At 64.5% G+C, this 57,671-nt stretch carries 48 protein-coding genes and 1 riboswitch (2 of these 49 running past the window's edge); of the genes, 5 read left to right on the top strand and 43 right to left on the bottom strand.

The genetic code is table 11. From position 1 onward, the window contains the following. Positions 1–279: the start of a glutathione S-transferase gene (locus V6M89_RS14065; RefSeq protein ID WP_332853754.1), read on the bottom strand. 444 nt of this gene lie to the left of the window's left edge; 279 of the gene's 723 nt are visible here — the first part of the coding sequence; its start codon is at positions 277–279; its stop codon lies beyond the left edge, outside the window. Between the two features lie 97 nt (positions 280–376). Between V6M89_RS14065 and V6M89_RS14070 the strand changes: the two genes are divergently transcribed. Further along, positions 377–1,141, top strand: coding sequence for a sulfite exporter TauE/SafE family protein (locus tag V6M89_RS14070; protein WP_332853755.1), 765 nt, complete (start codon positions 377–379; stop codon positions 1,139–1,141). On the opposite strand, the gene V6M89_RS14075 is transcribed toward V6M89_RS14070, so the two are convergent. The 11 genes from V6M89_RS14075 to V6M89_RS14125 form a co-directional block, all read right to left on the bottom strand. After that, a complete protein-coding gene (locus V6M89_RS14075) occupies positions 1,131–3,191 on the bottom strand; it encodes a TonB-dependent receptor (protein WP_332853756.1) in 2,061 nt (686 codons plus the stop codon). The genes V6M89_RS14070 and V6M89_RS14075 overlap by 11 nt on opposite strands. Next, a complete protein-coding gene (locus V6M89_RS14080) occupies positions 3,188–7,258 on the bottom strand; it encodes a cobaltochelatase subunit CobN (RefSeq protein ID WP_332853757.1) in 4,071 nt (1,356 codons plus the stop codon). Before V6M89_RS14080 ends, V6M89_RS14075 begins: the two co-directional genes overlap by 4 nt. Next, complete coding sequence (locus V6M89_RS14085) at positions 7,245–7,580, bottom strand: DUF2149 domain-containing protein (protein WP_116990142.1); 336 nt, start codon at positions 7,578–7,580, stop codon at positions 7,245–7,247. Before V6M89_RS14085 ends, V6M89_RS14080 begins: the two co-directional genes overlap by 14 nt. A gap of 1 nt (position 7,581) precedes the next feature. Beyond that, positions 7,582–8,178 carry a MotA/TolQ/ExbB proton channel family protein gene (locus tag V6M89_RS14090; protein WP_332853758.1) on the bottom strand — a complete coding sequence of 199 codons (597 nt, stop codon included), beginning with the start codon at positions 8,176–8,178 and terminating at the stop codon, positions 7,582–7,584. A 178-nt stretch (positions 8,179–8,356) separates the two neighbouring features. Next, positions 8,357–8,577: riboswitch (cobalamin riboswitch) on the bottom strand. Positions 8,578–8,664: 87 nt separating this feature from the next. Then, positions 8,665–9,051, bottom strand: a complete 387-nt coding sequence (gene cueR, locus V6M89_RS14095; protein ID WP_332853759.1) for a Cu(I)-responsive transcriptional regulator — start codon at positions 9,049–9,051, stop codon at positions 8,665–8,667. Then, a complete protein-coding gene (locus V6M89_RS14100) occupies positions 9,048–11,342 on the bottom strand; it encodes a heavy metal translocating P-type ATPase (protein WP_332853760.1) in 2,295 nt (764 codons plus the stop codon). Before V6M89_RS14100 ends, cueR begins: the two co-directional genes overlap by 4 nt. An 86-nt stretch (positions 11,343–11,428) precedes the next feature. Continuing rightward, positions 11,429–12,274 carry a FecR family protein gene (locus V6M89_RS14105; protein ID WP_332853761.1) on the bottom strand — a complete coding sequence of 282 codons (846 nt, stop codon included), beginning with the start codon at positions 12,272–12,274 and terminating at the stop codon, positions 11,429–11,431. A gap of 38 nt (positions 12,275–12,312) precedes the next feature. Beyond that, positions 12,313–13,899: a ShlB/FhaC/HecB family hemolysin secretion/activation protein gene (locus V6M89_RS14110; RefSeq protein ID WP_332853762.1), complete on the bottom strand. Its 1,587-nt coding sequence runs from the start codon at positions 13,897–13,899 to the stop codon at positions 12,313–12,315. A 176-nt stretch (positions 13,900–14,075) separates the two neighbouring features. Continuing rightward, positions 14,076–20,702, bottom strand: coding sequence for a YDG domain-containing protein (locus tag V6M89_RS14115; RefSeq protein WP_332853763.1), 6,627 nt, complete (start codon positions 20,700–20,702; stop codon positions 14,076–14,078). A 232-nt stretch (positions 20,703–20,934) separates the two neighbouring features. After that, the gene (locus V6M89_RS14120; protein ID WP_332853764.1) at positions 20,935–23,214 is read right to left on the bottom strand and encodes a CHASE2 domain-containing protein; all 2,280 of its coding nucleotides are present in this window, start codon (positions 23,212–23,214) and stop codon (positions 20,935–20,937) included. Positions 23,215–23,240: 26 nt separating this feature from the next. Further along, positions 23,241–24,857 carry an HD domain-containing phosphohydrolase gene (locus tag V6M89_RS14125; protein WP_332853765.1) on the bottom strand — a complete coding sequence of 539 codons (1,617 nt, stop codon included), beginning with the start codon at positions 24,855–24,857 and terminating at the stop codon, positions 23,241–23,243. 212 nt (positions 24,858–25,069) lie between these two features. Here V6M89_RS14125 and V6M89_RS14130 point away from each other — a divergent pair, with 212 nt between their 5' ends. Next, a complete protein-coding gene (locus V6M89_RS14130) occupies positions 25,070–25,966 on the top strand; it encodes an MBL fold metallo-hydrolase (RefSeq protein ID WP_332853766.1) in 897 nt (298 codons plus the stop codon). Positions 25,967–25,977: 11 nt separating this feature from the next. After that, complete coding sequence (locus tag V6M89_RS14135) at positions 25,978–28,335, top strand: GspE/PulE family protein (protein ID WP_332853767.1); 2,358 nt, start codon at positions 25,978–25,980, stop codon at positions 28,333–28,335. Here the strand turns inward: V6M89_RS14135 and V6M89_RS14140 are convergent. The 4 genes from V6M89_RS14140 to V6M89_RS14155 all read right to left on the bottom strand — a co-directional run bounded on the left by V6M89_RS14140 (position 28,328) and on the right by V6M89_RS14155 (position 32,813). Beyond that, positions 28,328–28,792: a GNAT family N-acetyltransferase gene (locus V6M89_RS14140; RefSeq protein WP_332853768.1), complete on the bottom strand. Its 465-nt coding sequence runs from the start codon at positions 28,790–28,792 to the stop codon at positions 28,328–28,330. The two genes, V6M89_RS14135 and V6M89_RS14140, sit on opposite strands and share 8 nt — an antisense overlap. 10 nt (positions 28,793–28,802) lie before the next feature. Continuing rightward, positions 28,803–29,660: a metallophosphoesterase gene (locus tag V6M89_RS14145; protein WP_332853769.1), complete on the bottom strand. Its 858-nt coding sequence runs from the start codon at positions 29,658–29,660 to the stop codon at positions 28,803–28,805. A gap of 85 nt (positions 29,661–29,745) precedes the next feature. Continuing rightward, complete coding sequence (locus V6M89_RS14150; protein WP_332853770.1) at positions 29,746–32,232, bottom strand: MASE4 domain-containing protein; 2,487 nt, start codon at positions 32,230–32,232, stop codon at positions 29,746–29,748. 125 nt (positions 32,233–32,357) lie between these two features. Beyond that, entirely contained in the window at positions 32,358–32,813 is a 456-nt protein-coding gene (locus V6M89_RS14155) for a nuclear transport factor 2 family protein (RefSeq protein WP_332853771.1), read from the bottom strand. Between the two features lie 72 nt (positions 32,814–32,885). On the opposite strand from V6M89_RS14155, the gene V6M89_RS14160 reads away from it, so the two are divergent. Then, a complete protein-coding gene (locus tag V6M89_RS14160; protein WP_332853772.1) occupies positions 32,886–33,485 on the top strand; it encodes a TetR/AcrR family transcriptional regulator in 600 nt (199 codons plus the stop codon). On the opposite strand, the gene V6M89_RS14165 is transcribed toward V6M89_RS14160, so the two are convergent. From V6M89_RS14165 to rpsF, 8 genes are all read right to left on the bottom strand, one after another. Then, on the bottom strand, positions 33,462–33,848 hold the full coding sequence (locus V6M89_RS14165; protein WP_332853773.1) for a hypothetical protein: 387 nt from the start codon (positions 33,846–33,848) through the stop codon (positions 33,462–33,464). The genes V6M89_RS14160 and V6M89_RS14165 overlap by 24 nt on opposite strands. Positions 33,849–33,889: 41 nt before the next feature. Further along, the gene (locus V6M89_RS14170) at positions 33,890–34,900 is read right to left on the bottom strand and encodes an inorganic phosphate transporter (RefSeq protein WP_332853774.1); all 1,011 of its coding nucleotides are present in this window, start codon (positions 34,898–34,900) and stop codon (positions 33,890–33,892) included. 23 nt (positions 34,901–34,923) lie between these two features. After that, positions 34,924–35,550: a DUF47 domain-containing protein gene (locus V6M89_RS14175; RefSeq protein ID WP_026334225.1), complete on the bottom strand. Its 627-nt coding sequence runs from the start codon at positions 35,548–35,550 to the stop codon at positions 34,924–34,926. Between the two features lie 74 nt (positions 35,551–35,624). Continuing rightward, positions 35,625–37,010, bottom strand: a complete 1,386-nt coding sequence (locus V6M89_RS14180) for a replicative DNA helicase (protein ID WP_332853775.1) — start codon at positions 37,008–37,010, stop codon at positions 35,625–35,627. 121 nt (positions 37,011–37,131) lie between these two features. Beyond that, positions 37,132–37,584, bottom strand: coding sequence for a 50S ribosomal protein L9 (rplI, locus tag V6M89_RS14185; RefSeq protein ID WP_116990169.1), 453 nt, complete (start codon positions 37,582–37,584; stop codon positions 37,132–37,134). Positions 37,585–37,618: 34 nt separating this feature from the next. Next, positions 37,619–37,909, bottom strand: a complete 291-nt coding sequence (gene rpsR, locus V6M89_RS14190) for a 30S ribosomal protein S18 (RefSeq protein ID WP_008450941.1) — start codon at positions 37,907–37,909, stop codon at positions 37,619–37,621. 15 nt (positions 37,910–37,924) lie between these two features. Continuing rightward, complete coding sequence (gene priB, locus V6M89_RS14195) at positions 37,925–38,230, bottom strand: primosomal replication protein N (protein WP_116990659.1); 306 nt, start codon at positions 38,228–38,230, stop codon at positions 37,925–37,927. A gap of 18 nt (positions 38,231–38,248) precedes the next feature. After that, a complete protein-coding gene (rpsF, locus tag V6M89_RS14200) occupies positions 38,249–38,635 on the bottom strand; it encodes a 30S ribosomal protein S6 (RefSeq protein WP_026334223.1) in 387 nt (128 codons plus the stop codon). A gap of 290 nt (positions 38,636–38,925) precedes the next feature. Here rpsF and lexA point away from each other — a divergent pair, with 290 nt between their 5' ends. Further along, complete coding sequence (gene lexA, locus V6M89_RS14205) at positions 38,926–39,564, top strand: transcriptional repressor LexA (protein WP_116990170.1); 639 nt, start codon at positions 38,926–38,928, stop codon at positions 39,562–39,564. 4 nt (positions 39,565–39,568) lie between these two features. Here the strand turns inward: lexA and V6M89_RS14210 are convergent, their stop codons facing one another. From V6M89_RS14210 to leuC, 19 genes are all read right to left on the bottom strand, one after another. Next, complete coding sequence (locus V6M89_RS14210; protein ID WP_332853776.1) at positions 39,569–40,063, bottom strand: hypothetical protein; 495 nt, start codon at positions 40,061–40,063, stop codon at positions 39,569–39,571. A 59-nt stretch (positions 40,064–40,122) separates the two neighbouring features. Continuing rightward, positions 40,123–41,367 carry a cystathionine gamma-synthase family protein gene (locus V6M89_RS14215; protein WP_332853777.1) on the bottom strand — a complete coding sequence of 415 codons (1,245 nt, stop codon included), beginning with the start codon at positions 41,365–41,367 and terminating at the stop codon, positions 40,123–40,125. Between the two features lie 55 nt (positions 41,368–41,422). Beyond that, the gene (gene purF, locus V6M89_RS14220) at positions 41,423–42,946 is read right to left on the bottom strand and encodes an amidophosphoribosyltransferase (protein ID WP_070272682.1); all 1,524 of its coding nucleotides are present in this window, start codon (positions 42,944–42,946) and stop codon (positions 41,423–41,425) included. A 39-nt stretch (positions 42,947–42,985) separates the two neighbouring features. Then, the gene (locus V6M89_RS14225) at positions 42,986–43,474 is read right to left on the bottom strand and encodes a CvpA family protein (protein ID WP_332853778.1); all 489 of its coding nucleotides are present in this window, start codon (positions 43,472–43,474) and stop codon (positions 42,986–42,988) included. Between the two features lie 17 nt (positions 43,475–43,491). After that, entirely contained in the window at positions 43,492–44,502 is a 1,011-nt protein-coding gene (locus V6M89_RS14230) for an SPOR domain-containing protein (RefSeq protein ID WP_332853779.1), read from the bottom strand. A 22-nt stretch (positions 44,503–44,524) separates the two neighbouring features. Further along, positions 44,525–45,814, bottom strand: coding sequence for a bifunctional tetrahydrofolate synthase/dihydrofolate synthase (folC, locus tag V6M89_RS14235; protein WP_332853780.1), 1,290 nt, complete (start codon positions 45,812–45,814; stop codon positions 44,525–44,527). A gap of 83 nt (positions 45,815–45,897) precedes the next feature. After that, positions 45,898–46,770, bottom strand: a complete 873-nt coding sequence (accD, locus tag V6M89_RS14240; RefSeq protein ID WP_116990177.1) for an acetyl-CoA carboxylase, carboxyltransferase subunit beta — start codon at positions 46,768–46,770, stop codon at positions 45,898–45,900. A gap of 122 nt (positions 46,771–46,892) precedes the next feature. Further along, the gene (locus V6M89_RS14245) at positions 46,893–47,174 is read right to left on the bottom strand and encodes an antitoxin (RefSeq protein WP_332853781.1); all 282 of its coding nucleotides are present in this window, start codon (positions 47,172–47,174) and stop codon (positions 46,893–46,895) included. A gap of 3 nt (positions 47,175–47,177) precedes the next feature. Further along, entirely contained in the window at positions 47,178–47,456 is a 279-nt protein-coding gene (locus V6M89_RS14250) for a BrnT family toxin (RefSeq protein ID WP_332853782.1), read from the bottom strand. A gap of 69 nt (positions 47,457–47,525) precedes the next feature. After that, a complete protein-coding gene (gene trpA, locus V6M89_RS14255) occupies positions 47,526–48,323 on the bottom strand; it encodes a tryptophan synthase subunit alpha (RefSeq protein WP_332853783.1) in 798 nt (265 codons plus the stop codon). A gap of 10 nt (positions 48,324–48,333) precedes the next feature. Continuing rightward, complete coding sequence (gene trpB / locus V6M89_RS14260) at positions 48,334–49,587, bottom strand: tryptophan synthase subunit beta (protein ID WP_442881974.1); 1,254 nt, start codon at positions 49,585–49,587, stop codon at positions 48,334–48,336. After that, positions 49,532–50,245, bottom strand: coding sequence for a phosphoribosylanthranilate isomerase (locus V6M89_RS14265; protein ID WP_332853784.1), 714 nt, complete (start codon positions 50,243–50,245; stop codon positions 49,532–49,534). The genes trpB and V6M89_RS14265 overlap by 56 nt, the downstream gene beginning before the upstream one ends. A gap of 12 nt (positions 50,246–50,257) precedes the next feature. Beyond that, positions 50,258–51,061: a tRNA pseudouridine(38-40) synthase TruA gene (gene truA, locus V6M89_RS14270; RefSeq protein ID WP_152840852.1), complete on the bottom strand. Its 804-nt coding sequence runs from the start codon at positions 51,059–51,061 to the stop codon at positions 50,258–50,260. 48 nt (positions 51,062–51,109) lie between these two features. Further along, on the bottom strand, positions 51,110–53,896 hold the full coding sequence (locus V6M89_RS14275; protein ID WP_332853785.1) for a FimV/HubP family polar landmark protein: 2,787 nt from the start codon (positions 53,894–53,896) through the stop codon (positions 51,110–51,112). Positions 53,897–54,165: 269 nt separating this feature from the next. Next, positions 54,166–55,293, bottom strand: coding sequence for an aspartate-semialdehyde dehydrogenase (gene asd, locus V6M89_RS14280; protein ID WP_332853786.1), 1,128 nt, complete (start codon positions 55,291–55,293; stop codon positions 54,166–54,168). Positions 55,294–55,330: 37 nt separating this feature from the next. Further along, positions 55,331–56,401, bottom strand: coding sequence for a 3-isopropylmalate dehydrogenase (leuB, locus tag V6M89_RS14285; RefSeq protein ID WP_332853787.1), 1,071 nt, complete (start codon positions 56,399–56,401; stop codon positions 55,331–55,333). 15 nt (positions 56,402–56,416) lie between these two features. Then, on the bottom strand, positions 56,417–57,064 hold the full coding sequence (leuD, locus tag V6M89_RS14290) for a 3-isopropylmalate dehydratase small subunit (RefSeq protein ID WP_116990186.1): 648 nt from the start codon (positions 57,062–57,064) through the stop codon (positions 56,417–56,419). Between the two features lie 54 nt (positions 57,065–57,118). After that, positions 57,119–57,244: an entericidin A/B family lipoprotein gene (locus tag V6M89_RS14295; RefSeq protein WP_008450980.1), complete on the bottom strand. Its 126-nt coding sequence runs from the start codon at positions 57,242–57,244 to the stop codon at positions 57,119–57,121. A gap of 31 nt (positions 57,245–57,275) precedes the next feature. Continuing rightward, positions 57,276–57,671 carry the 3' portion of a 3-isopropylmalate dehydratase large subunit gene (leuC, locus tag V6M89_RS14300; protein ID WP_332853810.1) on the bottom strand. Its footprint extends 1,008 nt past the window's final position, so the window shows 396 of its 1,404 coding nt (coding positions 1,009–1,404); its start codon lies beyond the right edge, outside the window; its stop codon occupies positions 57,276–57,278.

Raw genomic sequence — 57,671 nt, forward strand, 5'->3', positions numbered from 1 at the left:
CCCCGCCTCCGCGCGCGGCGCCAGGCCGTGACGGGCGCCGAGGTACATCAGGATATTCGCCGTCTGCCCGATCAGCAGCTCGCCCGCGCCCAGCACCGGCGGCGCGAACGATGGATGGTCGACCTGCTCGCCATCGAGGCAGGACAGCAGCGCCGGCATGCCCTGCTTCCGCCGCGCCACGTCCACGTAGGGGGCCGCCGCCTCCTCCAGCGCCAGCCGCACGAATTCACCGCGGCCCTGCAGGCCGTCCCAGTAGTAGAGTTGGTAGGGTGTCGTCATGCCAAGATAGTAGCATTGACAACGACTGGACCGCGCCCGGAACGATATTCAGTACACGGTTATAATCGACCGTTAAGCCCATCACCTCCGACACCTCATGCCGCCAGTCCCGCCACTTGAAATCCACATCGTCCTGATGGTCGCCGCCGCCGGTCTCATGGCCGGCGTTCAGAATGCACTGGCCGGAGGCGGCTCGTTCATCACCTTCCCCGCGCTGCTGCTGGCCGGCCTGAATCCATTGGCCGCCAACATGACGTCCACCATCGCGCTGTTCCCCAGCCAGATCACCTCCGCCTACGCCGGCCGCAAGCTGGCCGGCGATGTCGGACCGCTGACGTTCAAGCAGATGCTGATCATCAGCGCCATCGGCGGCATCTTCGGCGCCATCCTGTTATTGAACACGCCGCCGTCGTTCTTCGCGCGGCTGGTGCCGTGGCTGGTGCTGTTCGCCACCAGCGTGTTCGCGTGGGGCAGCTTCCGCAAGAAACCGCTGCACGCGGCCGGCAGCATGCCGCGCTGGACGCTGGTGCTGGTGCAAAGCTGCATCGCCGTCTACGGCGGCTACTTCGGCGGCGGCATCGGCTTTCTGATGCTGGCCGCGCTGACCATCGCCGGCCAGCAGGTGCGCACCGCAGCCGCCACCAAGAACGTGCTGGCGATGGCGATGAACGCCGCCGCCACGCTGATCTTCGCCACCTCCAGCTTGATCAGCTGGCCGGCCGCGCTGGCGTTGTGCGCCGGCGGCATCGCCGGCGGCTTGTGCGGCGGATGGCTGGTTCACCGCCTGCCGGAAAAAGTCATGCGCGGCTTCGTCGTGATCGTCGGCGCCGTGCTGACCATCTGGATGTTCGTCAGAACGTAGCCTTCAATGTCAGCCGCAAGGTGCGCGGCTCCACCGGATGGTAGTGGATGTCGTTGACGCCTTCCGCCGGCTCGCCCTGCAGGCGCGAAGGATAGTAGTAGTCCACGTCGCTGGCCTTGCGGTCGAACAGATTGAAGACATCCAGCGACACCGCCCAGCGCCGGTCGATCTTGTAGCCCACCCGCGCATACGCAATCGCCGTCGTCGCCGAACGCTGGCTGTTATCCTCGATCAGCGGACGCGGACCGAAGTAGCGCATCTGGAACGCGCCGGACCACGGACCGATATCGGTGATGGTGGCGCCGAACGAAGCCACCTTGCCGATCGCGCCCGGAATGTAGTCGCCCACGTCGTCATGCTCGGTGTAGTGCGCGCGCGAGTAGGCCAGGTCCAGGTCGAACAACAGCCACGGCGTGGCGATGTAGTGGTTGTTCCACTCGATGCCCGAACGGTAGCTGCCACGGCTGGCCGCCGTGTCGCCGGCATCGCCGGAGAACACCAGCTCGGACGCCGAACGCAGCTTCCACAAGGCCATCGAACTTTGCAGGCCGGGCACGATCTCCGTGCGCACGCCCAGTTCCGCGCCGCGCGTCTTGACCAGCGGCGTGACCGGGTCGATCGGCTCACGCTCCTTCGGCGTCAGGTGCACGGTGGTGCCGCGCGCGTCGTTGCTGTGGAAGCCTTCGCCATAGTTGATGAAGAACTCCGTCTTGGCCCACGGGCCCAGCACCACCGCCATCTTCGGCGACGTCATGCCCTCGCCGACCTTGCCGGTGTTCTCGGCGATGTTGCTGTTCACATCGAAGCGGTAACGGTCATAGCGCAAACCGGCCGTGGTGCGCAGCCACTCGCGCCACTGCACAGTGTTCTCGAAGTAGACCGAGGCATTCGCCTCCTTGACCTTCGATTCCGTGATGGTGCCGGTGATCTGCCGCTTCACGGTGCTGTACAGCGCCAGCGGCGACAGGTAATCGTAACGCCCCTGCACGCCGACCTTGTTGTTCACTTCCAGCCCGCCCCACTTGCCGAACCAGGTCTGCGCCACGTCGAAGCCCGTCATGCGGCGCTTCTCGGTCTGGCGCGACTGGTCGCCGTTGACCGGATCGTCGAGGAAGTAGGTGAAGTCGTTGTACAGGTCCAGGCTCGATTGCACCACGTAGGCATTGGCCTGCAACAGCGTGTCGCTGCTGCGGCGGCGCAGCGTGGCGGACAGGCTGTAACGCGAGGTGATGCCGCCGTCGCTGGTGTCGATGGCGCCGTAGGGACTGATCTCGCCGCTCTGCACCGCGCGCAGCGGGATCTGGTTGCTGGCATACCAGCCGCCCTTGTAGAACATGCCGGTGACGCTGAACTGGTTGTCGCTGCCTCCCTGGCTGTAGCGCAGCACGCCCAGGCTTTTGTGGAAGGCTTCCGGGCTGACCCACGGCCCGTTGTTGTGGCCCAGCTCCGCGCCGTAGACCAGGTTGCCCTCGCCCAGCGGCGTCGAACCGGTCAGGTTGGCGCGGTAGTACTGGTGCCCGCCGGCCGTGACGCTGGCGGTGTTTTCCTTCAGCTTGTTCGCCAGCCCCAGGTGCGCCGCGCCGGCCGAAGCGAAGTCGCCTTCGTCCGCGTAGTACGGCCCCTTTTTGTAGTTGATGCGGTCCACCAGTTCCGGCATCAGGAAATTCAGGTCGGTGTAACCCTGGCCGTGCGCGTGGGTGCGCATATTGACCGGCATGCCGTCGATGAAGGTGGCGAAGTCGGTGCCGTGATCGAGGTTGAAGCCGCGCAGGAAGTACTGGTTGGCCTTGCCGTCGCCGCTGTGCTGCGTGACGATCACGCCAGGTACGAACTCCAGCAACTCGCCGGGCCGTAGCGCCGGACGGTTGGCGATCAGCGCCGCAGTCACCGAGCCCTGGCTGGCGGCGCTGGACGTGCCGACGCCGTTGTCGTAGTGGCCGCGCACTTCCACCGCAGCCATGGCGGTGGGCGCGGCCCCGGTGGCCTCCTCGTCGGCATGCGATGCAAGCGGAAAAACGGCCGCCAGCGCGACGATGGATTTTACGATCATAGGTACTCCTTCAGCTTACTCAATTTATTGCGACGGCCGATGTAGCCGACTCCGATCAGCGCGGCGGCCAGCGCCAGCAGCGCCAGCGTGCCGACGGTCTTCTGCACCGGCGTCAGGTTGGCCAGCGTTTGCATTTCAAAGCCATTGACCTTGGCGTCGGCAGCATCGGCCTTGGCCTTCGGCGCCGGCTCGGCGGGTTTGTTCTTCGCGCGTGCAGGCACGGGCGGCGGCAGCTCCTGTGCCTTGGCCTGCAATGCCTGCAAGTCCGCCACCGCGTTCTGCATGGCGGCATCGGTCTGCTGCTGCGTGGCCGACGGTGCGGAAGGCTGCGCGGACGGCGCCGCGCCACCGGCCCGGCCGGCGGCCGCCGCACCGCGCGCTACCGCCGCGTTGGTGCCGACGTTGGGCACGAACTGCCCACTGAACTGCGGCGCGATCTTCATCGTCGCCTTGCTGCACGAATCGGCGCTGCACGACACGCCGGCATCCTTGATCGCCTGCGCATTCTGTTGCGTCAGTTTTTCGCGCACCGCGTCGCTCGGCTTCCAGTAGCCACGTTCGATCGCGCTCAGCATGCGGTCGGTGATGGCCTGGAAGGCGCGCAGGTTGCCGCTGCTGGCGAAGCGCTCGCGCACCTTCAGGCCGTGGCGGTCTTCCACATAGGTGTCGTACATGCGCTGCCATTTGCCGCCGTCCACCACTTCCGGCACGGTGACCTGCCAGGCCCACAGATAGTCGACCACGCGGTTGATGTAGCGCGCGCCGGAATAGCCTTCCTTCAGCATGCTGTCGGCCCAGCGCGGGTTCAGGTAGCGCGCCTGCATCTCCTGGCCCATGTACTGCTCCAGCGTCTTGTGGCCCGGCTTGCGCGGGTTGGACAGGTCGCTGACCATCACCTCCGGCGTCTTGCCGTCCACGCTGCGGATCGCCATCGCGGTGCCGCCCAGGTACTGGAAGAAGTCGTCGTTATCCAAGGTCGCGAACAGATTGCTGGAGCGGCTGTGCAGCGCGATCTTGCTGCCGCTGATGGCCTGTTTGAACAACTCGCGGCGCTGGCCGGGATCGGCCTTGTCGTCGCCCCAGTAGCCGGCGCCGAACGGATGGCTCATGCGGTTGATGAAGACGTCCGCCACTTCCTTCTCGTTCTGCCAGGCGTTGGTCAGCGGGATCAGCTTCTCGATCTGCGTGCCGTAGGCGCCGCTCGGCAGGCCGAAGATCCGCACGGAGGCCATGCGCTGCGCCTCTTCGGCGGAGATGCCGCTGGCCTGCAAGGCGGCCACGGTCTTGCGGCTGTGCGCCTGCATCACGTTGCCGTCTTCGCCGGGGCCGTTATCGTCCTGCTTCTGCGCCAGTTGCGCGGCCTGGTCCATCAATGTCAGCAGGTTGCCGAACAGGTCGCGGAACAGGCCGGACGAGATCAGCGTCACGTCCACGCGCGGACGCCCCAGCTGCTTGCGCGTCAGCGCCTCCACGCCGGTCACGCGACCACGCTCGTCCCACGTCGGACGCACACCCATCAGCGCCATCGCCTGCGCTTCCATGATGCCTTCGTGGCGCGAGGTTTCGACGCCCCACAGGTTCATGCTCAACTTGTCGGGCCAGGCGCCGTGGCGCTTGCGGTAATCCTCCGCCAGTTGCTGCGCCAGTTTGTAACCGGCTTCGTAGGTGGTCTTGCTTGGAATGCGCGACGGATCGAGGCCGAAGAAATTGCGGCCAGTCGGCAGCGCATCCGGATTGCGTACCAGGTCGGCGCTGGCGCCGGTCGGGATGTAGCGGCCGGACAGCGCCTGCATCAAGCGCTCCAGTTCCAGCCCTGCGCTGCGCTCGATATCGTTTTCCAGCTGGGCGATACGCTTGGTTTTCTGCTCCGCCGTCGACGTGGTGTCGAGGCTGACCACGGCGCGCGCGGTGGCGTTGCGCAGCTCCGGCTTCGGCGCCACGCCGAAGGTATGCAGGCCGAACGGCGTCAGCTTGCTGCCGGTGTCGTCCAGGTATTCCTCCAGCCCTTCCATGTCGGCTTCGGTTTTGAGCTCGGTCTTCTTCATGTCCTTCAACACGCCGCTCTTGGCCGCCAGGCGGTTGATCGCGGTCAGGTGGCTGCGCGCCAGCAGCGGGCTTTTTTGCTCGGCCACGCGGTAGTCGTTCAGCAGCGCGCCCAGTTCGCGCAGGTCGGGATTCAGGCCGGCCACGTCGAACGGTGGCGTCATATGGTCGATGATGACGGCCATGCCGCGGCGCTTGGCCTGTATGCCCTCGCCCACGTCGTCCATCACATACGGGTAGATATTGGGCATGGCGCCGATCAGCGCCTCGGTCGGATCGCTCTCGGACAAGCCAGCCTCTTTACCGGTCAGCCATTCCTGCGTGCCGTGGGTGCCGATGTGCATGACGGCGTTGGCCTGGAAGCCCTTTTGCAGCCACAGGTAGAACGCGATGTATTCGTGCGACGGCGGCATGCTGACTTCATTGTGCAGCTTCTCCAGGTTCTGCTCCCACGCGCGACCTGGCTGCGGCGCCATCAGCACATTGCCGAAGCGGCGCGCCGGATAGACGAAGAACGGCTCGCCCTTGGCGTTGCGCCACAGGACAGGCGCGTTCTCCGGCTTGCCCCAGGATTTTTCTATCGACGTCCGCAGCGGCTGCGCCAGCGTGGCGAACCATTTCTGGTAGTCGGCCAGCGGCACCAGCAGCGCCTGGCCGCTTTCGGCCAGATGCTTCAGGCCCGCCATGTAGTCGCCCTTGGACTTGCCTGGGTAGTTACCCCACTGCTGGATTTCGCCTTGCAGCTCTTCCTGCGACGGCGGCAGCGCGGCGCCGGTCTGGTAGCCTTCCTGCTTCAGGCGCTGGACGATCTGCCACAGGCTCTCCGGCAGCACGTTCAGGTAGGCCGCGCCGATGGTCTCGGAACCATGCGGATAGTTAAAGTACAGCATGGCGATGCGTTTGTCGCCGTTGGCCTTCTGGCGCAAGGCCAGCCAGCTGGCGACGCGCTCGTTGAGGCGTTCGATGCGCTCGGGGATCGGCGTCTCCTCCACGTAGGCCAGGCCGGTCTGCGCATCGCTGATGCGTTCGCGGCTGGCGACCACGGTCGGCTGGATCAGGCCCGCCACCTCGGCGCCGGCCAACTGCCAGGTGCGTTCGATGATATCGAGGCCGATCTTCGATTCCTGCCACTGCGCCAGCGATTGCTGGCTCAAGGTGATGGCGTTGATCGCCGGGACGCCGATCTTGTCCAGCAGCGCGCCGGTGTTGGCGGTGCCGCCCACCTTCATGCCCAGCGCGACGATCAGCTCGACGCGGCTCTTGCCGTTTTCGTCCAGCAGGAAGCGCAGCGGCACGTCGTACGGATAGCCGAACACCGGCAGCACGTTGTAGCCGCTCGCTTCCAGCCGCGCGACGATAGCCGCCAGCGGCAGCGTTTGTCCCGCCACCAGGCTGGCGCGGTAGAACGGCACGGCGATCCACGGCGCGCCGGCCTTGTAGTTGGCGTAGCCTTGCAGGTACTGCTCGTAGCTGCTCGATGTGCGGTTGGCCGCCACGTCGTACAGGCCCACTTCCGGCATCGCATGCACCGGCGCGACGGCTAGCCTGGAACCAAAGTGGTTGCGCAGGATGTAGCGCAGCAGGTTGCCCATGTTCTCCACGCCGCCTTCGCTGTGGTAGGACTGTATGGTTTTATCGTCGCGCACACCCTGCTCGCGCAGGCTGTCGTCGATGGCGCCACCGACCGCGAACACCGGACGGCGCGCCTTCTGCAAGGCCTGCAGTTCGGCGACCAGCGCCACCATGGCCTGGCGGCCCTTGGTATTGACGATCGCCACATCGGCGCCGGTCAGGGCCGCGCGGTCGGCCGGCGTCATGCCGTTGGCGGGGATGATGCGCACGGCGACGTTCAGCTCCTTCAACTCGGCCTGCAGGCCGCGCACCGCCAGCACGGCGGGACGCGATTCGATATCGCCCAACATCAGCGCCAGCGTGCGCGGCGCCTGCGCCGAGTGCACATAGCCGCCGATGCACAGGGACGCCAGCAACAGCAGCAGCGCCCATAATTTTTTATTCCGGTACATACACGACCTTCCCGTCCGGCAGTTGATACGCGGTGCCCAGGCGTTTGCCGGAGCCCGACAGCGGCTTGTCGCTGACTTTGCTCACCTTGATTTCGGCGCCCTTCTTGGTCAGCACCTCGACATGACCGTCGGCGCTTTTCTTGGCGATGGTGACTTCGGAGTTCGGATCCAGCAGGTCCATCATGTTCCAGGCCGAGAACAGCGCCAGCATCATGGCGACGATGAAGACGATGCTGGCGTCGAACAGGTTGGCGACGCCCGCCAGCGGGTCTTCGTTATGCTCGCCGATGCGGCTGTAGCGGTGGCGGTTCATATAGCGCATCTCAGGCTCCCGCGCGCACCAGGTGCGGCTTGTGGTCTTGCGCCGCGAGGTGGGATTCGGCGGCGTAGGCGATCTCGGTCAGGTCGCTGCGCAGCCAGTGCTCGCGCACCAGGCTCAATACATAGGCGCTGACGCTGCACGCCAGGCCGACCACGGTGGCGGTGAAGGCGGTGGTCATCGACTCGGCCATCTTCGGCAAATTGCCCTGCGCGAGGCCGGCCAGCGAGATCCCCATCGGAATCAGGGTGCCCATCAGCCCCAGCGCCGGGCCGACGCGCACCACGAAGCGCACCCCGTCCAGGCGGCGCACGCCGTTGACGTCGGCGCGCTGCACCAGCCGCTCAAGGCGGGCGTCCAGTCCCGGCTCGCCTTCCTGCGCGGTCAGCACGGCGGCCATCTCCTGCCTGGCGGTGGCGACCAGCACGCGCACGCCGCGGCGGCGCTCCAGCCATTCGGCGCCGAAGGTGCCGAAGCACACCAGCATATGCAGCACCAACGCTGCGATCCCCAGCAGCACGGGCAGATACAGGATGGTGGAAATGGAGTACAGCAGTGTCTCGATGGAGTGCACGGCCGCGTCGGTGGGCAGGTTAAACATGGGCTGGTCCTGTAGGCAGAGAGGGGAAATCGGGGCGCAGGCGTACGCGAACGGCGCGTGCGCGAGGCACGGCCGCCAGTCGGCAAGGCCGTGGCGCGCAAAATCGATGCATAGATGTAGATCGAAACAGATGCAAGCCGCTCACTTCCCCGTGAGCGGATTGAACAGAAATGCCTGGGCACTTCCACCTGTCCTGGCCGGTATCCGGGCTGGCAAGCGACACCGCCTGACCTTCCCATGCGACTGCACAGTGGTTTGAAGAGGCGGATTTGTCGTCAACGACGACGCTTGTTTACCGTTGCGGGGGCAGCACATGTTGGCTGGCGTGGCCAGCTTCATGTTTCCCGTTTAACTGCGCGTCTGGACAGACGCGCGGGCACCAAAACCGGGCGATTATACTTAAAATCCGGGGTCAGGTCCCCCATTTATTCATCAGCTCGGTTGTTCAACCGAGCTGATGAATAAATGGGGGACCTGACCCCGGGTTTAACTGGCCAGAGTTTGGAGAATCGGGCAGTCGGGGCGATGATCGCCGTGGCAGCAGCCGGCCAGCGTTTGCAGGGTGTCGCGCATTTCGGTCAGCTCGGCGATGCGCTGGTTCAGCTCCGCCACGTGGCCCATGGCGATGGTCTTGACGTCGGCGCTGGCGCGCTCCTTGTTCTGCCACAGCGACAACAGGTCGCGGATCTGGTCCAGCGAAAAACCCAGCGAGCGTCCGCGCTTGACGAAGCGCAGCGCGTGCAGGTCGTTGTCGCCGTAGATGCGGTAGCCGGCGTCGCTGCGTTTGCCGGGCGGGATCAGGGCGATGCTTTCGTAGTAGCGGATCATCTTGGCCGAGACGCCGCTGGCGGCCGCCGCTTGTCCGATGTTCATGCTGTTCCTTTCAGGTGGTCCGGCTTCCAGCGGCGCAGCAGCAAGGCGTTGCTGATCACGCTGACGGAGCTGAGCGCCATCGCGGCGCCGGCAACCATGGGGTTGAGCAGGCCGAAGGCGGCCAGCGGTATGCCGACCAGGTTGTAGATGAAGGCCCAGAACAGGTTCTGGCGTATTTTGCTGTAGCTGCGGCGCGAGATCGAAATGGCGGCGGCCACCAGCGCCGGATCGCCGCGCATCAACGTGATGCCGGCGGCGTGCATGGCGACGTCGGTGCCGCTGGACATGGCGATGCCGACATCGGCGGCGGCCAGCGCGGGGGCGTCGTTGATGCCGTCGCCGACCATGGCGATGCAGGCGCCGCCGGTCTTCAGGCCGGCGACGGTGGCGGCTTTGTCGGCGGGGAGCATGTTGGCGATGATGCGGCCGATGCCCAGTTCCTTGCCGACGGCGTCGGCGCTGCCCTGGTTGTCGCCGGTGAGCAGGATGGTCTGGATGTGCATCGCATGCAGCGCTTGCAGCGCGGCGCGGGCTTGCGGTTTGATGCGGTCGCCGAAGGCCAGCAGGCCCAGTAGCTGCGCGGGCTGCGGCGCGCTTGAAGCGGCCAGCCAGGATATCGTCAGGCCTTGCCGCTCCAGTTCCGTGGCGCGGGCGCCCAGCGCATCCAGCGCCACGCCCTCCTCCCGCATCAGCCGCGTGCTGCCCAGGATCAGGCGCGCGCCGTCGACGATGGCCGCCACGCCGCGGCCGGGCAAGGCGGTGACGCCGGTGGCGCTTGGCGCGACGGAGGCTACGCCGCTGCCGGTGGCAGCATGCGCAGTGGCGTTGGCGACGCTAGCCGTGCTGGCACGCGCGGCGGCGGCTTCGGTGACTGCGCGGGCCAATGCATGTTCGCTGCCGCGCTGGATGGCGGCGGCCAGTTGCAGCAGCCGTCCTTCGTCGATGCCGGCCGACGCCAGCGGTTCCAGTGTCATCAGCGACGGCTTGCCCTCAGTTAGCGTGCCGGTCTTGTCGAAGGCCACGGTGGTGATGCGGTGCGCCAGCTCCAGCGCTTCCGCATCCTTGATCAGTATTCCGTAGCGCGCCGCCACGCCGGTGCCGGCCATGATCGCGGCCGGCGTCGCCAGCCCCAGCGCGCAAGGGCAGGCGATCACCATCACCGCCACCGCATTGATGATGGCCCGCTCGGCATCGCCGCTCGCCAGCCACCAGCCGGCGAAGGTCGCCACCGCCAGCACCAGCACCACCGGCACGAACACCGCGCTGACGCGGTCCACCAGATGCTGCACCGGCGCCTTGGCCGCCTGCGCGTCCTCCACCAGGCGGATGATGCGCGCCAGCGTGCTTTCTGCGCCCACCGCCGTCACCCGCACCAGCAACAAGCCTTCGCCGTTGATGGCGCCACCCGTCACATGGTCGCCGGCGTGGCGCGCCACGGGCAGGCTTTCGCCGGTGATGAGCGCCTCGTCGACATGGCTGGCGCCCTCCACCACTACGCCGTCCGCCGCCACCCGCTCGCCGGGCCGCACCACCACCAGCTCCCCCGGACGCACGTCGGCGATCGGCACTTCGATATCCTGCGCGCCGCGCCGCACCCGCGCCGACTCCGGCCGCAGCACCTGCAAGGCGCGGATGGCGGACGTGGTCTGGCGTTTGGCGCGCGCCTCCAGCCATTTGCCCAGCAAGATCAAGGTGATCACCACGGCCGACGCTTCAAAATACAGATGCGGCATGGCGGACGTCGACGCCAGCAGCTGATAGACGCTCAGGCCATACGCGGCGCTGGTGCCCAGCGCCACCAGCAGGTCCATATTGCCGCTGCGGGCGCGCAGCGCCAGCCAGCCGGCGCGATAGAAGCGGGCGCCGAGCCAGAACTGCACCGGCGTCGCCAGCAGCCATTGCACGCGGCCGTCCAGCATCCAGTGCAGGCCGGCCAGTTCCAGCAGCATCGGCAACAGCAGGGGCAGCGACAGCACGGCCGCCAGCAGCACCGCGCGGCCGCCGCCCGGCCCCGCCAGCGCATGATGGGCAGGCGCAGAGGCAGGCGGGGCAGCGGACGGCGGCAGCTCGGGCGTGGCCTGGTAGCCGGCCTTGTCGACCGCCTGCACCAGCGCCGCCACATCGAGCGGCCGCGCCGATTCCACCCGCGCCGTTTCGGTCGCCAGGTTGACGCTGACCTTGTCCACGCCCGGCACGGCCGCCAGCACGCGCTCGACGCGACCCACGCAGGACGCGCAGGTCATGCCTTCGATTTTGATCGACAGTGTTACGGGAATAGCGGAAGTGGACATGACCAACCCAATGGACGACTCAATGACAGTAGCATCAAGTATCCCACGATGGGAAGGTCAAGTCCTTTTCGTCGGTGCGGCCAGGCTTAGCGCACTTCGCAATCGATGGTGTTCGACTTGTTGGGGCCGGTGCTGGCCGCCGGGCCGGTGCTCTGGCTGAACGCCGGCGGCGGCGTGAACGGAATGCCCGGATTGGCCGGCAGGATCACCGGCGGCGTCCTGAAGCTCGGCGTGTAGCCGAACTGGCCGGCGCTGAAATTGGCCGTGCCGGACGGGTTGGTCACATGGATCAAGCCGTCGAGCACCTGCACGTACAGGCCCGGCGCGCGCGCAGCGGTCGGCGACGGCAGCGTCAACTGCGCCAGCATCAGCGGTTGCACCGGCGCGGCCAGCTGGTCCAGCGCGGCGGTGCTGGCCAGGTTGTAGGCCAGGCGCGAGGCCACCGCCTCCTCGCTCGGCTCGACGATGTCGGCGATGAAGGTGGTGCCGCGGATGCCGATGGTGGCGCTCGGCGTCTTCATGGCGAACTTTTCCTTGTTGCGCTTGCCCAGCAGGCCGGTGACCGAGCGCAGGCCGCCCTTGACCAGGCTGAACGAGGCGCTGTCGGCGTCGGGCTTGCCGGCGTCGTAGCTGAAGTCCTCGACCTTGAAGGTGGTGCCCGGCTTGAGCGTGATCTCGCTGTTGTCGATGAATTTCACCATGGCGTAGGTGTTTTTCTCGGTCACCAGCGTGTCGCCGCTTTCGACTTCGGAGCGCATCGACAGGATGCGCACCACGCCGCCGGCCTTCTTGGCCAGCAGCGGCCCGCTCAGCTGCACGATGGTGCCCGCCACTTGCGCGGCCCAGCCCGCGCTGGCCATGCCGCACAGCGCCAGCAACAGCAAGCCCTTGAACAGGGCCCGGACGACGATGGAGTTAGTTGGCTGTGGCATTTTCATTTCCAGTACATTTCAGGGTGAACCGCACGCGGTCAGTACGCCAGTCCCAGACGCAGGTGCAGGCGGCTGGCGTTGTCGCGGCCGGTCGCGCCGGCGCGGACCACGTGGCCGAAATCGAGTTGCAGGTTGACGTAGGTGGACAGCACGAACCGCGCGCCGACGCCGGTGCTGGCGATGGTGGTGCTGGTCAGCTCTTCGGGCAGCGCGTGGTTGCGCTTGGCATAAGCGGTGTCGTAAAAAGCCAGCAGGCGGCAATTCCAGCCGGCGTGGGTGCACAGGTTCGGCGTGTAGGCTTCCAGGTTGACGCCCAGGCCGGAGTCGTTGGAAATCTCGCGCTCGATGAAGCCGCGCACCGAGGTCGCGCCGCCGGCGCCGAATTGCTCGCCGGGGATCAGCGCATCGCTGCTGTACTGGCCGTTGAGGATGGCGCGCAGCTGCCAGTCGTTGGCCAGCGCGCGGGTCAGGCTGCCGGCCAGGCGCAGCATGGTGTAGTCGGCCTTGGCGCCGGCGCGGGCCGCCGTGAACGCGGCCTGGTCGCCCTTGGCGCCGCCGGAGATATTGCGCAGCAAGGTCAGCTGGCCGCTTACTTCGCCCTGCTTGATCGGCAGCGTGCCCTGGTAGCTGATGCTGAGCGGATGCACGGTCACATCGTTGCCCAGCTCCTGGCCCTGCAACTGCACGCTGCTCTTGAAGGCCTTGTAGTCGACGCCGTAGCTCAGCTTGGATTCCAGCTCGCCGCGCTTGGCAAGGCTCTGGTTGTAGCGCGCGCCGTACACCGCGCCCTTGCCGCTGACGGCCAGGTTGACCGCGCCGGCCGACACGGTGCCGGAATCGACGTTGGAATAGCTGGCGAAGAAGTCCAGCGAGTCGCCCAGCGCGTACAGCGGAATATGGTAGCCGGCGCCATACACCTTGACCCGGCCCGGCTCCTCGGCCGAGGTGGTGTACTGCAGGGAGGCCAGGTGGTCGCGATTGAACAGGTTGGCGTTCTGCAGGATGAAGCCGACATGGGTCTTGCCGGTCTGCTGGGTGCCGGTGTTGTCGGCGTTGACCATGGCCTTCCAAATGGACTGGTCCTTGACGTCCAGCACGGCGTCGACCTCGTCGTCCTTTTCGCCGCTTTGCAGCTTGAGCGTGACTTCCTTGGCGGGGCTCTCGTTGCCCTGCTTCAGGTTGGCCGAGACCGCCTTCAGGTCAGGCGTGCGGCCCTCCTGCAAGGCGGGCAGGCTGCGGCGGATATTGTTCTCGTCGAAGTACAGATTGTTCTTCACACTGATGCGGCCGATGCGCGTTTCCACCACCCGCAGTATCACCACGCCGCGGTTCAGCTCCTGCTCCGGCAGCTCGATCGTCACCACGTTGTAGCCGCGCTCGTGGTAGACCGCCTCCAGCGCTTCCAGCGCCCGTTGGACGTCGCCGAAATCGCGCTCCTTGCCGACGAACTTGGCCAGCAGCGCATCGACCTGCGCCGGCGGCAACAGGGTGTTGCCCTTGACCTCGAACCGGGAAATCTCGAAACGGATGGCGGCATTGTCATCCGCCGGCTGGGCCGCCCAGGCCGAAGTGACGGCGGCGGCAAGAAGGGAACCTGCTAATAGGCGCGTTAAGCTATATCTCATGGGTTCGCTCGTAGTATGGGGCGCGTGGAATTTTCCACGCTCTTCTGATGCTAGCATAGCCCTTATATACAATGCCTACTTGAAAGATTGAAATTGATAGTGCTGCGGCCGAGTGTTGGATTTCAGCTCACAAACGGGGCCGTAACATCGACGGCCCCGTGCTTCTCGGCTCGGCATCAGTTGCAATACATCTTCTTGGTCGGCTCGTTTTTGCTGGCGGTCAGTTCGACCTTGCCACTGGACTTATCCTTATCGTCCGGCACTTTGTCGTCCGGTTTGGTGGTGCCACCGCTGCTGCCGGTCGACGTGCTGGCGACGCTGGATTCCGGCGGCGTCGAAATGAGCGGCTTGGCCGGGCCGCCTTGCGTGACGGTAGTGACGGTATTGATGATGTTGACCGTGCTGTTCAGCGCCTGAGCCACCGGCCCGGATGAATGGCTGTCAACGGGTGCCGGGACAGGCGTCGGCACCGGCGTTGGCACTGGCGTAGGCGTTGGCACTGGCGTAGGCGTTGGCACTGGCGTAGGCGTTGGCACTGGCGTAGGTACAGGGGTAGGCGTTGGCACCGGCGTTGGCACCGGCGTCGGCACCGGCGTCGGCACAGGCGTTGGTGTTGGCGTTGGCGTTGGTGTTGGCACAGGCGTTGGCGTTGGCGCCGGTGTCGGCACAGGCGTAGGCGTAGGCGTTGGCACGGGCGCAGGCGTTGGCGCAGGCGGTGGTGGGATGGAACCGCCCGAGTTAATGCTTGGTATCGTGCCGCTACCCAGCGTGACCGATGTGGCATTCACCGAGCCGAACGGCGCAGCCAGGGAAACCGGCGCACCGTTGCTACTGATCGTGGTGGCGCTGCCGACGGTGATGTTACCGAAGGTGGCGACCGCCGAAATGCTGCCGCTCGGCGAGGTCACGTTCAACAAGCCGCCCAGCACGATGTTGTTGGTCGCCGCCATGTTGATCGAGTTAACCGCGTTCAGTTGCGATCCCCCCTGCAACGTGATGTTGGTGCTGGCCGACAGCGCGATGTCGTTGCCGATCAGGCTGTCGCTGACGGTGATCGGACTGTGCGCGGTGATCGACACCCCGCCGTTGTAGGCATGGATGGTGCCGCCGGTATGGATGCCGCCGTGGTTGTCGATGACGATGTTGCCGTTGTGGGTAGTCAGGACGCCCAGCGCCAGCTCGCCGCTGTCGACGGTGTTGTTGAGCTGGAGGTTGCCCTGGTAATTGCTGGCCGTGAAGGCGTTAACATGGTTGCCGCTATTGGTCAGCGCGATGCCGTTATACGCCATCGCATGCAGGCTGTCGGCCGTCAACGCACCGGTCTGGCTGATCGATCCGCTCTCGCCAGCGTTCAGCGTGATGCCGTTCTGCGCGCGTACATTGCCAATCACAATATTGCCGTAACTGTTGACGTTGAACGAGCCGCTCATGTTGATGCTGCCGTTGGTCTGCGTCAGGTTGTTGACGGTCAGGTTGGCGGCGCTGTTGGTGCCGCTCAGCACACCGCTGGCCAAGGTCAGGTAGCTGGCCTCCATGGCGCCGTTCAGCACCAGGCTGCCGCCGTTCAGATTGAGCGTGGCGCCGGTCAGATAAGACTTGCCGCCGGTGCCGGTGACGGTCAGCGCACCGCCGGTCAGCGCCAGCTGGGTGCCGCTGCCGACCGCCATGGTCGCCAGCGTGGTGTTGCCGGCGCTGGCGTCGTAGGTGATGGTGCCGGCGCCGCTGCCGATGGCGGCGGCCAGCACGTTGGCGCCGTCCGGCGCGATGCTGTCGACCCAGTTGCCGGCGGCGCTCCACAAGCCGCCGCCGCTGCCGCTCCAGGTCGACACCGGACGCGCGGTGATCGTGCCATGCACGCCGGTGCTGGTGTTGAGCGTGTAGTTGCCGGCGTCGGTGCCGGTGAGGCTCAGCGTGCCGCCGCTGGCGGTGACGGTCTTGCTGACGCCGACGTTCTTGTCGGCATAGTTGAGGCTGGCGCCTTCGCTGACGAACAGCGAGACCGAGTCGAGCGGGCCTTCCGGCATGCCCAGCACGCCGGTGAGCGTGGCGCCCTCGGTCGTGGCGATGGTGCTGTTGTTGTACTGGCGGCTGGTCAGGGTCGCCGTCAGCGTGGCCTTGGTGATGTCGGCGGTCAGCCCGGTCGGCAAGCCGGTCACCGTATAGTTGCCGCCGTCGGTGCCGCCCAGCGTGAAGCCGGTGGCGGTCACGCTCTTGCCGGTGCCGGCGTTGCGGTTGTTGAAAGTACCGCTGCCGGAAGCCAGGGTGACGACGTCGCTGCCGATCACGCCGGTCACTACGCCGCCCGCCACGTCCAGGGTCGCCAAGGTGCCGTATTGGCCGGCGGCCGGGTTCCAGTCCATGTTGTACACGCGGCTGTTGGCTGTCACATTGCTGACGCTCAGCGGCGCCTTCGAGATCTCGGTCATCAGGTTGCTCGGCGAGACCAGCTGGTAGTTGCCGGCATCGTCGCCGCTCAGGCCGAAGTTCCCCAGCGCCACCAGCACCAGCTTGCTGGCACCGGCGTTCTTGTCCTGCAGCGTGGCGGTGCCGGAACCGGTCAGCGTCACGTCGTCGCCCGAGATGGCGGACACCGAGGCGGTGCCGTTGAGCGTGATGGCGGTGGTGCCGTCGTAGGTGCGGCCGGTGGCGCTCAGGCCGCTGATCGGCAGGTTGGCCTTGTTGATCGTGCCGGTGCCGGTGATGTGGCCGCCCTCGTCCGTATCCAGCGTGTAGTTGCCGTGCGGGTTGCTGGTCAGCGTCGGGCTGGTGACGGTGATGGTTTTGCCGGTGCCGGCGGTCTTGCTGGCAAAGTTGAAGGTGCCGCTGATGCCGGGCGTGTCGCCGTTCACCGTGTTGCCGTAGCTGATGGTGTAGGCGCCGTCGGAGGTGCCCTGCTCCAGGGTGGTCAGGCGGTCGTAGGTCTTGCTGGCGTTGGTGACGGTGGCGGTGATGTGGCGCGGCGTGACGATCAACTGCGTCGAAGCGTCATAGATCACATCGTACTTGGTCGAGTACAGGCCGTCGAGCTTGTGGGTGCCGGCATTCACTTCGTCGCTGTAGCTCAAGGTACCGTCAATGTCGGCGTGGCTAAACGCCTGCGAGTAGACGTACGGCATGGCGTCATACACCTTGCTGCTGCCGCCGCCGGTGACGGTGATCGGCGTCAGGAAGCCGCGCAGCATCGGCAAGGTGTGGCCTTCATACATGCGCCACACCGACGAGTTGCCGTCGAAATCGAGACCGCTGAAGCTGGCCTGCTGCATCATCTGGGTCGAGTTCAGGCCGACGGCGCCGGCGCTGTCGCTGGCAGCGCCGGTGCTCAGGAAGAAGCCGCCCGTCACCGAGCCGCCGTTGGCGCCGTCGCCGACCAGCGCGTCAACCACGTCGGTGGCATTGGACTTGACATTGCCGCTGCTGTAAGCGGCGTTCACGGTCCCGTACATCGTATTGCCGCCCAACAGGCCACCGGTGCTGCCGGTGCTGCTGGAGGTAGTGCCGGTCACGTCGCCCTGCACGTAGGAGTTGCTGATGGTGCCCTGGGAATAGCCAGCCAGTCCGCCGATGTTCGAACCATTGCCGATCACGTCGGACTCGATCGCCACGCCGCTGACGGTGCCGCCCATATTGATGCTGCCCACCAGCGCGCCGGTGTAGCTGTTGCCCTCGACCGTGGCGCCGCTCAGCTTGACGTCCTGTATCGTGCCCGAACCGAGCACCGAGAACAAGCCGACATGGTTGCTGGCGGGGCGGTAGATGGTCAGGCCGCTGATGGTCTTGTTGTTGCCGTCGAAAGTGCCGGCGTAGGCGTAATCCAGGCCGCCGATCGGCTTGAAGCCGGCGTAGATGTCGCCGCTGGAGTGATTCCAGTGCGCCGTCTGGCTGGCGTCGATATCGTTGTCGAGCACATAGGAATGGCCGGTGGACGCGGACCCCACCCCTTGCAGGCCGTAGACATCGGCCAGGTGGAAAGGCAAGCTCGTACCATTGCCACTGACGGCGCGCACGAAGCTGCCGCCGGTGATACGGAAATCGGTGGCGCAGAAGCTCGGCAGGGTACCGACCTGCGACCAGGCGCCGGCTTGCAGGTCGAAGATGCCGTTGACGGTCACGCTGTCGGTGGCGGTAATGTTGCTGCCGGCGTTCAGCGCCAGGCCGCCGGTGCTGACCGCCGCCTGCAGCGCGATGCTGCCGGTGCCAGCCAGGCTCAGACTGTTGGTCAGCGTCAGCGGCTGGCTGACGACGATGTCGCCCGCGGCGGAAGGCTTGGTCGTGTTGAGGTACAGCACACCGGTGCCGGTGTGGGCGCTGGCGAGGTCGGCGTTGGTGAGCGCCAGCGTGTCGCCCGGATTGCCGGTCGCGCCAATATCGATCGTATTGCCCGTCTGCAGGCTGACCGCGCTGTTGCTGGTGTTCAGCGTACCGTCCGCCAGCGTCATCTTGCCGGCGAGCAGATTGATGTTGGCGCCCGATGTGACGCTGCCGTTGTTGGTGATGCGGTGATTGCCGTTGGACAGTGTCTGCAGGCTGATCACGCCGGTGTTGGCGATAGCGGCGCCGCTGTTGATGAGCAGGTTGCCGCCACCGGTTTGCAAGGTCAGCGTACCGGCGTTCTGGCCCCCCGTCAGATCCAGGTTGCCGACCACCGTCAAGTCGCCGGCCCCGTTGCCCGGGCCGCTGGACGTCCCGCCGACCACCAGCCAGCCGTTGGCCGGCAGGCTCACCCCGGCCAGCTCGGCCTGGCTCAGGCCCAGCACGCCGGTGCCGTCGGTCGCGCCCACGCCCACTTGAACGTTGGCGCTGTTGGAATAAGGCGTCAGCAGCACGCCGTGCGTGGTGGTCGCTGACAGCATGCCGTTCAAGGTCATGTTGTCGGCCTGCACGGTGATGTTGCCGGCGGAGGATCCGACGGCGACGCTGTTGTTGATCGTCGCCACGCCGTTGGACTTGGTCGAAGTCAGCGTCATGTTGCCGACGCTGCTGACGTTGCCGCTGACGATGAGGTCGCCGTTGTTGGCAATCGCCGCCAGCGTGCCGCCTGCGCTGCTGGCGCCGAGATTGACGTTGACCGCCGTCAGCGCGATATTGCCGTTGGTCGTTTGCAGCGACGCCGTGCCGCCGATGGTGTTGTAGTCGTTGTCCATCTTGATGTCGGTGAGGGCCATCGCGTTGAGACTGTGGATGGTCAGCGCATCGATGGGCTGGGTCGACTGGTCGATGGTGCGGCCAGAGGTCAGCACCAGATTGACGCCGGTGCCGGTGATGGGCGCCTTTAACTTGATATCGCGGTCGGCATTCAGGGACAAGGTGCCGGCGTTGGCGAAGACCAGCGCACTCGCCACCGTGATATCGCCATTGCCGGTGCCCGATGCGTTGGCCGTGCTGATGGTGACGGTATTGCTGTTCAGCGCACTTTGCAGCGTAGTCGTCAACAGCAGCGAATCCACCACCGCGCCGGTCTCCAGGAAAGGTCCGCTGCCCGTCAAGGTTCCGAAGCCGGTGGACGACATGCCTTGGGTGATCGCATCGACGCTGCTGGATGCGATATACACATCGCTAGGATCGAGCAGCAGCTTGCCGGTCGCGCCCTTGGGCGCGCGGGTGTCGACCGTGCCCTGCATGTCGAGGTAGTGGCCGGAGGTTTCGACGAAGCCGCCGTTGCCGCCGGCCGCGCCGCCGCGCGCCGAGATGCTGCCGAACATCTGCGTGGCCTGGTCGCTCCAGACGATCACCTTGCCGCCGTTGCCGTTGTCCGTGGCGTCGGCCTTGATCACGCTGTCCTTGCCCACATACGCTTGCTGGGCGTTCTGCACCGCCGGGTTCTTGCCCTGGTAATCGCCGCCGACCAGCACCGTGCCGCCGCCGGCCGCGCCGCTGGCGTCGACCACGGCGTTGCCGGTCAGGCCGACCAACGGGCCCAGCAGTTGAATGTCGCCGCCGGTGTTCAGGTTGCTGCCGGTGGCGGTGGTGCTGCTGCCCGCCTCCACCAGCGTGGCGCCGCTGGATTTCAGGATGATCTGGCCGTTGGCGCCGCGCACCGCGCTGTTGGCGTTGATGCCGCCGCGCTGGCTGACCAGCGCGCCATACACGCCGACCCGCCCGCCTTGCGCCACGATCTGCCCCAGGTTCAGCGCCTGGTCGGCCGGCGCCGACACCACCACCTGCACATTCGGATCCTTGGAATCGAACAGCTGCACGCTGCGGCCTGCCGCCAGCACCACGTCGCCGTTGGGCGCCGAGATCACGCCGCTGTTTTCCACCGACGGCCCGACCAGGAAGATCTGGCCGCCGGCCGGGGTGGTGATCGTGCCGGCGTTGCTGACCTTGCCCGCCGCGGCGTCGCCGCTGAAGTTGTTTTTGCCGGCCAGGAAGTCGGCGTTCGAGATCGCCAGGCTGGAGGCCACCAGGCCGTTCACATCCACACGCGAGCCGGCGCCGAACATCACGCCGTTCGGATTGATCAGGAACACCTTGCCGTTCGATTGCAGCGAGCCGAGGATCTGGCTCGGACTCTGGCCGGTGATGCGGTTCAGCACCTTGCTGTCCGCGCTCTGCTGGATGAAGCGGGTGATCTCGTCCGACGCCACCGAAAAACTCTGCCAGTTGATGATGGTGTTGGGCGTGTTGGTGATCGAGTAGGTCTTGCCCTGCAGGTTGAAGCTGGCCTGCCCCGCCACCACGGTCGGGCTGACCGGAGCGGCCTGGGCGCCGGCGTAGCAGGCGGCCACCAGCACGGCGATCAGTTTGCGGCGCAGCGGCGCGGTGTGTGCGCGGCGTTGTGGGGAGCGGCTGGTCTCGGCTTTCATAACGGCATCCTCTATCCGGTGTGGATCTGGGCCCGCGCGCCCCGGTGCGCCGCGAGTCGGTGATTCAGAATTGTTGGTGGTCCGAAGGGCTTGAAAGCGCCCGCAAAAGCATAGCCACAAGGAAACTAATATTCCTCTCAGTGTAGCCTTCTTTGCTCAGGCCGCCACTTTTTTTTCCTGCTTGTGGCTGGATTGCGCTTTTTTACTTCGCCTTCAAGATTGAACTTTTTTGCTATTTGGTTTCAAACGTGGTAACGCCGTCCCAGTCCACGCCGGGAGGATGAGCTCGGTAATATGCGATGCGCTCAGTATATAAGGAATACAGGCTGCGGTCAGGCAATAATGTCTTTAAATCAATAATTATTGCCATTGCTTGATCCCACTGTTGCGCGCGCACGGCAGCCAGCGCCGAATGCCAGCGCTCCAGCTCGCTGCGGGCGGCCGGATCGAGATCTTTTTCCAGCGCGATCGGCTCGAAAATCGCCACCGGCTCGTTCTTGCCCTTGACCCGCACCAGGTCCAGCTCGCGGTAGGCGTATTCCGGCGCGGCGGCGCGGGTGGCTTCGCCGACCGTGATGCCGACGCCGTACACCTTGGTGATGCCTTCCAGCCGCGAGCCCAGGTTCACGGCGTCGCCCATGACGGTGTAGGCGCGGCGGATTTTCGAGCCCATGTCGCCCACGTGCATCAGGCCGGAATTGAGGCCGATGCCGATCTTCAGCGGCGGCCAGCCGCGCGCGATGAAGTCGTCGTTGAGGCGGTGGGCGGAAGCCTGCATCAGCAGCGAGGTGGCGACCGCGCGGCTGGCGTGGTCGGCAAACGCCACCGGCGCGCCCCAGAAGGCCATGACGGCGTCGCCGATGTACTTGTCCAGCGTGCCCCGGTGGCTGTCGCGGATGTCTTCCGACATCGCCGTCAGGTACAGGTTGATGTATTCGCGCAGCTGCTTGGGCGTCAGCCCTTCGGAAATGGTGGTGAAGCCGCGCACGTCGACGAACAGCACGGTCAGCTCGCGGCTTTCGCCGTCCATATTGTATTTTTCGGGATCGTCGGCCATCTCGGCCACCAGCTCGGGCGCCACGTACTCGCCGAAGCGCGACACCAGCGCCTGCCCTTTCCTGACCTCGAAGAAATAGCCCCAGGCCACGTTGAGCACGAACACGGCGGCGACCACGATCAGCTGCATCGCCAGGTTGTAGATCAGGTCGAGCGAGGTGTATTCGTAGTAGTTCAGGCCGAAGCTGGCGGCCAGCACCAGCACGCCCAGCAGGATGGAGCGCAGCGGCGACAGCGCGGCCAGCGCAAAGCTCAGCACCAGGCCGATCGCCAGGATCTGCCCGGCCTCCAGCGCAAACGCATAGTAGGGCCGCGACTTGAAGCGGTTGTCCAGGATGGACTTGATGATGTTGGCGTGGATTTCCACCCCCGGGTATTCGGCCTTGACCGGCGTGGCGCGCAAGTCGACCAAGCCGGGCGCGGTGGTGCCGATCAGCACGGCCGTGCCTTTCAATAGCTCAACCGGCGCGCGCCCGGTCAGCACGTCCGCCGCCGACACGTAGCGGAAGGCGCCGCCGGCCGGGCCGCCGGTGCCGCGGAACTGCACCACCGTGGTCATCGCCTCGCCGACCGGGATCACGCGCTGCTTGCGCTCCGGCAGCAGGATGGTCAGGGCGTCGTAGCCGCCGCTGTCGAGCTGGTTCTGCGACAGCTGGTCCACCGATTCCGTCAGCAGCGGCTTGATCGCCCGCGCCCCCAGGTACAGGCCGGCCGTGGCCACCGACAGCGAAGGATAGTATTTGTCGCCGACCTGCTGGATCAGGTAGGCCGAGCGGACGATGCCGTCCGGATCGGTGGAGACGGAAAAACTGCCGCCGCCGGCCGCCGCCCGTTGCAGCACCGGCACGTTGGCCTCGTAGCCGGGGGCGTTGTAGGCGGTCAGTTCGCGGCCGTTCAGGTCCTGCTCGGTGAACAGCGGCTTGGGCAGCTCGCCCTTGACCTGGTCCGGCGACAGGTTGAAGCCCAGGATCACCGGCTGCCCGGCCAGCGCGGCGGCGAACAGGCCGTCGTAGTCGAGCGCCGGCTTGAGCTCGGCCAGTTTCTGCCTGAGCGCCGGCACGTCGCTGAGCTCCTTGTTGGACAGTTTCTCCAGCACGCCGTAGCCGGAACTGGTGTCAGGCTCGGGGAAGGAGATATCGTAGCCGACCGCCTTGACCTGGTAGCGGCCGGTCAGCTGCGAGATCAGCAGCGCCTGGATGTTGCGGCTCCACGGGAAGCGGCCGAACTCGGTCAGCGCCTTGCCGTCGATGTCGACGATGACGATGCGCGGATCCAGCGTCGGCGCCTCCAGCTTCATGCGTTCGCCGGCCAGCAGGTTGTCGAAGCGGGCCACGGCCTCGCTCTCCCAGATGTTGAGCGAGTACAGCACGCCGGCCGTCGTGATGAGCACGCCAAGCAGCCAGCGCGGGCCGTACTTCAACAGGGTCTTGGTCCACTTGGCGGGGATCAGGCGCACGCGCGCTCCTTCCGGGGGTTAGGGCGTTAGGGCGTATATCCGGGGATTTTGGTTTCGTCGATGTCGTCGATCTGTTTTTCGTCCATGTTCTTTTGGGCGAAGACCAGATAGATCTTGCTGCGGATGAAGATGTCGAACAGGTCGGGATCGATGTGGCCGTTGAGCGAGAAGTTGCCCAGGATGCGCAGGGACTCCGACAGCATCTTGCCTTTCTTGTAAGGCCGGTCCTTGGCGGTCAGCGCCTCGAAGATGTCGGCGATCGCCATCACCCGCGCCTGGATCGACATCTGCTCCTTGGTCAGCCCGCGCGGATAGCCCTTGCCGTCCATGCGCTCGTGGTGGCCGCCGGCGTATTCCGGCACGTTCTTCAGGTGCTTGGGCCACGGCAGCGCCTCCAGCATGCGGATCGACATCGAGATGTGGTTGTTGATGACCTTGCGCTCGGTGTCGGTCAGCGTGCCGAACTTGATGGTCAGGTTCATCAGCTCGTCGGCGTTGAAGAAGTCCTGCTCGACGCCATCCACGCCGCCCCAGCGGCGCTGGCCGATCTGGCGCACGCGCTCCTGGTCCTCCGCCTTCATGCCCTCGCCGCCGATGTTGGCGACGCGGATGAAGTCGCGCTCCTCGCGCAGCGTGGCCTGCAGCTGCGCCAGTTCGGCATCGATGGCGCCGTGGTCGCCGCCGGCCAGCTTGCGCCGCAGCGCGTCGATCTCGGCGTCGCGCAGCAGCACTTCGAAGCGGGTGTCGATGACGGCGATGCGGTCGAAAATGGTTTCCAGCTTGGTGGCCTTGTCGACCACGTGCACCGGCGTGGTGATCTTGCCGCAGTCGTGCAGCAGGCCGGCCAGCCACAGTTCCTTGCGGTCCTGCTCGGTCATGCGGAAATCGGCCATCGGGCCGGTTTCGGTGGCGTGCACGGCTTCGGCCAGCATCATCGTCAATTCCGGCACGAACTGGCAGTGGCGGCCGGTGTACGGCGATTTTTCATCGATGCCGATGTTGATCAGGTTGACCAGCGACTCCAGCAGCTCTTCCAACTGGGCGATCAGGCGCTGGTGGGTCAGCGCCACGGCGGCCTGCGCCGCCAGCGCCTCGATGAAGCGCTGGTCGGTCTGGCTGAAGGCGCGGATGGCGCCGGTGTCGCTGTCCTTGGCGTTGATCAGTTGCAGCACGCCGACCAGCTCGCCCTCGTGGTCGCTCATCGGCACCGTCAGGAACGATTGCGAGTGGTACTGGCGCAGTTGGTCGAACTTGACCATGCCGGAGAAATTGAACACGTCCGCCTTGTAGACGTCCTCGATGTTGACCGACAGGCCGAAGTGCGCGGCGTAGGCCGCCACCGAGGCCAGGTTTTTCTCGCCGCTCTCGTCGAACAGGGGCACGCCGGGCGCCGTGATCGGCTCGCCATTGATGCCGCCTTGATGAGTCTTGAGGGTATCGTTGATCAGGATCGTAAAATCGAGGTAACGTTTGTCCTCGCTGGGGCGGTACAGGGTGCCGCCGTCGGCGTTGGTCATGCTTTTCGCAACGATCAGGATACGCTCCAACAGCGTATCGGTGTCGTGGCTGCTGCCCAGCTGGACGCTCAGTTCCGTCAGCTGGTCGAGCCGCTGGGAGATCTGCGTTTGATTCAACTCTTGCATGGTTGTTTTTTCAATACCTGTAGTATGGGCCTGCGCTAGCCGCCAGACGCTCAGGCGCACTTTCGAAGTGTATCTCTAGCACAAGCTGTTGTACATCGGCAAATGCTCCAAGACACAAAATTAGCGCCGACAGTGTCGGGTTTTTCCCTGTTGCCGAGAAAAAAAGCTATCATCGGCCAGAGTATCTAGCAAAAAAAGAACAGGGACTGAGTATGAAATTTATTTTTTGGGGAGTGCGCGGTTCCATTCCCTCCCCCGGCCCGCGCACCGCGCGTTATGGCGGCAACACCACCTGCATCGAAGTGCGCACCGACAACGACACCCTGATCGTCATCGATGGCGGCACCGGCATCTTTTCGCTGGCCCAATCCCTGTTGCAAAACAAAAGAACCCCGGTCCACGCCAACATCTTCATCACCCACAGCCACTGGGACCATATCCACGGCCTGCCCTTCTTCACGCCGCTGTTCGTGCGCGACAGCCGCGTGCGCCTGCACGGCGTGACCGACCCGGTGACCGGCAACGGCATCGAGCACGTGATGGGCGTGCAGTTGCAAAACAGCTACTTCCCGGTCAGCGAAACCCAGATGGACGCCACCATCGAATACCAGACCCTGACCATCGACCAGCCGATCCAGGTCGGCGACGCCACCGTGCACAACGTGGTGATGAACCATCCGGTCACCGACCTCGGCTACCGCATCGAGTGCAACGGCAAGTCGGTGTTCTTCACCGGCGACCACGAGCCGCACTACAACATCCATCCGCCCGGCCACCCGGAGCACGCCAGCTACCAGCAATGGATGGAGGAACGCAACACCGCGATCGACGCCACGGTGCAAGGGGTCGACGCGCTGATCGTCGACTGCTCCTACACCCGCGAGGAATATCCGGCCAAGCAGGGCTGGGGCCACGGCACCTTCGATTCCGCCTTCGCCATGGCGCTGCGCACCGGCGCCAAAGCGCTATACTGCACCCATCATGAACCGACCCGCAGCGACGACGAACTCGAAGCCGTGTTCGCAGATGTGATGGCGCGCCACGCGCCGCTGCTGGGCGACCTGAAGGTCTTCCTCGCGTATGAAGGCATGGAAGTTCTACTGACCTAGCGAAAGCTCACATGAACGACGCCGGCAACCCCAGTCCACACCCCAGCGATGTCGACCTGCGGCTGGCGTTTTTCCAGAAGCTGCAAACGGTCACCACCAAGATCCACGCCACCAGCAACCTGGACGAGATCATGCTCGATCTCGGCATGGAATTCTGCGACCTGTTCAACTGCGACCGCTTCACGCTGTACGCGATGGATCATGAAAAGGATTACATCGTCTCCAAGGTCAAGACCGGGCTCACCTCGTTCCGCGACCTCAAGCTGGCGGTCACGCCGGCCTCGATCGCCGGCTACGTCGCGCTGACCCGCAAGACCATCAACCTGGCCGACGTCTACGACCAGGCCGAGCTGGCGCGCTACTCGCCGGAGCTGCGCTTCCAGCAGGGCGTGGACCAGCGCACCGGCTACCGCACCAAGCAGATGCTGGTGGCGCCGCTGATCGCGGTGCAGTCGCGCGAGCTGCTGGGCGTGGTCCAGTTCATCAACAACCGCGACCGCGCGCCGTTCTCCTCCATTGCCGAGGCCGGCGTCAAGGAGCTGTGCGACACCCTGTCGGTGGCCTTCAGCCAGCGCATGAAGCCGCCGCAAATGGTACGCACCAAATATGACGGGCTGGTGACGGACGCGGTGCTGTCGGCGCCGGAACTGGAGCTGGCCACGCGCTCGGCCCGCAAGAAGGAACACGATGTCGAGGATGTGCTGATCGACGAATTCCAGGTCAAGCTGGCGGCCATCGGCGCCTCGCTGGAGCGGCATTTCAGCGTGCCGTATGAGCACTTCAGGGCGGACCGCATCAAGCCGGTCGAGCTGCTGCGGAACCTGAAGCGCCAGTACATCGAGGAATCCGGCTGGATGCCGCTGGAGGACAGCAAGGACGGCATGCTGGTGGTGGCGCTGGACCCGGAGCGGGTGGCCCACACCCACATCGTCAACCAGATCTTCCCCAAGGCCAAGCCGGTGTTCCGCGTCACCAGCAACCGCGAATTCCGCATGATGATCGAGCACTTCTTCGGCGCCGCCGGCGACAGCGGCAGCGTCGGCGAGCTGTTGTCGGGCATGGACGACGATGACGGCGATTACGAAGGCGCTTCGGCCGAGGTGTCGGAAGCGGTCGAGAACGAGCTGGTCAAGCTGCTCAACAAGATCATCGTCGACGCCTACCGCCAGGGCGTGTCGGACATCCACATCGAACCGCTGCCCGGCAAGGGCAAGACCGGCATCCGCTTCCGCAAGGACGGCACGCTGGTGCCCTACATCGAGATCCCCGCCTCCTACCGCAGCGCGCTGGTGGCGCGGGTGAAGATCATGTGCGACCTCGACATCTCCGAGCGCCGCAAGCCGCAGGACGGCAAGATCAAGTTCAAGAAATACGGCCCGCTGGACATCGAGCTGCGGGTGGCGACCATCCCCTCGGCCGGCGGCGTCGAGGACATCGTGATGCGCATCCTGGCGGCCGGCGAACCGATACCGCTCGACAAGCTGGGCGTGCTGCCGTTCAACCTGGAACGGCTGCGCGCCACCATCGAGAAGCCGTATGGCCTGTTTTTCGTCTGCGGCCCGACCGGTTCCGGCAAGACCACCACGCTGCACTCGGTGCTGAACTACCTGAACACGCCGGACACCAAGATCTGGACCGCCGAGGATCCGGTCGAGATCACCCAGAAAGGTCTGCGCCAGGTGCAGGTCAACCGCAAGGCGGGGCTGGACTTCGCCACCGTGATGCGGGCCTTCCTGCGCGCCGACCCGGACATCATCATGGTCGGCGAGATGCGCGACAAGGAAACCGTCGGCATGGGCATCGAGGCCTCGCTGACCGGCCACCTGGTGTTCGCCACGCTGCACACCAACAGCGCGCCGGAATCCATCGTGCGGCTGCTGGACATGGGCATGGACCCGTTCAACTTCGCCGACGCGCTGCTGGGCATCCTGGCGCAGCGCCTGGCCAAGCGCCTGTGCGGCAACTGCAAGCAGGCTTACCAGCCGGGCGAGGAGGAACTGAACCTGCTGTTGACGGAGTTCTGCGAGGAGCTGCTCAACACCGAAAGCTTCATCAAGGACGGCGCCGCCGGCCGCGCCGCCGTGCTGGCCGGTTGGCGCCAGCGCTACGCCAGGGACGGCAAGTTCACGCTGTACCGCGCGGTCGGCTGCGACGAGTGCAACAAGGGTTACAAGGGCCGGGTCGGCCTGCACGAGCTGATGATAGGCAGCGACAAGGTCAAGAAGCTGCTACAGGAACACGCCCGCGTCGCCCAGCTGCTGGCGGCCGCGCTGGAAGACGGCATGCTGACCTTGAAGATGGACGGCATCGAGAAAGTCCTGCTGGGCATCACCGACATCAAGATGGTGCGGGCGGTCTGCATCAAATAGGCAATTGTTTTTCAAAGCAGACGGCCAGCGGGTTGCCGATGTACTTGCCGTAGTTGGCGATGCGGCGGTAGCCGCGCGCTTCGTAGAAATCGACGGCGCGGCGGTTGACCAGGCGCGTCTCCAGCCACAGCGCCTGGTAGCCCAGGGCCACGGCCTCATCCTCCAGGAAACGCAGCACCGCGCTGCCGACGCCGCTGGTGCCATGGCGCGCGTACATGCGCTTGATCTCGGCCACGCCCGGCTCCAGCGGCCGCAGCGCGCCGCAGCCCAGCGCCAGGCCGGCGCCGTCGCGCGCCACCACGAAGCAGCCCGAAGGGCCGACCACGTCGTCGATGTCGAAGGAGGAGCGGCCGCTGTCGCCGGTGATCGCTTCCAGCGCGGTCGACAACTCCTCCATCAACAACAGGGAGTCGCGGGCGGTGGGATCTTCGGTCTGGAGGAGGATGTCGGTGTCCATGGTGTGCAGATTATTGCACAGTACAGATCACCAGTTCAGGATCGGCGTTGATGCGCACCGGAATCCGGCTGCAACCCACGCCACGACTAACGATCAGCTCGCCATTACCGGCCACCGGGAAGCGTCCATAATGATAGGGACGCGACAGCGGACCGGACGGCAGCACCAGCGGCGTGCCGTCGCGCAGCGCGATCTGGCCGCCGTGCGTGTGGCCGGCGAAGGCGACGTCGTAGCGCTGGCCGGCCAGCTCCAGCAAGCCGTCCGGCGCGTGCATCAGCAGCACCCGCACGGCCGAGTCGGCCACGCCGCCGAAGGTGGCGGCGCCGTCCGGCTCGCCGGTCCAGGGATCGTCCATGCCGCAGATCGACACATTGGCGAACGGCGCCGGCAAGGCCAGCGCGCGGTTGACCAGCATCTGCACCCCGGCCGCCTCGAAGCGGCGGCAGATCTCGCCGTCGTCGGTGGACAGGTCGTGATTGCCCAGCACGGCAAACTTGCCCAGCGGCGGACGGCAGGCCGCCAGCGCCGGGCACAGCACGGCGGCATTGGCGGCCGGGCCGGACACGTAGTCGCCGCCCATCAGCAGCACGTCCGGCTGCTCGGCGGCGATGCTGGCGAACAGATCGTTGAAGATGCCGGCGTGGGTCGGCGGGCCGGCGTGGAAGTCGGAGGCAAACGCGATCTTGAGCGGGCGCGGCAGGCGCTGGCCGCGCGCCAGCGTGACGGTGTGGCGGGTCACGCCGAGGCGGCCATGCAAGCGGCTGTGGTAGCTCAAGGCGCTCACCACGCCCCCCATCAGGACGACATTCAACAGCGCTTCCAGCTTGCTCCGGTGCGGTGAAAAATGCTTGCTGCGGGGAACTTTCATGGGAAGAACAATCAAACGGGTAAAGAGGCGGCATGATAGCCTATTTGGGACGCCGCAGGCTGGCGGCGGCATGCGGCGGGCCGGACTACAGGCTGCGGCTGGCGCGCTGCTCAGAGCGCCGCAGCGCCGCGTTCAGCGCCTCGGTGAACTCGTCCAGGTTCAGCGGCTTGGTCAGGTAGCACATGAAGCCTTCCTGCCGGCTGCGCGCGACATCGTGCGACATCGCATTGGCCGACAGCGCGATGACCGGAATGTCCTGGGTGGCCGGATCGGCGCTCAGCAGCCGCATCGCTTTGTTGCCGCTCATGCCGGGCAGGTTGATGTCCATCAGGATCACGTCCGGCTGCTGCTCGCGCGCCAGCCGCAGGCCGGTGCTGGCCTCGCTGGCGGTCAACAGCTTGAGGTCGCCGCGAAAGCCGATCAGTTCCCGCACCAGCAACAGGTTGGCCGGATTGTCTTCCACGTACAGCAGGCTGCGCTGCCCGGCCCCGGCGCTGGCCTGCAGGTCGACCGGCATGACCTGGCTGAACCCGGTCGCGACGCGCAGCGCGGCGGCCGCCTTCAACTCGATCCAGAACACGCTGCCGACGCCGACCGTGCTGCTGACGCCGATGGTCCCGCCCATCATTTCCACCAGGCGCCGGGTCATCACCAGGCCGATGCCGGTGCCCTCCTCGCTCGACGCCTCGCGCCCCAGCCGGTTGAAGGGCTGGAACAGCTGGGCAAGCTGGGCCTGGGTGAGGCCCTCGCCGCCGTCCTGGATCGCGATCCGGGTGCGCTCGGGCGACAGGGCGACGCAGGTCACGCTGACCAGCCCGCCCTTGCGGTTGTACTTGACCGCATTGCTCAGCAGGTTGAGCAGCACCTGCTTCAGGCGCGTGTGGTCGGCCTGCACATGCATGCCGGGGTCGAGCACGAAGCGCAGGCGCAGGTCGCGCTTGTCGGCCAGCGGCCCTATCATCTGCTGGCAGCTGGTCATGATCTCATCCAGCTCGACCGCCTCGACCGACAGCGACAGCGTGCCCGACTCGACCTTGGCCAGGTCCAGCACCTCGTTGATCAGCACCAGCAAATGCTTGCCGGCCTTGAGGATGTGCTGGATGAATTCGCGCCGCTTCTCCGGCGTCACCGGCATCTTGTCCGCCGCCAGGATCTGCGCGAAGCCGAGGATGGCGTTGAGCGGCGTGCGCAGTTCATGGCTCATATTGGCCAGGAAGGTCGACTTGGCCTGGTTGGCCTGCTCGGCGTTGATCTGCGCGCGCCGCAGCTCGGCCACGAACTGTTTGCGCTCGCCGATATCGGCCAGCACCACCACCGACTGCCGCACGCCATGCACTTCGAAATCGTTCATCGCCAGTTCCAGCGGCAGCTGGCGGCCGTCGCGGTGCAGGCCTTCGACCTCGCCGTCGCGGATGAAGGCGCGCTCGCTGTCGACCGCCAGTTCCGGTATCAGCAGCGAGATGTGGCGCCCCACCACGTCCGCCGCGGCGTAGCCGAACACCCGCTCCAGCGCCGGATTGGCGCTACGCACCACGCCGGCGGCGTCGGTGGTCAGCACGCAGTCGGCGATGTTGTGCACCACCGCGCGGATTTCCTCCTCCTTGAAGTGCAGCTCCTCCAGCGCGTTCGCATACTGCATGGCGCGCTGCTCGTTTTGCAGGTTCAGGCGCTGCAGGTCGGCGCTGCGCTGCAGCGCGTGCTCATGGGACACCACCAGGCGGGCAAACAGCTTGTTGCTCTCCAGGAGCAGCACGATCAGCACGCAGCTGGCGGCAAACAGGCCGTAGATGCGGCCGGCGTACCAGCCGACGTCGTAGCGGCCGGCGTTGAGCACGGCCGACAGGCCGATGTCGCACAGCCAGGCCGCCATCACCACGCCCAGCCACAGGTCCAGCAGCGAGCGTTTTGAATAGCGCCACAACACCACCAGCGCGACCACGCTGGCGCCCCAGGTGCCGGCCAGCACGATGCGGCCGGCCAGCGAGTAGTGGCCCGACACCAGGATAGGCGGCAGCAAGTCGTGGCCCGCCGTGGCCAGCACGGTAAAGGCGGCGGCGGCCAGCAGCGCCGCGGCGATCGCCCACAGCGCGGCCAGCGGGGACGGCGCCGCGGCATGCGGCCGCTGGCGTTCGCGATGGCCCAGCAGCGCATAAGCGGCCACGCAGGCGGGGAAGCCGCCGTGCCAGAACACATACAGCCAGGCCGTGGCCTGGCTATGCCCTCCCAGCCAGCCGCTGGGCGAGAACAACCCCGGGAAGGTCAGCATGTGCGGCACGGTCAGCAAGGCGGTGAACAGGTAGCCGCCGGCCAGCACCAGCAGCGATTTCGAGCGCAGGATGCTGAAGTGCCCGAACAGCATCACGGCGGTAATCAGGTCGTTGAGCAGCAGGCTCGATTCGTAGATGGGGATGAAGGCGGCCAGCGCCGGCAACGGCACCTTGGTGTAAGGCAGCAGCGCGCAAAAGACCAGCACCGAAACCAGCGTGAGCACCAGCGCGCGCTTGCGCGCCGGCCGGTCTGCCTCCATCAAAGGCAACAATGGCAAGCTTGCTGCCGGCGACGTCTCCGTCATGCATCCTCCACGGTGGTTGACGGCCTTTCAGCCTGCAAGTTATTGTACATCCGTACACGGCGGAGTTACATCTGGCGAAACAAATGCAGATAACTGCGGCTTACCTGCAACACATCATGTGGGCTTCAGGCGTCGCTGATCGGCGCGGCGGCGGCCTCGGCGATGCCGCCGGCGGCCATGCCGCGGCAGTAGCGCTCCAGTTTCGCCGTGTCGCAATGGACCTCCAGCTTGCTCACGCGGCCCCAGCGCAGTTCGAATTCATGCACGCCCTGGTTGGAGCCGGTGCTGCCGTCGGGCAGCGTGAAGCGATCCTTCCACGTCACGGTGGCGACCGTGCGCCACGGCCAGCCGGTGACGGCGATGGCATCGATCTCGAAACGCAAGCCCGGCAGCAGCCGCGCCAGGCGCGCGTACCACTGCGCGGTCGACGCCATCGTGCGGCGCTCGCCGGCCAGCGGATGTTGGCCGTGCATCACGTGGCGGTGCGCGGCCGCGAACTGCGGCAGCACCCGCTCGTAGGCGCCGGCGTTGATATCCCCAAAAGCACGCCGCAGCTTGCGGCCAACGATAAAGTGGTACATGGCGGACTCCAATCTTTACACTGGAAAGATCTGTATAGTGCGATGATATCTTTCTCATGTCAAGATAACTTCATGGCCAGCAAACCCTACCATCACGGCAATCTGCGCGACAGCCTGCTCGATGCCGCCGACGCCCTGCTCGCCCAGGACGGCGCGCAGGCGCTGACCTTGCGCGAAGTCGCCAAGGCGGCCGGCGTGTCGCATGCGGCGCCCTACCATCACTTCGCCAGCCGCGAGCAATTGCTGGCGGCGGTGGCGGCGCGCGCCTTCGCCGGACTGGCTGCGGCCATGGCGGCGGCCGACGGCGACCATGCCCGCGCCCAGGGCGAGCGGCTGATGGATATCTGCGAGGTGTATGTCGAATTCGCCCGCGCGCGGCCGGCGCAGTTCCGTCTGATGTTCGGCCCGATGCTGGCGCAGAAGTCCCACCACCCGGATCTGAAACAGGCGGCCGAGGGCGCGTTCAATGTGCTGGTCGCGGCGGCCACCGCTTTCGACGCGGCACGCGGGCCGGAACTGGCGTTGACCGGATGGAGCCTGGCGCACGGACTGGCCAATCTGGCGATCGACGAGGCGTTCACGGATTTGCCGATAGCAGTCCCCGCGCCGGCCGTGCTGGCGCGGACGATGGCGGCGCGGATGCTGGGACTACAGGGCGGCGTCGACCAGTAGCTGCGGCTGCAAGGCGCGGATGCGCAGCTCGGTGAAGTAGCCGCCGGCCTCGTTGTAGCGCAGGTAGTGGCGGCCGCAGTTCAGGCAGCGCGCGACCTGGCTCAGGTTGCAAGGATAGTAGCGCGGCGCGATCGGCGCATCCTCGCTTTCGTAGCGCGTGCCGTGCGGATGATATTCGGCGAAGGTCGGCTCGTCGTAAGGATCGTCCATCAGCGTGCCGACTTCCTCGAAGCGGTCCAGCTCCAGCGAGGTCGGCAAGCGCTGCCAGGCCGCCAGCGCAACGGTACTGCAACTGCACGGAACCGCCACCCCGGCCGACGCCTGCGCCAATTGCATCAACTGCGTGAAATCTATTTTCTGCATGCCGCGTCCATTAAAAAAGGGAGCCGAAGCTCCCTTGATGCTTACATGATGTGGTGGCCGATCCACCAGGCCAGCGCGGCGACAAACGCCGAGGCCGGGATGGTGAACACCCAGGCCCACACGATATTGCCCGCCACGCCCCAGCGCACCGCCGACATCTTCTGCGCCGAACCGACGCCGACGATCGCGCCGGTGATGGTGTGCGTCGTCGAGACCGGCACGCCGAAGTGCGAGGCGATCAGCAAGGTCAGCGCGCCACCGGTTTCGGCGCAGAAGCCGCCCACCGGCTTGAGCTTGGTGATCTTCTGGCCCATGGTCTTGACGATGCGCCAGCCGCCGAACAGCGTGCCGAACGAGATCGCCGTGTAGCACGAAATCACCACCCACAGCGGCGGCGCCGCGTCGCCGACCGGCACCTGGCCGACCGCGATCAGCAGCATCCAGATGATGCCGATGGTTTTCTGCGCATCGTTGCCGCCGTGGCCCAGGCTGTATGCGGCGGCCGACGCCAGTTGCAGGCGGCGGAACCACTTGTCGACCCGGCGCGGCGTCGAGCGCACGAAGATCCACGACACGATCAGCATGATGATGGATCCGAACACAAAGCCCATCAGCGGCGACAGGATGATCCACTGCACCGTCTTCAGCAGGCCGCCGCCGACCAGCGCGCTGGTGCCGGACTTGGCCACCGCGGCGCCGACCAGGCCGCCGATCAGCGCGTGCGAGGACGACGAAGGAATGCCGTAGTACCAGGTGAACAGATTCCACACGATGGCGCCGACCAGCGCGCCGAAGATCACGTACTGATCGACGATGCCGGGATCGATGGTGCCCTTGCCCACCGTCGACGCGACGTGCAGGCCGACCACGAAGATCGCGGTGAAATTGAAGAACGCGGCCATGGCCACCGCCGTCTGCGGCTTGAGCACGCCGGTCGAGACCACGGTCGCGATCGCGTTGGCGGCGTCGTGGAAGCCGTTCATGAAGTCAAACACCAGCGCCAGGGCGATCAGGATGCCCAGCACGTAGATGCTGATTTGTAGGGTATGCATGTTGGACTATTCTTTTGTAGTTATTATGCGTTTTCGACGATGATGCCTTCGATGATGTTGGCCACATCTTCGCAACGGTCGGTCACGGTTTCCAGGATCTCGTAGATGGCCTTCATCTTGATCAGGTTGCGCACGTCCGGTTCGTCGCGGAACAGCTTGGACATGGCGGCGCGCATCACATGGTCGGCGTCCGATTCCAGGCGGTCGATCTCTTCGCAGATGGCGACGATCTGGCGCGAGTTGTCCATATTGTGCAGCAGGGCCACGGCGTCGCGCACTTTCTCGGCGCAGGCCAGCACCAGCTCGGCCAGGCGCTTGGCTTCCGGCGTGACCGAATGCAGGTCGTACAGCGAGACGGTCTGGGCGGCGTCCTCCAGCAGGTCGAGGATGTCGTCCATGCGGGTGATCAGCTTGTGGATGTCGTCACGGTCGATCGGCGTGATGAAGGTCTTGTGCAGCAGGTCGACGGTGGCGTAGGTGATCTTGTCGGCTTGCTTTTCGATGCTTTCAATCGCGTGCACGCGATTTTCCAGATCGTCGAAATTGGACATCAGGCCCAGCATTTCTTTTGCACCTTTGACGCACAGTTCGGCGTGTTGGTTAAACAGGTCAAAAAATTTGCCCTCGGTGGGCATCAAACGTCCAAACATTTTATTCTCCGTTCCATTAATTACTGCAGATCGCCGCCCCGGGTAAGGACGGCGTAAAGATTAGTCGTGCTGGCTTAGTCGCCTTGGTACAGCGCCAGGTTGCCGGTGTAGTTGCCAAACTTGGTGTACTGGCCGATCCAGGTCAGGCGAACCGAGCCGATAGGGCCGTTACGCTGCTTGCCGATAATGATCTCGGCCGTTCCTTTATCGGGCGAGTCCGGGTTGTAGACCTCGTCGCGATACAAGAAGATGATGACGTCCGCGTCCTGCTCGATAGCGCCGGATTCGCGCAAGTCGGACATGACGGGACGTTTGTTGGGGCGTTGCTCCAGCGAGCGGTTCAGCTGCGACAGCGCGATCACCGGGCATTGCAGCTCTTTGGCCAGGCCCTTGAGCGAGCGCGAGATTTCCGAGATCTCGGAGGCGCGGTTGTCGCCCTGGGTGGAGCCCTGCATCAGTTGCAGGTAATCGACCACGATCAGGCCCAGCTTGCCGCACTGGCGCGACAGGCGGCGCGCGCGGGCCCGCATCTCGATCGGGTTCAGCGCCGGCGTCTCGTCGATATACACCTGGGCGTCGTTCATTTTCTGGATGGCGTGCGTCAGGCGCGGCCAATCCTCGTCGTTCAGCTTGCCGGTGCGCAGGCGGTGCTGGTCGAGCTGGCCGACCGAACCGAGCATACGCATGGCCAGCTGCACGCCGCCCATCTCCATCGAGAACACGGCCACCGGCAGGCCCTCTTCCACCGCGACGTTCTCGGCGATGTTCATCGAGAACGCGGTCTTGCCCATCGACGGGCGGCCGGCCACCACCACCATGTCGCCCGGCTGCAGGCCGGAGGTCATGCGGTCGAGGTCGATCCAGCCGGTCGGCACGCCGGTGATCTCGGAGCCGGACTCGCGCGAATACAGTTCGTCGATGCGCTCGACCACCTGGGTCAGCAGCGGCTGCACCGGGGTCCAGCCGGCGGCGCCGCGGGCGCCCTGCTCGGCGATGGCGAAGATCTTCGATTCGGCCTCGTCGAGCATCTGCTTGACTTCCTTGCCTTGCGGGCTGAAGGCCTGGCCGGAAATTTCGTCGGCGACCGTGATCAGCTGGCGCAGGATGGAACGATCGCGAACGATCTCGGCGTAACGGCGGATGTTGGCGGCCGATGGCGTGTTTTGCGCCATGGCGTTCAGGTAGGTCAGGCCGCCCACGTCTTCCGCCTTGCCCAGCTGGGTCAGGGTTTCAAACACCGTGATGACGTCGGCCGGCCTGGACGCGTTGATCATCTTGACGACTTGCTCGTAGATGATGCGGTGGTCGTAGCGGTAAAAGTCTTCCGGATGCATCATATCCGCAATGCGGTCGAACGCCGCATTATCGCGCAGCAGGCCGCCGATGACGGACTGTTCTGCTTCGATGGAATGCGGCGGGACGCGGAGTGAATCTACTTGCGGATCGGAGGGGGCGTTCATGGCGCGAATTATACCTGCTTGCTTGAGCCGTATTACAAATTTATGACGAGAAAAAAGCCGGGCAAGCCCGGCTTTTTCAATGTGTTGCTATACCGACCAGACGTCGCCGTCCGGTCGAATATCAGGCAGCTTCGCCTACGACAGCAACGGTCACTTCCACCACCACGTCGGTGTGCAGAGCAACGCTTACTGGGTGCTCGCCAACGGTCTTCAGAGGACCGGTAGGCATGCGCACAGCAGCTTTTTCAACAGCGAAACCAGCTTTGGTCAGCGCTTCAGCGATGTCGAAGTTGGTGACGGAGCCGAACAGACGGCCGTCAACACCAGCTTTTTGCGAAACGGTCACGGTCATGCCGTTCAGTTTCTCGCCTTGAGCTTGAGCGGCAGCCAGCTTTTCAGCAGCAGCTTTTTCCAGTTCAGCGCGCTTGACTTCGAATTCAGCAACGGCGGACGCGGTAGCGCGGCGGGCCATTTTTTGCGGAATCAGGAAGTTACGTGCGTAACCGTCTTTAACTTTAACGACTTCACCCAGGTTGCCCAGGTTGACGACTTTTTCTAACAGAATGATTTGCATAGTTCTTCTCCAGGATCTTATCTAGACGACGCGATTAAGCGTGGTGCAGATCGGTGTAAGGCAGCAGCGCGAGGTAGCGAGCGCGCTTGATTGCGGTGTCAACTTGACGCTGGTAGTGCGCCTTGGTACCGGTCAGACGTGCTGGCATGATTTTGCCGTTTTCCTGGACGAAGTCTTTCAGGGTGTCGACGTCTTTGTAGTCAACTTGTTCTACGTTTGCGGCGGTGAAGCGGCAGAATTTCTTACGCTTGAACAAAGGATTCTGTTGCTTGCGCTTTTCTTTCAGCTTGAGCTTGTTTTTGTCGAACTTTTTACCGAATGCCATTTTAGGCTCCTGTATCTAAATTGAGCTGTCTGGGACAGCACTAAAATCAATGATGTGAAACACCAGGCTTTTGCTATTGCGATTCTTCTTGTTCAGAAAACCGTTGAACTGATACATGCCTGCCAGTGGCGCCTGACTGAAGCGGCCTGAAATCTCGCCCGCGGCAACCGCGGAAATTTCAAACTCGCTCAATCGGGCGATGCCTGCCTCGGTCTGCTGGGATCGGTGCTGGAGTACAGCGTTCACGATCGGCATGCCGGCCGGGGTGTAGCGCAAGGCGTCCCGTTCGGCGATCAAGGCAATAAACTGGAGCTGGTTCAGCTCGGTTCCTGGCAACAATTAGGCCGCAGGAGCAGCAGCAACTGCTGGAGCTTCGGTGCGATGCGATTTCGCTGCATCTTCACGTTGTACCGACTTCATCATCGGCGAAGGAGCGGTTTCCGCTTTCTTCATCTTGACGGTCAGGTGACGCAGCACGGCATCATTGAATTTGAAGGCGGTTTCCAGCTCGACCAGGGTCTCGTTGTCGCATTCGATGTTCAGGCAGATGTAGTGTGCTTTAGCCAGTTTCTGGATCGAGTAAGCCATCTGACGACGACCCCAATCTTCAACACGGTGCACGGCGCCGCCGCGGGTGGTTACCGAGGCTTTGTAACGCTCGATCATGGCGGGCACTTGCTCGCTCTGGTCCGGGTGGACGATAAATACTATTTCATAGTGACGCATGCAAACTCCCTTAAGGACTGTGAATATAGCCCACCCTGGCGTCAAGACAGGTGTGGGAAGAGGTAAGCCCGCGACTATATCAGCTTTTCCGGCAAAAGACAATCCGGGGTCAAGTCTGACATTCGGACACGGCCTCGACCGTAGTGCGGTGCTACGGTCGAGGCCGTGTCCGAATGTCAGACTTGACCCCACCATGAATTTATTTCGCGCTAAGCAACAAATTCCCTTGCATTTCGCTTCACACTGTACAAAAATACAGACTGTCTATATACACAGGCCTAAAGCACTCTATGATCAAGCTCACCGCAAGACAGGAACAAATTCTCAATCTGATCAAGGATGCCATCGAGAACACCGGCTTCCCGCCGACCCGTGCCGAAATCGCCAATGAACTGGGCTTCAAATCCGCCAACGCGGCCGAGGAGCATCTGCAGGCGCTGGCGCGCAAGGGCGCGATCGAGATCGCCGCCGGCACCTCGCGCGGCATCCGCCTGCTGGGCGTGCACGCCGAACCGGCCGCCTCCAAGGTGCCGGTGTCGCTGATGATGTCGCTGCCGCTGATCGGCCGCGTGGCCGCCGGCTCGCCCATCCTGGCGCAGGAAAACCTGGAGACCAGCTACAGCGTCGATCCGGCCATGTTCTCCTCCAAGCCGGACTATCTGCTGAAGGTGCGCGGCGAATCGATGCGCGACGCCGGCATCATGGACGGCGACCTGCTGGCAGTGAAAAAGGTGGACAGCGCCAAGAACGGCCAGATCGTCGTGGCCCGCATCGGCAACGACGTCACCGTCAAGCGTTATCGCAAGACCGGCTCCCTGGTCGAGCTGCTGCCGGAAAACCCGGATTTCAAGATCATCAAGGTCGATCCTGAAGCCGACGAGTTCGCGCTGGAAGGCCTGGCGGTCGGCCTGATGCGCAGCTGGCACTAAACGCCTAGCGCTTGCCGGCCGTCTCCGGCAGGTGCGACAGGTCGCGCGCGCTCAAGGCGATGTCGCCGCGCCGGCCTTCCCACGCGGCCTGCGCCAGCGTGACCGCGTCCGCCTGGCGCTTGGCATCGTCCGCCACCCGTACGAACACCTCGCTCATCAAGGTCTGGGCGGCATCCATTTCATCATCGCTCATCAGGTCGGCCAGGTCGGGAGGAATGCTCTTGCCTACCGGGAGCGCGGCATTGTAATTCGCAAGGAACTGGTCGTAGCAGCTGCGCCACGCGGCCAGCGCCTGCGTCACAGCAGGGCCGCCAGCCAGAGCCGGACGCATCGGGATGTTGGGAGGCTGGCAGTTGAAACGCGCCAGCGAAATATCGGCGCCGTCGTAGCGGCTGGTGTAGTACTCGATCTCGGCCTGGCGGGCCAGGCGGCGCGCCTGCTCGTCGGCGAAGGCGTTACTCGACAGCACGGTCAAGGCGAATACCCATGCTGCTCTCATAACGCCTCCTCCCGCTTAGCAAAATTGAAAGCTTAGATTATCACAACTCGGCGCGACGCTCAGCAAGCTTCCAGTGCGCAGGTGAAATCGTCCAGCAGATCGTCGGCATCCTCGATACCGACCGACACCCGTATCAGCGACTCGGCGATGCCCATCGACGCCCGGCGTTCCGCGCCCATCTCGAAGAAGATGGTGTGCGCCACCGGGATGATCAGCGTGCGCGTGTCGCCCAGGTTGGAGGCCGGAATCGCCAACTTCAAGCGGTTCAGGAAGTCGAAGCAGTCGATGCCGTCCTTCAGCTCAAAGCTCAGCAGCGAGCCGAAGCTGCGGAACAGTTCGCTGGAGATGGCGTGCTGCGGGTGCGACGCCAATCCTGGGTAGTGGACGGCGGCCACGCGCTCGTCCGCCTCCAGCAGCCTGGCCAGCGCCAGCGCATTGGCGCTGGTGCGTTCCATGCGCAGCGCCAGCGTCTCGGCGCCGACGGCGATGTGGTGGGCCGCTTCCGGCGCCAGCGACGAGCCGAAGTCGCGCAAGCCCTTGGCGCGGATCTGCGCCAGCCCCCATTGCAGCGGCGCGGCCTTCTTGTAGTTCTCGTAGATGTTCGGGAAGCGGGTCCAGTCGTAGGCGCCGGTATCGGTCAGGCTGCCGCCCAGCGCGTTGCCGTGGCCGCCGATCGACTTGGTCAGCGCGTTGACCACCAGGCCGGCGCCGACCGACTTCGGACGGAACAGGTAAGGCGTGGTCATCGTGTTGTCGACGATGTAGAGGATGCCGCGCTGCTGGCACAGCTCGCCGATGCGCTTCAGGTCCGCCACTTGCGTGCGCGGGTTGGCGATGGTCTCGACGAACACCACGCGGGTCTGGTCGGTGATGGCGGCGGCGACGTTGGCGACATCGGTGGCGTCGACAAACGACACCGCCACGCCCTGCGCCATGGTGGTCTGCCACAGGCTGTTGGTGTTACCGAACAGGAAAGACGACGACACCACATGGTCGCCGGCGCGCAGCAGCGACTGGAACACGGCGCCGATCGCGCCCATGCCGGTGGCGAAGCAGATCGTGCCGACGCCCTGCTCCATCTGGTTGACCTTGTCCTCCAGCGCGGAGATGGTCGGGTTGCCCTGGCGGCCGTAGCGGAAGCCCGGTTCCTTGCCCTGGAACACCGAGGCCAGCTGGCGCGCGTCGGCGTAACCGAAAGCGACCGAAGTGTGGATGGGCTTGTGCAGCGAACCGTGCTCGATGCCCTTCTGGCGATCGTTGTGCAGGATGGTGGTGGTGAAGCCGTAGTTTTTCTTGTCGTTCATGTTCAAGCAGTCAAAAAAAAAGCCCGGTGCGGAATCATCCGCACCGGGCGCGACATCAGCCTTCGGCGGTCGCGAGATTCAGATTCAGTTGCGAGCGTCCAGCATCCTCGGGACCGGCGGCCTTAGGATGGTGGCGCGCGTATTCCAGCTTGTCCAGGTAGTCCTTGGAGATGTCGCCGGTGACGTAGACGCCGTCGAAGCACGAAGCCTCGAAGTTCTTCAGCGCCGGGTTGACGTCGGAGATGGCGCGCTTCAACGCGTCGATGTCCTGGTAGACCAGGTGATCGGCGGTGATCTCGCGGCAGACTTCCTCGGTGCTGCGACCGTAGGCGATCAGCTCGTCGCGGGTAGGCATGTCGATGCCGTACACGTTAGGGAAGATCACCGGTGGCGCCGCCGAAGCGAAGATCACCTTCTTGGCGCCGGCTTCGCGCGCCATCTGCACGATCTCGCGGCTGGTGGTGCCGCGCACGATGGAGTCGTCCACCAGCAGCACAACCTTGTCCTTGAACTCGGAAGCGATGGCGTTCAGTTTCTGGCGCACCGACTTCTTGCGCGCAGCCTGGCCCGGCATGATGAAGGTACGGCCGATGTAGCGGTTCTTGATGAAGCCTTCGCGGTATTCCACGTTCAGCGCCAGCGCCAGCTGGATGGCGGCGGGACGCGACGAATCCGGAATCGGCATGACGACGTCGATCTCGCCATCCTTGAACTCGCGCTTGATCTTCTCGGCCAGGTACTCGCCCATTTTCAGGCGGGTGGCGTACACGGAGGCGCCGTCGATGACGGAATCCGGACGGGCCAGGTAGACGAACTCGAACACGCAAGGGTTGAGCGATGGATTGTCGGCGCACTGGCGCGAATGCAGCTGCTTGTCGGCGTCGATGAAGACCGCCTCGCCCGGCGCGATATCGCGCACGAAGCGGAAGCCCATGCCTTCCAGCGCCACGGATTCGGAGGCGATCAGGTACTCGGCGCCCTGCTCGGTTTCGTTGATGCCCAGGCACAGCGGACGGATGCCGAACGGATCGCGGAAGGCCAGCAGGCCGACGCCGGCGATCTGCGCCACGGCGGCGTAGCCGCCGCGCACGCGGCGATGCAGCACGGTCACGGCTTCAAAAATCGTGTCGGCGTCGATCGAGATGCCGGTGGTGGCTTTCTGGATCTCGTGGGCCAGCACGTTCAGCAACACTTCCGAATCGGAATCGGTGTTGATGTGGCGACGGTCGTTCTGGAACATTTCTTTTTTGAGCTGTTCCCAGTTGGTCAGGTTGCCGTTGTGCGCCAGGGTGATGCCGAACGGGGCGTTGACGTAGAACGGTTGCGCTTCTTCCTCGCTCGACGAACCGGCGGTTGGATAGCGGCAGTGACCGATGCCGGAATTGCCTTGCAGCGTACGCATGTTGCGGGTACGGAAAACGTCACGAACCAGGCCGTTGGCCTTGTGCATGGCGAACATGCTGCTGTGATTGGTCGCGATACCTGCCGCATCCTGGCCGCGGTGCTGCAGCAGCAGCAATGCGTCATACAGCAGTTGGTTGACAGGTTGATGAGAAACGACGCCGACGATGCCACACATGATGTTGCTCCTGGACTGGGTGCTACTGATTTAAAGAATTCAAAAATTCACATGCTGCGCCATGGCAGCGGGAAGAAAGGCTTTCACCGTATGCGCTCCGGTCTCCGCGAACGGACTCAATAGCGCATCCTTCCAAAATGCTTGTTGCGGTATCGACGTCATCCCACACAGGATGACACCGGCCAGCACAATTACAAGGCCCCGACCGAAACCGAACACCATGCCCAGCGCGCGATCAACCAGGCTGAGGCCGCCGGCATCGAGCAAGGCGCCCAGCGCCATGCCCAACAGGCCCGTCAAAATCTTCACACCGATAAACAGTGCGATAAAGGCAAGGATCAAGCGCAGCACCTCGCCCGGCACCACCGGCGGCAGCATAGTCGCCAACGCGGCGGCGTAGGCGTTGGCGACCACGAAGGCCACCACCCAGCCCGCCAGCGACAACACTTCCTTCACCAGGCCGCGCATCATGCTGATGATGACCGACGCGACCAATACAAAAATCACCAGGTAATCGAATATCGTCACGTCGGGCGCCTGCTGGGTCAGACGGTTTCGAGACGGCCGCTCAGGCCCATGGCGCTCAGCTTGGCCCGCACTTTTTCGGCTTCATCCTTGTTGGTGAACGGTCCCACGCGTACGCGGGTGATGTCACCGGATGGCGTCTTTTGCGTGAAGGAGCTGATGCCTGCTTTTTTCAACTTTTCACGCAGCTCGTCGACCTTGGCCTGGTCGCTCAGCGCGGCCACTTGCAACACGAATTTCTGGCCGGTTTCGGCTGCGGCGGCCGGCTTGGCGGCGGACTTGCCTTCCAGGATGGCCAGAGCGCGGGCGTCTTCCGAGGTCGCGGCCGGCTTGGCGGCCTTGGCTTCTGCCAGCTTGCGCTCGGCTTCCGCCTTGGCTTTGGCTTCGGCTTTCACTTCGGCCTGCTTACGTTCGATTTCCAGCTTGTAGTCGGCGTCCTGGCGAGCCTTGGCTTCGTTGTCGGCTTTATTCTTGGCGATGGTCTCCGCCTTGGCGTCGGCCTTGAGCTTGGCTTCGGCCTTCAGTTCGGCGTCGCGCTTGGCGCTATCGACCTTGACCGGCGCCACCACCAGCGGCGCGGCCGGCGCGGCGGCAGGCTTGGACGGCTTGACGTCGTCGACGATCTCTTCCTTGCTGTCCAGCGCGGCGCTCTGGGCTACCGGCGCGGCGGCGGCCGGGGCTGGCGCAGGCACGGCTTCAACCGGCTTGTCCTTGGCGGGGATCTTGATTTCAATATCGGACGCCAGCGGCTTCGGTTCGGAATCGAGCACCATCGGCAGGCCGATGGCGACGCCCAGCGCCAGCGCGATGGCGCCAACCAGGCGGCGGCGCGCGCGTTTCTTTTCCGGCAACACCGGGTCGTCCGCTTCGCGGTCTTTGCTGCGGCGGGAGTTGGCGGAACCATCCGCCGACGAGGCGCGCTTGGAACGTGCGCGCTCCGTCGCGGCCTGGTCATCTGCGCTGGTGTAATAGCCGCTGTCCTGGCCAGCCGACTCTTGCTTGTTTTTACCGAGTTTCGAGAACAAGCCCATGCGTGATTTCAGTCCTGTGCGTTCAATGGAATGCGGATTTTCGTGCCGCCATGACGCCGGCGACCGTGAGGAAAGATCCAAAGACCACAATTCTATCATTCTCCCCGGCTCGGCTGACCGCATTTGCATACGCAGCGGCCGGATCGTCGAAGATATTGATGGTGCGTTCGGCTTTTTCTTCCTGCACGATTTGCACCTTGGCTGCCAGTTCCGAGGCGCTGGCGGCGCGCGGCGACGGCAGGTTGGTCAGGCACCAGTGGTCCACGTGCTCGGACATGGCGGCGATCACGCCGTCGATATCCTTGTCGTGCATGGAGCCGAACACGGCGTAGGTGTAAGGGTGAAAGCCCATATTGCCGAGGTTCTGGTTCAGCGCCGAGGCCGCGTGCGGATTGTGTGCCACGTCCAGGATCACCGTCGGGCGGCCAGGCAGCACCTGGAAGCGGCCCGGCAGTTCCACCGTCACCAGGCCGGTGCGCACTTCCTGCGCACCGACCGGCAGTTCCATCTTCAGCGCTTCCAGCGCGGCCAGCACGGCCGCGGCGTTGAGGATCTGGTTGGCGCCGCGCAGGCTGGGATAGGCCAGCGAATTGCGGCGCTGCGAGCGGCCGCCGTAGTTCCATTGCTGCTTGTCGCCGGAATAGTTGAAATCGCGGCCCATCAGCCACAGGTCGGCGCCGATGGCGTTGGCGTGGTCGATCAGCGATTGCGGCGGCACCGGGTCCGAGCAGATCGCGGTCTTGCCGGCGCGGAAAATGCCGGCCTTTTCGAAGCCGATCGCCTCGCGCGTGTCGCCCAGATAGTCGGTATGGTCGATATCGACGCTGGTGACGATGGCGACGTCGGCATCGACGATGTTGACCGCGTCCAGGCGGCCGCCCAGGCCCACTTCCAGGATCGCGACGTCCATGCCTGCGCCCGACAGCAGGTGCATGATGGCCAGCGTGGTGAATTCGAAATACGTCAGCGGCGTATCGCCGCGCACCGCTTCGACCGCGTTGAAGGCGGCCACCAGCACGTCGTCGCTGGCCAGCTCGCCGTTGATGCGGGCGCGCTCGTTGAAATCCAGGAAGTGCGGCTTGATGTACAGGCCGACCTTGTAGCCGGCGCGCATCAGCACCGATTCCAGCATGGCGCAGGTCGACCCCTTGCCGTTGGTGCCGGCCACCATGATGACCGGGCAGCTGAAGTTCAGTTGCAGGCGTTCCTTGACGGCAAGTACGCGGTCCAGGCCCATGTTGATGACGGTTTCAGCGTGGCGCGACTCAAGCAGCGCAAGCCAGGCAGGCAAAGTAGTTGGGAGATTCGGCATGATGGGGGCTCAGAAATGAAAAACGGCGCGCAGGCCGGCATGATAGCCGATTGCGCGCCGTAGCGTGAGGGCGTGGCTGCTTTTTAGGCGAGCACTTCCACAGCTTGATTTTGCAGTAGCGCCATCAGACGGGCGATTTCTTCGCGCATCTTGCGGCGGTCGACGATCATGTCGACGGCGCCCTTGGTGACCAGGAACTCGGCGCGCTGGAAGCCTTCCGGCAGTTTCTCGCGCACGGTGTTTTCAATCACGCGCGGGCCGGCGAAGCCGATCAGCGCTTTCGGCTCGGCGATGACGACGTCGCCCATGAAGGCGAACGAAGCGGACACGCCGCCCATGGTCGGATCGGTCAGCACGCTGATGAACGGCAGCTTCTTGTCGGACAGCTTGGTCAGCATGGCGGTGGTCTTGGCCATCTGCATCAGCGACAGCAGGCCCTCTTGCATGCGGGCGCCGCCGGTGGCGGTGATGCAGATGAACGGTACTTTCTGTTCCAGGGCCACTTGCGCGCCGCGCACGAAGCGCTCGCCGACCACGGAGCCCATCGAGCCGCCCATGAATTCGAATTCGAAGCAGGCCACCACGCAAGGCAGGCTCATGATGGCGCCGCCCATGACGATCAGCGCGTCGGTCTCGCCGGTGGCTTCCATCGCTTGCTTGAGGCGGTCAGGGTATTTCTTGCTGTCTTTGAACTTCAGCGTATCGACCGGCAGGGTGTCCATGCCGATTTCATAGCGGCCGCCGGCATCGAACAGGCTGTCGAGGCGTTCACGGGCGCGGATGCGCATGTGATGGTCGCATTTCGGGCAAACGTGCAGGTTCGATTCCAGATCGGTGCGGTACAGCACGGCTTCGCAGGACGGGCACTTGACCCACAGGCCCTCGGGCATGGTCTTGCGTGCGGCAGCGTCGGAACGCTGGATACGTGGGGGCAGCAGTTTTTCCAACCAACTCATAAATTCTCCTTGCAGCTAACTTGTGGCCGAAGTGTAGCCGTTTCTTGCCCCCCTGTCGAACTTTGCTGTACAACAATTTTTAAGCTTCGTCATGAAATTGCGGGGTTTTTAGAGGTAAACCACTACGCCTTCGTCTCGCGCTCGATCTGCCGCTCAATGTAGGCATCCAGGTCTTTCCGCTCTTCCAGTGTCGGAAAACCAATGTCAAGCCCCCTGCCAGCACTCGCCAGCTTCTGCAAATAGAGCTGCATCACCTTTTCTACAGGGAAGCCATAGGCGTCGCCGACTGTTTGAAAGTAAGCAAGTGAATCCAAGCTCAAACGAAATGTGACCTCCTTGCTCAGCTTTTCAAAAAAAGGGTTTGGTACACGTTTCATCTTGGAAAAATCATATTCCTTACGCATTTTTCACTCCTCAAAATATTGCTTTCGCTCCAATCTTGACGCTTTTCTGGCGGAGATGACGCGAACGGTGTCGTCACTTGGGGAGCAGTAGCTAATTAACAATATGATATCGCGATGCTGACTTTGGGCCAAAAGCTGGTAGCGATCCTCAAAATTGCTGTGTTCAGAATCTAACCATGATTGAGAAAACAGGTCTTGAAACGCATCCATTGCCTCTTCAAAACTCACTCCATGTTTGCGAAGGTTGGTTTTGGCCTTGCGGGCATCCCATTCGAAGCGCACGACCGCTCCCCTTCAACATAGTCAGTTCTTAACTATGTATCAAGGTGAGCGGTCGGGATTTGCGGGAGGTCAGGCGTCGAGGGCGGAGCGGATGCCGCTGACGAAGGTTTGCACGGCGGCGACGGCGCCGTCTTTGCCGGCGGTTTCGATTTCCTGGATGATGCGGCTGCCGATCACAACGGCGTCGGCCACTTCGGCCACGGCGCGCGCGGTGGCGCCGTCGCGGATGCCGAAGCCTACGCCGATCGGCAACTGCACGTGCTTGCGGATCGCCGTCAGGCGCTCCGCCACTTCCACCGTGTCGATATTGCCGGCGCCCGTCACGCCCTTCAGCGAGACGTAGTAGCTGAAACCGCCGCCGACCTTGGCCACCTGCGCGATGCGGGCTTCGGTCGAGGTCGGCGCCAGCAGGAAGATCAGGTCCAGCTCGGCGGCGCGCATGGCGGCCGCGAACTCTTCACACTCCTCCGGCGGGTAATCGACCACGATGGCGCCGTCCGCCCCCACCGCCTTGGACTTGGCGATGAAGGTGGCCGGGCCGATGCGCTCGATCGGATTGGCATAGCCCATCAGCACCACCGGCGTGCTCTGGTTGGTCTTGCGGAATTCCGCCACGTAGCCGAACACGTCGTGGATGCCGACGCCATGGGCCAGCGCCCGCTCGCAGGCGCGCTGGATCACCGGGCCTTCGGCCATCGGATCGGAAAACGGCACGCCGAGTTCCAGGATGTCGGCGCCGCCCGCCACCATGGCGTGCATCAGCGGCACCGTCAGTTCCGGCGACGGATCGCCGGCGGTGATGAAAGTGACGAGCGCGGTTTTTTTGTGCGCCTTCAGGGCGCTGAAAGTTGCTGCGATTTTGGACATGTCGTTTTCCTTAGTTGAAGTTCAAACCCATACGTTCTGCAACCGTATGCATGTCCTTGTCGCCCCGACCCGACAGGTTGGCCAAAATAATTTGATCTTTAGGCAAGGTCGCCGCCAGCTTGGCCGCGTACGCCAGCGCGTGCGACGATTCCAGCGCCGGAATGATGCCTTCGATGTGACAACAATCGTGGAAGGCCTGGAGCGCCTCCTCGTCCGTGATCGACACGTATTCCGCGCGGCCGATGTCCTTCAGGTAGGCATGCTCCGGCCCCACGCCCGGATAGTCGAGGCCGGCAGAGACCGAATGCGTCTCGATGATCTGGCCGTTCTGGTCCTGCAGCAGATAGGTGCGGTTGCCATGCAGCACGCCCGGATAGCCCTTGGTCAGCGAAGCGGCGTGCTTGTCGCCGTCCAGCCCCTCGCCCGCCGCCTCGACGCCGATCAGGCGCACCTGTTTCTGGTCGATATACGGATAGAAGATGCCCATGGCGTTGGAGCCGCCGCCGATGCAGGCCACCACGCAATCCGGCTGGCGGCCGGTCATTTCCGGCATCTGCACCAGGCACTCCTCGCCGATCACCGACTGGAAGTCGCGCACCAGCATCGGGTAAGGATGCGGGCCGGCCACGGTGCCGATGATGTAGAAGGTGTTTTCAATGTTGGTGACCCAGTCGCGCATGGCTTCGTTGAGCGCGTCCTTCAAGGTCTTGGAACCGGACTCCACCGGCACCACGGTCGCGCCCAGCAGCTTCATGCGGTAGACGTTCTGCGCCTGGCGCTTGACGTCCTCGCTGCCCATGTAGACCACGCACTCCAGCCCGAAACGGGCGCAGATGGTGGCCGTGGCGACGCCATGCTGGCCGGCGCCGGTCTCGGCGATGATGCGCGGCTTGCCCATGCGCTTGGCCAGCAAGGCCTGGCCGATGACGTTGTTGATCTTGTGGGCGCCGGTGTGGTTCAGGTCTTCGCGCTTGAAGTAAATCTGCGCGCCGCCGGCCAGTTCGGACCAGCGCTTGGCATAGTAAATCGGCGACGGCCGGCCGACAAAGTGCTTGAGCTCGTAACGAAACTCGTCGAGGAACTCGGGATCTTTGCTGTAGCGCTCGTAGGCTTCGTTGAGCTCGGCCAGTGCGTAGGTCAGCGTTTCGGCGACAAAGGAGCCGCCGTAAGGGCCGAAATGGCCTTTGGTATCGGGAAGGTTGTAATCTTTAGCGTGGAACAGCGGCTTCGCTGGGGCGTTCATCATGGTGGATTTCGCTTTCATTCATGGTATCTCCGGCCCGCACCGCCGCGACAAAGTCGGCGATCTTGCGGGCATCCTTGATCCCCTTGGACGCTTCGACACCACTGCTGATGTCGACGGCGTAGGGGCGTACACCGACCACCGCGTCAGTCGCGTTGTGTACGCTCAAGCCACCACTTAAAACGACCCGAGGCGCGAGATCTTTTGGAATGAGAGACCAATCAAAACCCTTTCCTGCACCACCATAGGCATCCACATAGGTATCCAGCAACAGGCTGGTGAACAAGGGACTGGCGGCGCGGCATAGCTGTTCGTATTCTAGCAAATCGGCCGGAAGTGTGTCGGGTTTGACGCGGAACACGCGCATGAACTGTCGCCCGGCCGCCGCGGCGATGGCGGCGGACTGCTCCACCGTCTCGTCGCCGTGCAGCTGGACCAGCGAGATCGGCGCCACTTTGCAGGTGGCCGCCACCTCTTCCGGCGTGGCGTTGACGAACAGGCCGGTGCAGGTGATGAAGGGCGGCGCGGCGCGGATCAGCTCGGCGGCCTGCTCCGGCGTCACGTAGCGCGGGCTCTTCGGGTAGAACACGAAGCCGATCGCATCGGCGCCGGCCGCCACCACGGCTTGTACATCTTCCACGCGGGTCAGTCCGCAGATTTTGATACGCGTGCGATGCATGGGCTATTCCTTTTAGAACCAGGGGAGCGCGCTGGTGGTCTCCAGCGGCAATTCCCATTTGGGGTCGTAGTCGATTTTAGCCAGGTACAGGCCGTCCGGCATGAAGGTCGGCGCGGCGGCATGACGGTCCTTGGTTTCCAGCAGCTGGCCCAGCCATTCCGGCTTTTCGCGTCCGGTGCCAATATAAACCAGCGAGCCGACCAGGTTGCGCACCATATGGTGCAGGAAGGCGTTGGCGGTGATGGTGAACACCACCAGCTCGCCGTGGCGCTTGATCTGGATGTCGTGCATCAGCTTGACCGGCGACTTGGCCTGGCATTGCGCGGCGCGGAAGGCGGTGAAGTCGTGCCAGCCCAGCAGCGGCGGGATGGCCTGCCGCATCAACTCCACGTCCAGCGGACGGAAGCAGAAACCGGCGCGCCCTTCCAGCAGCGGCGAGCGGGTCGGATTGTTGTACAGCACGTAGTGATAGGTGCGGGCGCGGGCGCTGAAGCGGGCGTGGAAGAAATCGTTGACGCTCGGGTCGCCATCAAGCTGCTTGGCCCAGCGCACCGCGATCGACGGCGGCAGGAAGGCATTGACGCCGCGCACCCAGGAATGGGTGTCGCGCACCAGCTCGGTGTCGAAGTGAACCACTTGTTCCAGGGCGTGCACGCCGGTGTCGGTGCGGCCGGCGCAGGTGGTGGCCAGCGGCACCCTGGCGAATTTCTCCAGCGCCTGCTCCAGCTTGTCCTGGACCGTGTGGCCGTCCGCCTGCTTCTGGTAGCCGTTCCACGCGGTTCCGTCGTACTGGACGCCGATTGCTATCCGTTTCAATTGCTGCCCGATGTAATGTCAGAGTCAGCCATTATATACGGAGCGGCCTTACCCCAATTGGGCGCGCATCGCGTTGGCCTTGGCGATCTGGTCGTCGCTGCCGCCGCGCAGCACTTCGTCCAGCAGTTCGCGCGCGCCTTCCTTGTCACCGATTTCCTGGTAGGCGATCGCCAGGTCCAGCTTGGTGTCCATTTCCATGTGGTGCGCCGACAGCGTGTCGTCGCGGCCGGCGGCTGGCGCGGCATCGGCCGCAGCCGGGGCGCCCAGCGCGCTATCCAGGTCGAGGTCGATGCCGGACAGGTCGAACTCCTGGGCGGCCGGCGCCGGTGCCGGGGCGACTTCTTCCGCGCCTTGCAGCGCATCGGCGAAGTCGCCGGCGTCGAACTCGGCGGCTGGCGTCGGCGCAGGTGCGGGCACGGCCGGCACCTCCGGAATTTCAAAATTCATCAAGTCGAGATCCAGCGGATCGCTGCTGGCCGACGGCAATCCTGGCGCCACCGTTTCGGCCGGCAGGTCCAGGCCGAAGTCCATGCTCAGGTCTTCCGCCGCAGGCACGGGCTCCGGAGCCGGGGCCGGCGCGGCCGGTGCGTCGAAGGCCAGGTTGAAGGCGTCTTCCGGCATGGCTTCCGGCTCGGCCGCAGGGGCCGGCGTTTCAGCTGGCGCCGGCGCGGCGGCGGCCGGCTCGAAACTCAGGCCGCCCAGGTCGAAGTCCATCAGATTGTCGGTTTCCGCCGCCACCGAAGCTGGCGACACCGAGGCATCGGCGGCCTGCGGCAAGGCGGTATCCATGTCGCTGCCGAAGTCCATCAGATTGCTGTCGCTGGCGGCAGCCGGGGCGTCGAAACCCAAGTCCAGGTCGAGGCCAGCCGCGGCCGGCGCCGGCGCTGGGGCCGGTGCGCTGAAGTCGCTGCTGAAGTCCGACGCGCTGAACGCGGCGGCGCCGGCGGCGACACCGGCGGCGGCCACGGCCGGCACGGCGGCGAACATGCCGGCGCCGTCGTCGGCGGCAGCGCCGCCTTCGGAGTACAGCGGATTGCTGGCGTCCAGCGTGCGGCCCATGGCGGCGGCTTGCGCCCATTCATCGCCCTGGCCGCGCGTCATCGAATACAGCTCGGAGGCCTGGCTCTCGAAGGCGCGCGCATCCTTGCGGGTGACGTAGATTTCCAGCAGCTTCAGGCGCACCGCGTGGCGCTCAGGATGGCTGCGCAGCGCCTCTTTCAGGATTTCCTCCGCCTGGGCGTCACGGCCGTAGGCAATGTAGACGTCGGCTTCCGCCACCGGATCGACTTCATTGGTGTCGAGCTGGCTGGCCGATGGCGCAAAGTTGGAATTGAACACGCTGTTGTTGGTGTCGACGCTCTGGCCGCCGGCTTCGGCGATCAGCGCCTGCGATGGGATCGCGGTGTCGCCGAGGATGCTGGTCTCGTCCTTCGGCACCTCGAACTTCTTGCGGCGGCGCGAAGCGACCACCGCACCGACACCGGCCAACAGGGCCGCTGCGGCCAAGCCGACGTATTGCAGGTTGTCCATCATCGTTTCGAACAGGCTAGGTTCGAGCTGCTTCGGCGGGATCACCATCGTGCGCTTGGGCTTGGCCGGCGCCGATGCTGCCACCTGGGCCGATGCCGGCATCGAGGCAGCGGCGGAAGCCGAAGCTGACGCCGAAGCGGAAGGCTTCGCGGTATCCGCGCCAGCCTTGTTCTTCACCGCCATCAGGTTTTCCAGGTCGTGGACGTTCTTTTCCAGTTCCTTGGTGCGGGCGGCGGCCTCGTCCAGTTCCTTCTGGTGGGCGATCTTGTCTTCCACCGCCATGCCGGTCTTGCCCGCGACCGGCGCGCCGGACGTGGTTTTCGACAGGGTCAGCTTGTCCTTGGCGGCGTTGACGGCGTTCGGCTTTTCCTCGACCTTGGCGGTGATCTTGCCCGACACGTTCTGGGTGGTGTCCGGCTCCTTGGCCGGCGTGCTGTTGGCCACCTGCCCGGCCAGCTTGGCGCGGTAGGCGTTGAAGTCGGCCGCATGCGCCACCACCACGCCGCGCGCCTCGCCTTCCGGCGCGCTGTTGCGGATGGTGTCGGCGTCCGGCACGGTCAGGATCTGGCCCGACTTCAGGCGGTTCATATTGTTGCCGGAGAAGGCTTCCGGATTGGCGCGGTACAGCGCCACCAGCATCATGTCCAGCGACACGTCGACCGGCTTGACCTGGTTGGCGATGCGGGTCAGGTTGTCGCCGGATTTGACGGTGTATTCGCTGGCGGCCTGCTTGACCGGCGCGGCGGGCGGGCGCACCGGCGCCGGCGCGCTAGCCGCCACCGGTGCGGCGACCGGCGCTGCCGCGACAGGCGCGGCGGCGGGGGCGGCGTTGCGGCCCAGGTCCACCGGCGCGGCCACTTGCGGCGATTGCGTCGCGCGCATGTCGGCCGGGTCCAGCAGGAAGGTGTATTCGCGGACCATGCGGCCGCCGGTCCAGTTCAGTTCCAACAGCATGTCGACGAAGGGTTCGTTGACCGGCTGGCTGGACGTGATGCGTATCAACTGGCGGCCGTTGCGCTGTTCGACTTCGAAGCGCAGCGACAGCAGGGTCGGATTGAAATCGATATTGGCGGTGCGGAAGGCTTCGGCCGGCGCCAGCTTGGCGACCAGCGCGCCCGCCTCGTCCGCCGAGACCGCGGTCAATTCGATCTCCGCTCGCAACGGCTGCCCCAGCGACGACAGGACCGTCAGCTTGCCGAGCCCGGCGGCGTTGGCGGAGGCCGCCACTAACACCGCACTGGCGACAGCCCCGGTGAGCGTCTTCAACGCGAAGGAAACAATGCTGGAGCGAGTTGGTACGTGCATAGTGGGCGGCATCAGGTTGTCAGAGGGAAAATGTTACTTTCCCAGATATACCAACATATCATCATGCTCCAGAGCATGCAAGCTTTGCACGGTGTTTCTCTAGTGATACATGAGGATGTGTAACGTCTATGCCTACTTTAAACCAAAAAAAGGGATCTTCCCTATGAGAGTACATAGAGAAAACCCCCTCTGCTGTAACAATTGCACAGCGTGAACGGTGGTGGGGTCTGACCCCGTACGGGGTCAGGCCCCTGCATTGCTTTGCGGGTTTACTTGTCCAGCACGATGCGCAGCATGCGGCGCAGCGGTTCGGCCGCGCCCCACAGCAGCTGGTCGCCGACGGTGAAGGCCGACAGGTAGTCGTCGCCCATGCTCATCTTGCGCAGGCGGCCGACCGGGATCGTCAGGCTGCCGGTGGCGGCGGCCGGCGACAGGTCCTTGACCGACGCTTCACGGGTGTTCGGCACCACTTTGACCCACTGGTTGTTGGCGGCGATGATGTCGTGGATCTCGTCGATCGGCACGTCTTTCTTCAGCTTGATGGTCAGCGCCTGCGAGTGGCTGCGCATGGCGCCGATGCGCACGCACAGGCCGTCGACCGGGATGGCTTTCGAACCGAAGTCCGCGCCCAGGCCCAGGATCTTGTTGGTCTCGGCGCCGCCCTTCCATTCTTCCTTCGACTGGCCGTTGCCCAGGTCCTTGTCGATCCAGGGGATCAGGTTGCCGGCCAGCGGCGCGCCGAACTGCTTGGTCTCTTCGGCGCTCAGGCCATGCTGGGTGGCCAGCACCTGGCGGTCGATTTCCAGGATCGCGGAAGCCGGATTGTCCAGCAGCGCTTTCACCGACGAATTGATGGTGCCGAACTGGGTCAGCAGTTCACGCATGTGCTGGGCGCCGCCGCCCGATGCCGCCTGGTAGGTCATGGAGGTCATCCACTCGACCAGGTTGTGCTGGAACAGGCCGCCCAGGCCCATCAGCATGCACGACACGGTGCAATTGCCGCCGACGTAGTTCTTCACGCCCTTGCCCAGCGCGTCCTTGATGACGTGCAGGTTGACCGGGTCCAGCACGATGACGGCGTCCTTCTCCATGCGCAGCGTGGAGGCGGCGTCGATCCAGTAGCCGTTCCAGCCGGCCGCGCGCAGCTTGGGGAACACTTCGGTGGTGTAGTCGCCGCCCTGGCACGAGATGATGATCTCGCACTTTTTCAGTTCGTCGATGTCGGTCGCGCTTTTCAGTTTGGTTTCGTTCTTCGCCATCGCCGGGGCGTCGCCGCCGGGGTTCGAGGTGGTGAAAAACACCGGTTCGATGTGGGCGAAATCGCCCTCTTCCTGCATGCGCTGCATCAGGACCGAACCGACCATGCCGCGCCAACCTACCAAGCCTACGAGTTTCATTTTCTTTCCTTCTAATAATTTATACTATTTATATCGTTTACGACAGCGCCTTGACCACCGCGTTGCCCATCTCCTCCGTGCCCACCTTGGTGGTGCCGGCTTCGTAGATGTCGGCGGTGCGCAGGCCTTGCGACAGCACGTGCTTGACGGCGTTCTCGATACGGTCGGCCTGTTCGGCCTTGTTCAGCGAGTAGCGCAGCATCATCGCGGCCGACAGGATCGTCGCCAGCGGATTGGCGATGCCCTTGCCGGCGATGTCGGGAGCGGAACCGTGCGACGGCTCGTACAGGCCCTTGTTGTTGGCGTCCAGCGAGGCCGACGGCAGCATGCCGATCGAACCGGTCAGCATGGCCGCCTGGTCGGACAGGATGTCGCCGAACATATTGCCGGTGACGATGACGTCGAACTTCTTCGGCGCGCGCACCAGCTGCATCGCGGCGTTGTCGACGTACATGTGCTCCAGCGCGACGTCAGGGTATTCCTTGTGCACATCGGTGACGATGTCTTTCCAGAACTGGAAGGTCTCCAGCACGTTGGCCTTGTCGACGCTGGTCAGGCGCTTGCCGCGCTTCTGCGCGGCCTGGAACGCCACGTGGGCGATGCGGCGGATTTCGCCTTCCGCATAGCGCATGGTGTCGTAGCCTTCGCGCTGGCCTTTGAACGGGCCGTCCGGGCACTCGCGCACGCCGCGCGGCTGGCCGAAGTAGATGTCGCCGGTCAGTTCGCGGATGATCAGGATGTCCAGGCCGGACACCACTTCAGGCTTCAAGGTCGAGGCGTTGGCCAGGTCCGGATACAGGATGGCCGGACGCAGGTTGGCGAACAGGCCCAGCTGCTTGCGCAGGCCGAGGATCGCCTGCTCCGGACGCAGCGCGCGTTCCAGCGTGTCGTACTGGTAGTCGCCGACGGCGCCGAACAGCACCGCGTCGGCCGCCTTGGCCAGCGCCAGCGTGCCTTCCGGCAGCGGGTGGCCGTGGGCCGCGTAGCCGGCGCCGCCGACCGGCGCGCTTTCCAGCTCAAATTTTTCGCCCAGCACGTTGAGGACCTTGACGGCTTGTGCGACGATTTCCGGGCCGATACCGTCGCCCGGGAGGATAGCGATTTTCATGGTTACTTTTCGAGATTAGATGACGTTGGCCAACCAAGGTTGGGTTGCCAGATGGCGCTCTTCGAAGCCGCGGATAGCGTCGGCGTGACGCAGGGTCAGGCCAATATCGTCGAGCCCGTTCATCAGGCAGTATTTGCGGAAGGCGTCGATCTCGAAGGGATAGGAGACGCTGCCATTGCTGGTGGAGATGCGCTGCTGCTCAAGGTCGACCACCAGACGGTAACCGGGGAAGGCCTTGACTTCATTGAACAGATGGTCGATCTGCGTTTCGGATAAAACGATGGGCAGCAAGCCGCTTTTGTAGCAGTTGTTAAAGAAGATGTCGGCGAACGACGGCGCGACGATGGCGCGGAAGCCATATTGATCCAGCGCCCACGGCGCGTGCTCGCGCGAGGAGCCGCAGCCGAAGTTCTTGCGGGTCAGCAGGATCGAGGCACCCTGGTAGCGCGCTTCGTTGAGCACGAAGTCCGGGTTCAGCGGACGCACGCTGTTGTCCTGGCCCGGCTCGCCGTGGTCCAGGTAGCGCCATTCGTCGAACAGGTTCGGGCCGAAGCCGGTGCGATGAATCGACTTCAAAAATTGCTTCGGAATGATGGCGTCGGTGTCGACATTGGCGCGGTCCAGCGGGGCCACCAGTCCTTCGTAGATCGTAAATTTATCCATGATTCTCGTTCGGGTTGTGCGACGGCGGACCGTCGCGGCCCGCCGTGCTGCGGTTTATTTTTTGGTCGAAGCGCCTTCGAGCGACTCGCCGACCTTTTTGACGTCCTTGCCGAAGCCGTTGACGGTGTTGCAGCCGGTCAGGATCAGCGCGATGATGGACAGGGCGAATAGTTTTTTCATGATGAGGATTTCTCGTTATGGTTCAATCAGATCAACGCAGGCTGCGTACGTCGACGAAATGGCCGGCGATACCGGCTGCCGCCGCCATCGCGGGAGACACCAGATGGGTGCGTCCGCCCTGGCCTTGGCGTCCTTCAAAATTGCGGTTCGAGGTGGAGGCGCAGCGCTCGCCCGGTTCCAGGCGGTCGGCGTTCATCGCCAGGCACATCGAGCAGCCCGGGTCGCGCCATTCGAAACCGGCGTCCTTGAAGATGCGGTCCAGGCCTTCCTTCTCCGCCTGGTCCTTGACCAGGCCGGAACCCGGCACCACCATCGCCAGCTTGACGTTGGAGGCGCGGTGCTTGCCGCGCACCACCTCGGCGGCGGCGCGCAAGTCCTCGATGCGCGAGTTGGTGCAGGAGCCGATGAAGACCTTGTCGATGCGGAT

Origin of the sequence: Duganella sp. S19_KUP01_CR8 (assembly GCF_036688705.1) — a bacterium.
Classification (GTDB): Bacteria; Pseudomonadota; Gammaproteobacteria; order Burkholderiales; family Burkholderiaceae_D; genus Rugamonas.

Bases quoted from the DNA above. Each gene is read 5' to 3' on its own strand.
- V6M89_RS14180 (WP_332853775.1), bottom strand. From the start codon at position 37,010: ATGAACGCCCCCTCCGATCCGCAAGTAGATTCACTCCGCGTCCCGCCG.
- V6M89_RS14115 (WP_332853763.1), bottom strand. From the start codon at position 20,702: ATGAAAGCCGAGACCAGCCGCTCCCCACAACGCCGCGCACACACCGCG.
- V6M89_RS14100 (WP_332853760.1), bottom strand. From the start codon at position 11,342: ATGTCCACTTCCGCTATTCCCGTAACACTGTCGATCAAAATCGAAGGC.
- V6M89_RS14135 (WP_332853767.1), top strand. From the start codon at position 25,978: ATGAACGACGCCGGCAACCCCAGTCCACACCCCAGCGATGTCGACCTG.
- rpsR (WP_008450941.1), bottom strand. From the start codon at position 37,909: ATGGCATTCGGTAAAAAGTTCGACAAAAACAAGCTCAAGCTGAAAGAA.
- V6M89_RS14160 (WP_332853772.1), top strand. From the start codon at position 32,886: ATGGCCAGCAAACCCTACCATCACGGCAATCTGCGCGACAGCCTGCTC.
- V6M89_RS14275 (WP_332853785.1), bottom strand. From the start codon at position 53,896: ATGCACGTACCAACTCGCTCCAGCATTGTTTCCTTCGCGTTGAAGACG.
- V6M89_RS14075 (WP_332853756.1), bottom strand. From the start codon at position 3,191: ATGATCGTAAAATCCATCGTCGCGCTGGCGGCCGTTTTTCCGCTTGCA.
- leuB (WP_332853787.1), bottom strand. From the start codon at position 56,401: ATGAAAATCGCTATCCTCCCGGGCGACGGTATCGGCCCGGAAATCGTC.
- asd (WP_332853786.1), bottom strand. From the start codon at position 55,293: ATGAAACTCGTAGGCTTGGTAGGTTGGCGCGGCATGGTCGGTTCGGTC.
- V6M89_RS14140 (WP_332853768.1), bottom strand. From the start codon at position 28,792: ATGGACACCGACATCCTCCTCCAGACCGAAGATCCCACCGCCCGCGAC.
- V6M89_RS14150 (WP_332853770.1), bottom strand. From the start codon at position 32,232: ATGACGGAGACGTCGCCGGCAGCAAGCTTGCCATTGTTGCCTTTGATG.
- V6M89_RS14155 (WP_332853771.1), bottom strand. From the start codon at position 32,813: ATGTACCACTTTATCGTTGGCCGCAAGCTGCGGCGTGCTTTTGGGGAT.
- V6M89_RS14105 (WP_332853761.1), bottom strand. From the start codon at position 12,274: ATGCCACAGCCAACTAACTCCATCGTCGTCCGGGCCCTGTTCAAGGGC.
- V6M89_RS14245 (WP_332853781.1), bottom strand. From the start codon at position 47,174: ATGCGTAAGGAATATGATTTTTCCAAGATGAAACGTGTACCAAACCCT.
- rplI (WP_116990169.1), bottom strand. From the start codon at position 37,584: ATGCAAATCATTCTGTTAGAAAAAGTCGTCAACCTGGGCAACCTGGGT.
- V6M89_RS14110 (WP_332853762.1), bottom strand. From the start codon at position 13,899: ATGAGATATAGCTTAACGCGCCTATTAGCAGGTTCCCTTCTTGCCGCC.
- trpB (WP_442881974.1), bottom strand. From the start codon at position 49,587: ATGAAAGCGAAATCCACCATGATGAACGCCCCAGCGAAGCCGCTGTTC.
- folC (WP_332853780.1), bottom strand. From the start codon at position 45,814: ATGCCGAATCTCCCAACTACTTTGCCTGCCTGGCTTGCGCTGCTTGAG.
- V6M89_RS14080 (WP_332853757.1), bottom strand. From the start codon at position 7,258: ATGTACCGGAATAAAAAATTATGGGCGCTGCTGCTGTTGCTGGCGTCC.
- V6M89_RS14125 (WP_332853765.1), bottom strand. From the start codon at position 24,857: ATGCAAGAGTTGAATCAAACGCAGATCTCCCAGCGGCTCGACCAGCTG.
- V6M89_RS14265 (WP_332853784.1), bottom strand. From the start codon at position 50,245: ATGCATCGCACGCGTATCAAAATCTGCGGACTGACCCGCGTGGAAGAT.
- cueR (WP_332853759.1), bottom strand. From the start codon at position 9,051: ATGAACATCGGACAAGCGGCGGCCGCCAGCGGCGTCTCGGCCAAGATG.
- V6M89_RS14295 (WP_008450980.1), bottom strand. From the start codon at position 57,244: ATGAAAAAACTATTCGCCCTGTCCATCATCGCGCTGATCCTGACCGGC.
- V6M89_RS14165 (WP_332853773.1), bottom strand. From the start codon at position 33,848: ATGCAGAAAATAGATTTCACGCAGTTGATGCAATTGGCGCAGGCGTCG.
- V6M89_RS14130 (WP_332853766.1), top strand. From the start codon at position 25,070: ATGAAATTTATTTTTTGGGGAGTGCGCGGTTCCATTCCCTCCCCCGGC.
- V6M89_RS14090 (WP_332853758.1), bottom strand. From the start codon at position 8,178: ATGTTTAACCTGCCCACCGACGCGGCCGTGCACTCCATCGAGACACTG.
- V6M89_RS14230 (WP_332853779.1), bottom strand. From the start codon at position 44,502: ATGGGCTTGTTCTCGAAACTCGGTAAAAACAAGCAAGAGTCGGCTGGC.
- leuD (WP_116990186.1), bottom strand. From the start codon at position 57,064: ATGGATAAATTTACGATCTACGAAGGACTGGTGGCCCCGCTGGACCGC.
- V6M89_RS14175 (WP_026334225.1), bottom strand. From the start codon at position 35,550: ATGTTTGGACGTTTGATGCCCACCGAGGGCAAATTTTTTGACCTGTTT.
- V6M89_RS14170 (WP_332853774.1), bottom strand. From the start codon at position 34,900: ATGCATACCCTACAAATCAGCATCTACGTGCTGGGCATCCTGATCGCC.
- V6M89_RS14210 (WP_332853776.1), bottom strand. From the start codon at position 40,063: ATGAGAGCAGCATGGGTATTCGCCTTGACCGTGCTGTCGAGTAACGCC.
- accD (WP_116990177.1), bottom strand. From the start codon at position 46,770: ATGAGTTGGTTGGAAAAACTGCTGCCCCCACGTATCCAGCGTTCCGAC.
- V6M89_RS14070 (WP_332853755.1), top strand. From the start codon at position 377: ATGCCGCCAGTCCCGCCACTTGAAATCCACATCGTCCTGATGGTCGCC.
- trpA (WP_332853783.1), bottom strand. From the start codon at position 48,323: ATGTCCAAAATCGCAGCAACTTTCAGCGCCCTGAAGGCGCACAAAAAA.
- V6M89_RS14085 (WP_116990142.1), bottom strand. From the start codon at position 7,580: ATGCGCTATATGAACCGCCACCGCTACAGCCGCATCGGCGAGCATAAC.
- purF (WP_070272682.1), bottom strand. From the start codon at position 42,946: ATGTGTGGCATCGTCGGCGTCGTTTCTCATCAACCTGTCAACCAACTG.
- lexA (WP_116990170.1), top strand. From the start codon at position 38,926: ATGATCAAGCTCACCGCAAGACAGGAACAAATTCTCAATCTGATCAAG.
- V6M89_RS14215 (WP_332853777.1), bottom strand. From the start codon at position 41,367: ATGAACGACAAGAAAAACTACGGCTTCACCACCACCATCCTGCACAAC.
- V6M89_RS14145 (WP_332853769.1), bottom strand. From the start codon at position 29,660: ATGAAAGTTCCCCGCAGCAAGCATTTTTCACCGCACCGGAGCAAGCTG.
- rpsF (WP_026334223.1), bottom strand. From the start codon at position 38,635: ATGCGTCACTATGAAATAGTATTTATCGTCCACCCGGACCAGAGCGAG.